Here is a 56,872-nt window from a genome sequence, read left to right on the forward strand (position 1 = left end):
CGTCCTCTGCATAGCGGACCAGATCGCGCATGACATCCCATTGATGCTCGGGTGCGATGCCTACCAGGTCCAAGCGCCAGCCTTGCGGGATGAAAGCTCCGAACTGCAGTGTCTCGGCCACCTGGGCCACACTACGCCCGGACGCCCGGCCCCAACCATCGAGTCAGCGCCTCGGCGAGACCCGTATCGGAACCGTCGCCCACCCAAGCGACGTACCCGTCGGGCCGCACCAGCACGGCGTCCGGTGCCGCAACCTCGCCCAGTACCGGAAGTTCCCATATACCGGTGTATTTGGCGTCGATCAGCTGAACTCGGTCCGCCCACCCGTCGATGCTCAGCTGCCCCGGCGCCCCGAAGTTGAGCAGCACCGGGCGGGCGGTGTGCAGAAAGGGGTACACCCTGGTCAGCCCGTCCGCAGTCGCCACATCGAGATCCGGCATGCGGCGGCCAAGCAGCGGGTGCCCCTCGCCCAGCCCGTAATGAATGTCCAGGCCGCTCATCATTCCGGCAATCCGCTTACGCGGCTCGTCCATGGCAAGCAGTTCGGCGACGATATCGCGCAGCGCGTCCATGCGGGGGCCCGCATCGGATAACGGCGTCTGCGCCATGGTGTTATGCAGTACCCGTTCTGCCACCGGGTGGCGCTCGGAGTGATAGGTGTCCAGCAGCGAGTCCGGCGCTTCTCCCTTGATCACCGCGGCAAGCTTCCAGCCGAGATTCACCGCGTCCTGGACTCCGGTGTTGAGTCCCTGCCCACCGAACGGGAAATGGATGTGCGCGGAATCTCCGGCCAGGAACAGGCGTCGGTCGCGGTATCGGTCGGCTTGTCGGGTCATATCGGAGAACCGGGACATCCAGCGCGGGCTGTGAATGCCGAAATCAGTTCCTGCAATGGCGATAAGCGCTTCCTTGGCTTCCGCCAAGGTCGGTTCGATGCCTAGCCGGGAGAGGTCCGTGCTGAAGACCAGACGGCACCACCCCTCCTCGAACGGCAAGATGCCGAGGAAGGATTGACCCGGCTTGCGTAGCAGTCCGAATTCGAGCGGTTGCTCGGTGATCTCGGCATCGACCAACATCGCCGAGCAGGACGGGTCATGGCCGGGAAATCCGATCCCCGAGGCCTTACGGATGGTGCTGCGCCCGCCATCGCATCCGATCAGGTAATGCCCGCGCATCGCGCGACCATCGGCAAGTTCTACGTTCACACCGGCGTCGTCCTGGTTGAATCCGATGACCTCCACGTCGTAATAGATCGGCACCCCGAGTTCGGCGATCCAGGCCGCGAGCGTTTTCTCGGTGTAGTGCTGAAGCAGACCCAACGCGTACGGGTGCCTGGTGGGGAAATCCTCGATGCTCATGAAGATGCCCGAAAAATGGGTCACCTGACCGGTCATCCCCTGGGAGAGAAACCTGTCTGCGATACCGCGCTGATCGAACACCTCGATGGTGCGCGAATGCACCCCCGCTGCACGAGAGCCCGCCTCCTCGTGACTGCCTCGACGTTCCAAGACAGCGACATCGATACCGGCGAGGGCCAGTTCACCGGCCAGCATCAGTCCGGTCGGCCCGCCACCTGCGATGACTACGGCATGCTCGGTCATGACACTCCTTAACGTCGTTATAGGTATTACAACCATATTTACTTTAACGTTGTTAAGGTGTCAATGTGTCCCTCGATCGTGAAACCATCGCTCGCGCCGGCCTCGTCCTGCTGGACCGGCACGGCGCCGAGAACCTGACCATGCGGTCCGTCGCGGCGGCCTTGGGCGTCCAGGCACCCGCGCTCTACTGGCATGTGAAGAACCGCCGCGACCTCGTCGATGCGATGGCCGACGCGATGTTCGGCGACGCCGTAAACAAATTCGATCTCTCGACGCCGCGGTGGGATCAATTCCTCACCGAGGGCGCCCGCGCGCTACGCCGCGAAATGCTGCGCTATCACCAAGGGGCACGGATTCTCGCCGGTACCGCCACCGCAAAGGCCGCCGACATGACCGAACCCATGCTCAACGTGATGACGAAGGCCGGGTTCACCCTGCGCGATGCCGCGCGACTGACGCCAACGATCTTTCACTACACCATCGGATTCACCATCGAACAGCAGACTCGCGACGGTTTCGAGTATCCGGAATCGAATCCCTACAGCGAGGAGAACATGCGGGCGCATGTGGATATGACCACGTATCCCACTGTGGCACAGGCTTTTTCCGAGCTCTACGAACCCGACTTCGATGCAGACTTTGAGGACGGGCTAGCCGTCATCATCGACGGCCTACGAGCTCGACTTCGCGGGAAACGGAAGTCTGCGGCTCCTCGGGTGGCAACTCGGCGCTGATCGGTTCGGACTCCGCGTCGGGTTCTTGTTCCTCGGCAGCATCCGGCTTCGCCTTCGACCGCGAGAATCGTTGACGGAACCAGGGTTCCACGATCGCCGAGGGCCACCAGTTCCCCTGTCCACACAGCACCACCAGGGCGGGAATGGTGATGGTGCGTACCAGGAAGGTATCCAGGAGCAGACCCATGCCGATGATGAAGCCCGCTTCGACCATCGACTGCAGATTGCCGATCAGCAGACCGAACATCGATGCGGCGAAAATCACTCCGGCAGAGGTGATCACGCCACCGGTCGATTTGACCGTCTTGATGACACCAGAGCGGATGCCGTCGGGCGACTCGTCGCGAATACGCGAGATGAAGAGGAGGTTGTAGTCGGCGCCCACGGCGACCAGCACAATGAACGCCATCCCGGGCACACTCCAACTCAACGGTTGCCCACCGATGAACTGGAAGGTGATCACCCCGATGCCCACCGCCGAGGCATACGAAATGATCACCGAGCCAATGAGATACAGCGGCGCGACGATGGCCCGCAGCAGCGCGACGAGGATCAGCAACACCACGATCACCGTCAGCACGATGATGAATCGCAGATCGTGGTTGTAGTAATTGCGGATATCGTTGTACATCGCCGACAACCCCGCCATCGAGATGGATGCATCGGACAACGTGGTGTTGGGCTGCGCGCTATGTGCGGCATCCTGGATGGCGCGGACCTGATCCATCGCCTCGGGACTAAACGGGTTCAGGTTGCTCTGCACCAGGTAGCGCACCGCATGCCCGTCCGCGGAAACAAACGCCGCCGCAGCAGTTTTGAAAGATTCCTGGGTAAGCACCTGCTGCGGGATATAGAACCCGGACATCGATCCGGGTGCGGCATCACGCTTGGCGGCAACCAGAACCGTGGACGCGTCGCCCAGCTGGCCGCCCATCTGCTTGGTCTGGTCCACCAGCATCTGCACACCCTCGGCAAGCTGCCCGCTGCCGTCGGCGAGCGAGTTGACCCCGGTGAGGACCTCCGAGAACTTCTGCTGGATGCCGTAGGTGTCGGCCAGACCGAGCCTGCGCAGGTTCGTGTCGATGGAGTTCAACGCCGTGCGCAGCTTGGCGATGGTCGAGGTGATCTGCTTATCGTTGTCGACCGCCTTCAGCTCACGCCCCAGTTCGACGATCCTGTCCCTGGTCCCATCCTGTTTCGTCTCCAGGAACCGGTTCATCTCCTCCCTCGAGGACCGGCACGCGGCGTCCATCTCGCAGGCCGGATTGCCGACCAGAGCACGTGCGACGGGTTCGATCCAGCCATACACCTCGCTGGAGCTCTGAGCATTCGACTCGATGGCGTCGCCCAACGAATGCATGCTGATCACCAGCTTGTCCACGGAATCGAGATCAGCCAGCGTGCCGGTCTTTCCACTACCCCGCAGCTGAGCGAGCACGTCGACCAGTGCGCGCGCCGTGCCCAGATTGTTCTTCACCGAGTCGCGTACCTGACCAAGCTTGTCGGCCAACGTATGTCCGCCCGCCGCGAGCTTGTCCAGGTCCGTCGTCCGGGCGTCGATCAGGTTCGAGGCATCGCCCAGCTTCCCGCCGACCTCACCGGCCTGGAAGGACAGCTTGGCCTCCTCAAGCGGTTCACCGGTCGGACGGGTGATTCCACGAACCTTGTCGACACCGGGAACCTGGCTCACCCGCGCGGCCATCTGCTCCAGGTCTGCCAGCCCGCGCGGGGTGCGTAGATCATGGGGCGACTTGATGTAGAGGTACTGCGGCAGCGTCGAATTCACCGGAAAGTGCTTCTCGATCGCGGCATAACCCTGGTTGCTGTCGGCCCAGGCCGGCAGGTTCTTGCGGTCGTCGTAGCCGAACTTCACCATCGCACCGCAGGTGGCGAGAATGATCAGAATGACCAGGCTCACCGCCAGGTGCGTACCCGGCCGTTTGACGATGTTGATGCCCGAACGGTGCCAAATCTTGTTGGCATAGGCCTTTCTCGGCTTCACCCAGCCCCGACGCCCCACCAGGACAAGCACCGCGGGGAGGAAGGTCACCGAGGCCACGAATGCGATGAGGATGGACACGCTCAGCGCGGGACCGATGGTGGACAGGATGCCCAGCTTGGTGAAGCCCATCCCCAGGAAGGTCACCGCCACCGTCGCTGCCGACGCCGCGACCACCTTGCCGATCGACTCCAACGCGGCGGCCACCGCGCCATCGGAATCCATGCCCTGTTTCACGTACTCGTGATATCGGCTGATGAGGAAGACCGCGTAGTCGACGCCCGCGCCCATCATCATCGCGGTCATAAACGTCAGCGTCTGATTCGAGATGCTCAGACCCATCTGCGCCAGTCCCCCGACGGCCGCCTGGGCGATACCCAGCGAAACACCCACCACGACGAGCGGCAGCATCATCGTCACCGGATTGCGGTAGACGATCAGCAAGATGAGAAGAACCAAAGCAGCCGTGGTGATTTCGACCTTATGCAGGTCACGCTCTCCCACCACCGTCAGATCCCCGACGGTGGCGGTCGGCCCCGTCGTAAAGGCCTTCAGGGTGGTGCCCTCGGTGGCGTCCTTGATGATCTTTAAGGCCCCAACATAGGCCTTACCGGATTCGGGCGTGGCGAGCTCACCCTGCAATCCCACCGGCAAATACCACGCCTTGCCGTCGGTACTCGACATCATCTCGCGCAGCATCGGTTTGGTGATGAAGTCCTGCACCATGCTCACATCACGGGTGTCCTCGCGCATTCGGGCCGCGAGAATCCGGTAGGTCTGTTCGTCCGCTGGGGTCAGCCCATTCTCGTTGGTGAGGACGATCAGCAGGATGTTCTGTGCACCCGACTCCTGGAACGATTCGACCATCTGCCGGGTGGTCTCCATGACGGGAGCATCCTTGGGCAGCAGATCGACGGGATGATCCTCGATGGCCTTCTGCAGCGACGGCGCAGTCAGAGCCAAGACCGCCGCCAGCCCGATCCAAAACCCGATGACGACGACAGGAGCCTTCCGGACGATCCGAGCGATCAGTCCGTAGATACCACCTGTGTTGTCCGCCACGGCTACTCGATCACACCGCGCAGGCCGAAGTCGTCAAGCGTCTCGGAGAGGTACGCGGTCAATTCTGCCCGTGATTCGACGATTCCGGGCTGGTAGGCGACGACCGCCACGAAGACCTGACCGTTGACCCGGCCCGAGGCGAGGAACAACTGCCCGTAAGTGCTCAACACCTCATCGGGGCGCACCCGCTGCTCGGCGAGCTTGCAGAAGACGTAGTCGGCGTGAGTGCCGTCGGGCCGGTTCACATCGGAATGCAGCGGCCCCACGTTGGAGCAGCCCACCGGGAAATCGTTGTACTCCAACGCCACATTGGCCAGCCGCCGTGCGGCCGCGCGCGGGATGAATGGAGTGAGCGGCAGCAGCGCCCATTTCTCGTCGGGCTCATCACGCAGACCGGAAAGCACCTGCTTGGTGGCATTGCGGATACCGCGCAGATCGATCGACACATCTGCGGGGTCGATCGTGAACATCACCGAGGTCATCGCGTTGGCGCGGACATCGCCCTCGATGCGCTCGTTCACCGGCATGGACAGCGTCACCTTGCCGTCTTCCCCGGTCCGGCCAAGCTTCGTGGCGAGCTGCGCCGCGAAAGCGCCCACAAGCGAGTTGCTGGTGCCTCCGCGGCCCCGCGCATGTGTGTCCCAATGGGTTTCGTCCAGGTAGACGGTGGCTGCCGGCACTTGGTCGACACGGGAAGACTGTGGGGGCAGCGCGGCATGCCGGATGTCTTGGCGCCGCGCAGACATCATCTTGGTGGCCTTACGAAAGGCCCGGCCGGCCTCCGGCAAATCCCGCCACGTACGCCGCAAGTCTTCGCTCACACCGCGGAACCGCTTGCGCGACCGCGGTATCGAGTACCCCAGGGGCAGATCCGCATCGTTGGCAGCATCGGCGATGGCCTGGCACATGCCCACCCCGTCGGCGATGGTGTGCGAGACCACCAGGCTCACCGCGGTGGCGCCGTCGGCGAATCGAGCCACGCCCAACCGCCAGGCCGGGCCGTACTCGGGGTCGATCGGCAACTGCGCATGCCGGTGCACCCAATCCTGCAGTTCGGCCCGTGGCAGCGGTGCCAGCTCGACGTCGATCGGGTGACAGAACGGATCGAGCACCCAGCGATGGCGCCCGAACGGCAAGCGAGACCGTTCGATTCGCCGCCCGAAGAGTCCCCGTCCCAGATTGGCGTGGAATACGCGCAGTCGGTCGGTGTCGATATCACGTTCGTAGATCCAGACCATCTGTCCCAGTGTGGACATCTCGGTGGCCCGCACGCCCAGGAAAGATGCCTGGTCGACGAAATCCAGATGGGCACTGGCCCTGGCAGTCCCGAAGACGGAACCGGTGACTGGGATTGTCGCCGTCATAGCGACTCTCCCGCCGGCGCCACCCCCAACGTGGTGTAGAGCTCGTTGATAAGCCGCACACTGCGAGGATCGGCATCTGCCTTGGTCACGTCGAACTGGTTCATCACATACGAGTACCCGATACGGTGCTCCAGGTCGACGAATGCGTAGGAACCGCCAGATCCGCCGTGTCCGAAGATCTTCTGATTTGGCCCGGCATAGCAGCGCTGGTTGAGCATGTAGCCCAGGCCCCATCCATGGTTGGCCACCCGCGGTCCCAGCACGACGTCGGGATCGAACCCGCCCTGCGACACCCGCACCAGATTCATGTGCTCACGGCTGAGTAGCTTCTCGCGCGCCATGGCGTTGTAGAAGGTGGCCAGGCCGAGCGCCGACACATGCGCATTGGTGCCCGGGAACTCCAGTGCCCGCCACAACCCGATATCCCGCCGGGCGATCTCGTCGTCGGGGATGAAGTCGCCGGAGATCAGCGGGCCGGACAGCGGATGATCGCTCATGGCATCGAATTCCGAAGGCGCTCCGCGGAAGACATCGCGTAGGAAGGGCTTGTTGACCATCTCGGCGCAGCGGTGGTGCTCGCCATGGGGTAATCCCACATGTACGTCAAGCCCGAACGGCTCGGCGATCTCGGTGCGCAGGAACTCGCCAAGCGTCTGCCCCGTGGTGCGACGGACGACCTCGCCGAGGATGAACCCGAATGTCGCCATGTGGTAGCCCTGCGCGGTCCCGGGTTCCCACCAAGGTGCCGCCCTGGCGAGGTGCTCGCACACCTCGTCCCAGTTGGCGGCCTGCTCGGGCGTCAACCGGGTGCGCGGTCCGATCACACCCGAGCGGTGCCCGAGCACCATGGCCACCGTGATGGATTCCTTACCGGCCTGGCCGAATTCGGGCCAGTACCGGGCAATCGGCGCATGCAGGTCGAGCACACCGCGCTCGATGAGCATGTGAACGCAGGTGCTCATCAACCCCTTGGTGCCGGAATACACCGGCGCCAAGGTGTCTTCCGTCCACGGACGGGTGCGGGCCTCATCAGCCCAGCCGCCCCAGAGGTTGACGACGAGCTCCCCGTCGACCCAGATCGCGACGGCCGCGCCCAGCTCGTCGTTCTCCAGGAAGTTCAACGCGAACGCATGCCGGACGTTGTCGAAATCCGGTGAGCTGGTTCCATTCACCGCAATATCGAGGCTTGTGCTCATGCCAATGCCCACCTTTCACTGCTGTTCAATGCTGCATAGTGCGGCCGCAACGCCGCGGTTTCAGGAAACGAACTGTGACTGCGCGACACGCTGATAAACCAGGCGTGCTACTTCGAGATAGCGCGACACAGATTCACGGGCGACGGCGTTGTCGGGGAATGAGATAGTCAGGTTTGTTTCGTTCTCAAACCTGTTGACCCACATACAGACCTGGTCAGAAGATCGGCTGTCCCCGAAGATTCCACCATTGATGCGATCCCATTCGGCACTGACTGGGATCTTGCGCGCGTCCAGAAAGGACACCATCGGCACTACGTACTCAGGAGCGGTCAGCCCGGATTCCGGGCCGGCTAGTTCCAGCACCCGCTCGAACGGCACCTTGGCCAGGGGTTGACATTCGTCGAACGACTTCTGTGCGGATCTCGCGACGCTGGCGAAGGATCCGTCCGACATGTCGACGACGAAGGGGATGAAACTCGCGTACCAGCCCGCGGACAGCTGCTCCTCCGCGGTGCTGCGAGTGTCATAGGGGGTAATGCCGTAAAAGGTATCGGCGCCGGTGATCTCGCCGTCGATCAAGGCCGCGCACGCGAACACGCCACCGCTGAAGCGCACGCCCGCTTGTTCACATGCCTTCTCGAATGCCACCGTTTCCTCGGCGTCCATCAACTGGGCCGCCACCATCCCGCCGACGTTCGGCACCGACCGGTCCCCGAGCGGCAGCGCGAAGTCGGGCAGGGTGCCGCCGTTGTCCTGCGCGTACTGGATCCAGGCCCGCACCTCGTAGGAGGAGAGGTTCATGGCCTGGTTGTGCGCATGCTCGCGAGCGGAGAATTCCAGGTAGCCCGCCGGAGGCGGGAGCTGCATGGCCGACCCGTACAGGAGGCTGGCATACATCAGCTGGATCTCGACGTACAAGATTCCGGTAGACATCCCGTCGGTGTGCAGATGGTCCACGCTCAGGTACACGGTGAAGTGGTCCGCACGCTGAATCACGCCGAACGTGAAGCAGTCCCACGTGAGCGGCGTCCCCGAGGTGCGCAGCAGGTGCGCACGGATCTCATCGGGTCCCTGCAGTCCATGGTCCTGGGGCACGAAGTCGATCGACTCCGGGTCCTCGATCGCGTGCCGGACGATTCGGTCCTCAGGATCGAACTCGAACCACGAGTGGTAGGTGTCATGTCGCCGCAGGTGTGCGTTGATGGCCGCGGTCATGGCGTCGATATCGCACGTACCCGGGATGTCCCAGGCACCGATCCCGAGCCGGCCCATCTCGCGGTCCTGGCGGGCAAGCTCCCGGTACGAGCGCAGGTGCTGCGCCTGCTGGTAACTGGGCGGAACGGCACTGGCGGGCGCTTGTACCGCGACCTCGCGGGCATGGGGCGAAGCGCTCCAAGAGATGACGGTCCCGGGCTTGGGGCGCCAATCGTGGATCGTTCCGAGTGCAACCATCGTCCCTATCCCCGTCCAGCGATCTTGGATACGAGCCGAACCAAATTCGATTTACCTGCCGCATTGCGAGTGGCAAAGATATTACTCATCGCGCGCAGCGTAGCGAATAAATATCTCGCAAAGGTACGTTACGTGAAAGAAATAGCTAGTGAACTGTGGGTAACGTCCCGCTACATCAAGTTACAGCAACTTACTGAAAGTCTTACGGTAACCCAGTCCCAGCAAATATAACTTGCGTCTAGAAATACCCTATGACCTGCTAATTCATCTCTGGGTACGCGAATAACCAATAACTATGTTTGTAGTGTCATCAGAGAACCTACGGGATCACCGGATAAATTTGTGTGCCACCCCCTCGGCGATCGATACTGTGGCGCACGCCACGTCCGCGGGGCAACTATTTCTGGCGGCCGCCTCTAAATCTGCAGAATCCACAAGGCATTTCGGCCCCGATACCGACGCCTACTGGGAATCTCACGACGATTCTGGATCCACGATCACTCGTCAGCGCCCCCTGAAACGACCTCAGCCGCCCACCCCGAAGGGTGAGCGGCTGAGGGGTTCGTTCTAGCCCTGTCTACGCGTCCAAGAGCGATGCGGGCGGGTTGAAGCGATCGCCGTACTTGGCGGCCAATTCCTTTGCACGAGCAACGAACCCAGCCTTGCCGCCGGGGTAACCCACGATGTACTGGTGCACGCCACCGGTCCAGGGCGGGAACCCAATACCGAAGATGGAACCGATGTTGGCATCCGCGGTCGAGGTCAGCACGCCCTCGTCGAAGCACTTCTGCGTTTCGAGGGCCTCGGCGAACAGCATGCGCTCGATGAGGTCCTGCAGCGGTGGGTTGGCGGGATCGGCGCCATTGCGGGTCTTGAAGGTCTCCCGCAGTCCCTGCCACAGCTCGGTGCGCTTGCCATCCACGTAGTCGTAGAAGCCGGCACCGCCCAGACGGCCCGGACGGCCCGCCTCCACCAGGGTGTCGATGACCCGGCCCGCCGGATCCTCCGGCACATCCTGGCCGGCGGCCTTGGCGGCCTCGACGGTCTCCTTGCGGATCTTCTGCATCAGCGTCAAGTTCAGCTCATCCGAAAGCTGCAGCGGCGGAGCCGGATACCCGGCCTGGCTGCCAGCCTGCTCGATGGTCGCGGGCTCGATGCCCTCGGCCAGCATGGCGACGGCCTCGTTGACGAAGGTGCCGATGACACGCGAGGTGAAGAAGCCGCGGCTGTCGTTGACGACAATCGGGGTCTTCTTGATGGCCAGCACGTAGTCGAACACGCGGGCCAGCGCCTCATCGGAGGTCTTCTCGCCCCGGATGATCTCCACCAGCGGCATCTTGTCGACCGGTGAGAAGAAGTGGATACCGATGAAGTCCTCTTGGCGCTTCACACCCGCAGCCAACCCGGTGATGGGCAGCGTGGAGGTGTTCGAGCCCAACAGTGCGTTGGGCTCCACGACATCCTCGATCTCCTGGAAGACCTTGTGCTTGAGCTCGGTGTTCTCGAAGACCGCCTCGATCACGAAGTCGACACCGGCCAGATCGGCGGGATCGGCGGCAGGAGTGATCTTGGCCAGCAGTGCCGCGGACTTTTCGGCGGTGGTCTTGCCGCGCGAAAGAGCCTTCTCTTCAATCTTTTCCGAGTAGGCCTTGCCCTTCTGGGCGGCCTCCAGCGTGACATCCTTGAGCACCACGTCGTAACCGGCCTTGGCCGAGACATAGGCGATACCGGCGCCCATCATGCCCGCGCCCAGCACACCGATCTTCTTGATCGGCGTCGCAGCGATGCCCTCCGGGCGCGATCCGCCGCCGTTGATGGTCTGCAGGTCGAAGAAGAACGCCTGCGTCATGTTCTTGGCGACCTGGCCGGTGGTCAGGCTGGTGAAGTAGCGGCTCTCGATGCGGCTGGCCGTATCGAAGTCCACCTGAGCACCCTCGACCGCAGCGGCCAGGATGGCCCGCGGGGCCGGCATCGGCGCACCCTTGAGCTGCTTCTTCAGGTTCGACGGGAATGACGGCAGGATGGCCGCCAACGCCGGGGTGGCCGGGGTGCCGCCAGGGATCTTGTAGCCCTTGACATCCCAGCGCTGCACGGCTTCGGGGTTGGCCTTGACCCACGCCTTGGCGGCAGGGATCAGCTCGTCGACGGAGCCGACCAATTCGTCAACCAGGCCGACTTCCTTGGCCTTGGTCGGGTTGAACCGGGTGCCCTGCGCCAGCACGGTGACAAAGCCGTTCTGGATGCCGAGCATGCGGGTCACGCGGGTGACGCCACCGCCACCGGGCAGCAGACCCAGCGATACCTCGGGCAGACCGATCTGAGATCCCTTGACATCGGCCGCAATCCGGTAATGCGTGGCCAGCGCGATCTCCAGGCCACCACCGAGGGCGGCGCCGTTGATGGCGGCGACGACTGGACGACCGAAGGTCTCCAGCGTGCGCAGATCCTTCTTGATCTCCTCGACCTCGTTGAAGGCCTCCTGGGCGTGCTCGGGCTGGATCTGGATGATCTTGGTGAGGTCACCACCGGCGAAGAATGTCTTCTTGGCGCTGGTGATAACCACGCCGGTGATCGAATCCTTCTCTTCCACAAGGCGCTTGACGGCCGCGGCCATCGACTGCTTGTAGTCGTCGTTCATCACGTTGGCCGAGCCGTTGGGGTCGTCCAGGGTGAGGGTGACGATGCCGTCGGCATCCTTATCCCACTGAATTGTGTTTGCACTCATTGGTTCTGGCTCCTCTTGTCTTATCCGGCTCAGACTCGCTCGATGATGGTGGCTACGCCCATGCCGCCGCCGACGCACAGCGTGATCAGCGCGCGACGCAGGCCACGGCGCTCCAGCTCGTCGACCATGGTTCCGGTGATCATGGCGCCGGTGGCACCCAGGGGGTGGCCCATGGCGATGGCACCGCCGTTGACGTTGAGCTTCTCGTCCGGGATGTTCAGATCCTTCTGGAACTTCAGCACCACGGAGGCGAAGGCCTCGTTGAGCTCGAACAGATCGATATCGTCCACAGTCAGTCCGGCGCGGTCGAGCGCCTTCTTGGTGGCCGGGGTGGGGCCGGTCAGCATGATGAGCGGCTCTGCACCGGTGGTGGCGGTGGCCACGACCCGGGCACGCGGGGTGAGGCCCTGTGACTTACCCGCCTCCTCGGAACCGACCAGCACCAGGGCGGCGCCGTCGACGATGCCGGAGCTGTTGCCGCCGGTGTGCACGTGGTTGATCTTCTCGACGTAGGTGTACTTGATGCGTGCCACATCGTCGAACCCACCCAGAGCAGCGAGGCCCTCGAAGGCCGGCTTCAGCTTGCCCAGGTCCGCGGCGGTGGTGCCGGGGCGCATGTGCTCGTCGTGATCCAGGATGAGCAGACCGTTCTGGTCCTTCACCGGCACAACGGACTTGGCGAAGTAACCGCCCGACCATGCGGCCGCGGCGCGATCCTGCGAGCGGGCGGCGTAGGCGTCGACATCGTCACGGGTGAAGCCCTCGATGGTGGCGATCAGGTCGGCACCGATGCCCTGCGGCACGAAGGACACGTCGTAGTTGGTGGCCGGGTCCGAGGCCCAGGCGCCGCCGTCGCTGCCCATCGGCACGCGCGACATGGATTCCACACCACCGGCGAGCACCAGGTCGTCCCAACCGGAACGGACCTTCTGGGCCGCGATATTGACGGCTTCCAGGCCGGAGGCGCAGAAGCGGTTGAGCTGCACGCCACCGACGGTGTCGGGCAGGCCGGCGGCCAGCACCGCGGTGCGAGCGATATCGCCACCCTGGTCGCCGACGGGGGCCACGACGCCGAGCACGACATCGCTGATCAGGTTCTCGTCCAGATCGGGGAAGCGGCGACGGATCTCTTCGATCAGGCCGACCACAAGGTTCAGCGGCTTGACCTCGTTGAGGGCGCCGCCCCTCTGCTTACCGCGCGGTGTGCGGATGGCCTCGTAGATGAATGCTTCAGTCATGGGTATACGTCCTTATAGGGAGGTGCGTATGGGGCATGTGGTGCAAGCGCCGCGGCGTTTGCACCCGGATTGACTCCGGGTCAGTTTCACCGAGACAGCCCTACGTTAGACCAGGACACCGCACCGGCGGTACGCAGCCCTCCCAACCCGTTGGTTGGGAGGGCTGCGCGGCGTACTTCACCTGGGGGTGGCGCCCCAGCCGAGTGTGCGGTTTCCGGTGCTCTCTGACGAGATTCCACCAAAATCCGCACGCTCGGGACCGGAGCCAACCAGTCTGGGGCCATGCCTACATGGCCCTTCGTGGTGCTCGCGACCCTGGCGATCGGTGCGGCCGGACTTGCGCCGCCGGCGCAGGCCGAGCCCGAGCAGACCAGCCCAGACGCCGCCTTCGAACAACGCGCGCCACTGCACTATTGCGGGCGATTGCGCATGCTGCCGCCGGCGCATGAGATCCCGCCCAACTATCTGAACTGCATGCGCCAGGCCCGCGCCGCGGGTACCGGGGCCGAGTTGGTGACCATCGTCGCGAATTTCTTCCTCGAGGACACCACCACCTATTACCGGGTATACAGCGCCGACCGGGATGTGGAGGTTTTCGTGGACAACCGCGACCGAGACAACCCCGGCTTGACGCACTACTTCTGCCCGATACCTGATACCGACCTGTCCTTCGAACCGCCCAGCTGCTAGAACCGGCGGTAGGCTGCGACCGTGGAGCCGAGGACCGTCAGGCGGCTGCGGCCATACGCCACCACGATTTTCGCCGAGATGTCGGCGCTGGCCGTCCAACATGACGCGATCAATCTGGGACAGGGCTTTCCCGATGAGGACGGCCCGCCCGCCATGCTGGAGGCCGCACGCGAAGCCATCGCAAGCGGAATGAACCAATACCCGCCCGGCCCGGGCATTCCCGAGCTGCGCCGGGCCATCGCCGCCGACCGGCTGGCCCGGTACGGGGAGGATCTGGACCCGGACACTCAGGTCCTGGTCACCGTCGGCGCCACCGAAGCAATCGCCGGGGCGCTACTCGGGCTCGTCGAGCCCGACTCGGAGGTCATCCTCATCGAGCCCTACTACGACTCCTACGCGGCGGTGGTGGCGATGGCCGGTGCCACGCTGGTGCCGGTATCCCTGGTGCCCGACGCGGACGGCTTCGCGCTGGACCTCGATGCGCTGGCCGCCGCGATCACTCCCCGGACGGCGGCGCTGGTGATCAACTCACCGCATAACCCGACCGGCGCCGTCTTCACCGACGAGGAGCTGGCACGGGTCGCCGCACTCGCCGTCGAACACGACCTGATCGTCATTTCCGACGAGGTCTATGAACGGCTGTTGTTCGACGGGCGCACCCACACGCCGATGGCCAGCCTGCCGGGGATGGCCGATCGCACCGTGACGATCTCCAGTGCCGCCAAGACATTCAACTGCACCGGCTGGAAGATTGGCTGGGCTTGTGGCGCACCAGAGTTGATCTCAGGAGTGCGGGCCGCCAAACAATACCTGTCCTACGTCGGCGGTGGACCCTTTCAGCCCGCCATTGCGGTAGCACTCGACACCGAACAAGCGTGGGTGAAGAACTTGCGGGGGTCGCTGCAGCGCAGGCGCGATCGCCTGTCCGATGCTCTCGCCGGGCTGGGTTTCGAGGTGCACCGCAGCGAGGGTGGGTACTTCGTATGCGTCGACCCGCGGCCTCTCGGGTTCAGCGACAGCGCAGAGCTCTGCCAGCGCCTCCCGGAAGCCGTTGGGGTGGCGGCAGTTCCGGTAAGCGCCTTCTGCGACGCCTACGCGGGCCAATGGAATCACCTGGTGCGGTTCACCTTCGCCAAACGCGACGCAGTAATCGACGAGGCAATAGCCCGACTGGCGAGGCTAGGAGCCTAGTCCCACCGCAGCCGTGTCCGGACGCTGCCGCGCCTTGGCCAGTCCCGGGAGGATCTTGATGAAATCGGTGATCTCGGCGACGGCACGCCGCGCATCGGGGTTGGACAGCGCGAACACCTGGAATACGTGAATGGCGCGATCGAAGATCTGCAGCCGCACCGGAACACCGGCGGCGACAAGGCGTTCCGCGAGCAACTCCGAGTCCGACCGCAATGCCTCTTGCGAGCCCACCTGCAACAGGAACGGCCCCAGACCCGTCAGGTCCGCGTCGGCCGGGCAAGGCCCCGGCTGACGCGCACCGTTGCGCAGCAGGAACACGTCGTTGATCATCTTCAAGAAGTTCACCGGGAACATGGCATCGCCAACACGTTTGCCTGCAGCGTATTTCGGCTCCATATCATTACTGGTAGCCGCCGATATCAACACGCAGCCCGCGGGCGGAGTCAGCCCCTGGTCCCGTACCGCGATCGCGGTCATCGCCGCCAGGAAGCCACCGGCCGAATCGCCCGCCAGCACGATGTTGTCCGGATCCACACCCTGATCCAGGACATACCGGTACGCATCGACACCGTCGGCGACGGCATCCTCGACCAGATTGCGGGGGCACAGCCGGTACCCCACGCTTAGCGCCCGCGCACCGGAGTCACGCGCGATATGGCTGACCAGCGGGCGGTGGCTGTTGATGCCCAGTGCGATGAATGCCGACCCGTGGAAGTAGATGACCACCGGCGCATCACTTGATGAGCTGTGCCCCGGTACGTTCTTGGTGTTCCACGTCCACTCGGCAGGGCAGTTCGGCAGCTGCACGCGCTCGGTGCGGGTCCCGCGCACGCCGGGCACCCAGCCCATGAGCCGCTCCGTCCCGTCGTATCGCCGGTTCAGCAGAAACTGCGGGAACCGGCGATTGACGGCCAACATCGCCTGCGTCATCGCGAAGAGACCGGGCTTGCCCAATGCCTTGAACAGGTAGGTCTCGGCGACCGAATGCCAATTGGCCTTACCCATCCACTCCGGCCCGGTGTACACGGGAGCAGTCACCTCGGGCCCAGAAAGTTCGGGCATAGCATTCTTTTGGGCACGGGACATCGGTTCGGGTCTCCTCGTAGCGTCGTTGCTTTGCGTGAGACTATCAGTACCCAGTACTAATAGTCCTGCCTAGATCACCAGCCGATATCGGCGATTTCAGTGGTGTCCTTCGGCGACGCCTCGATAGGACCGCTCGGAGTCCGCGAGAACCGGGGAGCGGGCGCCGCCTGGGTCACACCATCGACATCGACCACGGTGTCGCGCCCCCTCAGGTGTGCGTCCTGCTTGGCCTCGCCCCAGGTGAGCACCGGTGACACACAGGCGTCCGTACCGATGAAGATCTCGGTCCACTCGTCGCGTGTCTTGGCCTTGAAGGCATCGTCGAACATCTTGCGCATCTCTGGGTACCGCGCCTTGTCGAGCTGGAACGGCACACTGTCGGGGTCCAGCCCCAGACCCTGCACCAAGATCGCGAAGAACTGCGGCTCGATAGAACCCACCGCCATGTACTTGCCATCCGAGGTCTCGTAGGTGCCGTAGAACGGCGCGCCACCGTCGAGCAGCCCAGATTCCCGTTCGTCGAACAGCAGGCCGTTGTTGTACATCGTCCACTGCATCTGGGCGAGCTGGCTGACACCGTCGACCATCGCGGCGTCGATAACCTGCCCCTTGCCGGACTTCTCCCGCTCGTACAGCGCCGCCAGGATCCCCTGCACCAAAAGCATTGAGCCACCGCCGAAGTCGGCGACCAAGTTCATCGGCGGCATCGGCGGGCGGTCCCGGTAACCCATGGACCCCAGGGCTCCGGTCAGCGACAGGTAGTTGATGTCATGTCCGGCACGCTCCGCCATCGGCCCGTTCTGGCCCCAACCGGTCATGCGGGCGAAGATGATGCGCGGGTTGCGCTTGGCGCACTCCTGCGGCCCGATCCCAATGCGCTCGCACACACCGGGCCGGAACGGGTCCAGCAGCACATCGGCCTTGTCGACGAGCGCCAGCAGCGCCTCGGTGTCCTTCTTGACGTCCAGGTTGACCAGGCGCTTGCCGCGGTGGAACAGATCCTTCTCCTCGGCAGGGATGGCAAGCCCGCCGGGGCGACGCACCCGGATGACATCTGCACCCAAGTCGGACAACATCATTGCCGCGTGTGGCCCGGGACCGATGCCGCCGAGCTCGATCACCTTTACGCCCGCGAGAGGGCCAGTCTTGACGCCTGTGTCAGTCATGGGGCCACCCTAGCGTGCCCAGTCAACCCGTTGGTTGGGAAACCCTCCCGCACTCCGACCCAAAGGCGCGTACTACAGCGACGACGAGATCGCCGGAGCCGATACCGGTGCGGGTGTCGGAGTTGGGGTCGGGAAGTTGGGGATCGGCGACCGCGACGTGGTCGGCGCGGCCGGGGCATCCGATGCCGGTGGCGGCTCCGGCGGCGGCGTGTACTCGTAGACGGGCAACGGCGCGGGTGGTGGATCGTCGTCGCCCTCACGGAAGTGCGTCGAGCGGAACAGATCGATCACCTTGCCGAGGTCGTGCAGGCGCAGCGCCGGTGGCCGTCCCCCACGCGCATCGCGGATGCGCTGGGCCTCCCATGCGACAAGGCATTGCGCCGACGGGGTGTTGTACAGACTCTCCAAGAAGGGAGTCAACGCTTTCGCGAGGTCACCCTCGGCCTTGAGGACGTCGCCGCGGTAGGGGCCGTAGTAGGGGAGGATCGCTTCGAGGATCCGCACCATGACGGTCTGGAATCGGGTGACGAACTGGTCGATCCCCCACGGATGCCGGGACAGCAACGGGGAGATCCGGGCCAGAACCGGACCCATCATCTTCAGAATCGGTTCATAGGCCGTGGCCGGGGCGAACGCCTCCGATGAGAACACGCCAGCCGCCGGTGCCACGTCGATCAGCGACGCCAACCCGCCCTGCTCATCCGGCCCCGGCGCGGGCCAGCCGAAAGGGCAAGGGGCAGCAACAGATATCGGAAGGCCGCGGTCGGTCACCGAAGGCAGTAAACCGAACGGTCCAGCGGCCTGCCCCGGTGGATGCGAGGGTGTCTGAGGGCGAGGCAGGGGAGCCACCAATTGCGGCCCCGGCGGTGGCACCGGGATGGGGATAGCCCCTTCGGGAATCGAGCCGTCGCGGTTCACGATCTGATACCCGACGATGGGTGCTCGCGGAGGTGAGTACGACAACTGGGTGATGGCGGCCACGCTGCCAATCACGGTAATAGCAGCGAATGTCCTTACCGCGACCACGAATACGCGTTCCTTGGCGGGCGTCCGACCAGTGGAGGCGATCGCAGCCGTCTCTGCTGCCGGCATCGGGGTCAACGCCGCCGTCTCATCTTCGTCCAATCGACTCATCGGTCCTTCACCACACCTTCGAGGTGCCAGACCCCGGTGAAACTGTTGAACGGGCCGCCCACGATCAGACTTGTCCAATCGAGAGTGAACTTCTTGGTGTTCTTGTCGTATGTCCCCGTGGCCCTGGGACTCTCGCCGTCTACGGAATCGCGACCGACCCAACGCCCCGCGACGAACTCCCATACCTGCTTGGCACGCGCCTCGCCGGGAATCTGAGCCTGCTCCTTGGGTTTCGGCTTGGGCGCGCCCTGGTTGAACTCCTGACGGTTCCACGAGGCGGCCCAGGCGGAAAGGTCCGCCGTAATCTTGTCGCCCGCCACCGTGGCCGAGGGCGCCAGAAGCTCGCGCCGTGTCTGCGGGTCGATCTTGTTGGTGGAGATGCCGAATTCGATGTTGAAGAACTTCGTCGGCTGGGTCACGCGAGTGGCCAGCGAGTATCCGGTGGCCTCGTCGAATGCAGGATCCGGTTCACCCTGGTAGCCGCCCAGGACTAGCCCGCCATCCGTGCCCGGTGCGAGCAGCGTCGCCGCCCCCTGCGGCACAGGAGAATTCGCATTCGGCATGAAAGGCCCCTCTTGGGGGTTGCCGCCCGGTTGCACCATCTTGAACCAAGTTCCGCTGAGCTTGTTCCCGTCGATCGTGCCGGGCTCCAATGCCAGGAGCCCGGTGAGTGCGGACTCGGCCGGCTTCTCCGACCCACAGGCCGGAGCCGTCACCAGCACCGTCGCCGCCAGCGCCGCGCCAAGCGCGCTGCGCATCATCGTCTTTTTGGCCACCGTGCGGCTCCTTTCACGTCAATAGCGGCCACGGCCGCCAGTACACCGGGCACCAGGAAGAACCACCCGAAATAGTCGAATGACCGGAAACCCAGCGGCACGGTGATCCGATCGAGCGCTACCACCCTGCCGAAGTTGTCCACGTTGTCGGCCATCACTCCGATAAGCGAAGCGAAATCCGCTGTCATGGGCTGCCATTGGGCAACAAAGGCGTCGATACCCGGAACCGCGCGGGCCGGATCATGATGCCGTAGATCACCGAGGAACTGGGTGTCCAGCTCCCCTTCCGCTGCGACCAGCACCACGAAATGCCGCTGAACCGCCGCCACTCGTTCATGCGTCATGATCGGGGTGAAGGCATCGATGAGCTGGGTACCCGCCGGAGCACGGGAGAAGAGCCCGTCAGCGAACGGTACGGCGATCAGCACCACTGCCGCCAGGACCGCGAGAACCCGCGCACCAAGCGCCTTTTCGCCGTTTCGTGTCCGTCGAAGACCCCAGACCCCGGCGCCGACCAGGACTAGTCCCGGCACCGCCAGCAGGAACGGAAACACGTCGAACGGGCCGACGGCGCGCAGCTTCCCGTAGTTGCCCACCTGACCGTCTACCGCGTCCAGCAGACCGTTCATATCCTGTCGGATCGACGGATATTGCGCGACAAAGGAATCCAGACGCTCATAGTGCCCGCCCGCGATAGCCTGGGTCGCCTGCACATCGGCGCGGGCGGCATCCACGGTGTCGAGGTAACCGCGGAATTTGGTGAGCACCTCCGACGACACGAAGGGGTGAAACTCGGTGAGCAGCTGTTGACCACCCGCGGCGCGCGTGAACATCCCGGTGACCACCGGGACCACGAACAGCAGCACACCGAGCGCGATGAGTGCGACAAACGGCCACCGGGGTTTTGGAGCCGGTCCGGCCTCGGCAACCACCGCCTGCTCGCCGACGATATCCGCGTACGAGGGCAGGGCCGCTTTGGACGTCTCGGCCAACCGCTCAGCGGCCACGGCTGAAGATCCGCTCCCCCACCACAAACAGGATTCCGCCACCGATGGCCACGAATACCAGCAGCGCAATGACCCACGGTGGGGTCACGGTGCGGGGGTTGTCGTCAACGGGCAACGCGATGAGCTGCTGGCCGGCCGATAGCGGTGGCGGCGCCACCACCTGTTGCCCTGCCTGAACAACGACCTGCCCGGGGGCAGCCGGCGCGGCCACGGCGGCGGGCGGTGCATCCGCCGCCGGCGGGGCACCCGGCGGCGGAGGGGGTGATGGTTCGGCGACCGCGCCACCGGCGCCACCCCCGACCTTGCCCACCAAATGCCACAGCCCGGTGAAGTCGTTGAACGGACCGCCCACGATCTGGCTGGTCCACTCGACGATGAAGGCGCCGGTGTTGCGGTCGTAGGTGCCGGTCACCGGCGTGGTCTTACCGGGAAAGGCGCCACCGGGTTTCGGCGATCCCTGGTTGAACAACTGGTTGTTCCACGTCACCCCGAAGGCACTGAGATCGCCTCCGAGCTTGTTGCCGCTCACCGTGATCTGGGGCGTGGCGGTGCCCTGACCGGTCTGCGGATCGGTCTGGTTGGATGCGGTGGCAAAGCCCACGCCATAGAACTTGACCGGCTGAGTAATGCTGCCGGACACCGCGTTTCCGTTTCCATCGAAGGCGCTGGCGGGCTGCGGCTGATATTCACCCGACTTCAAGCCACCGTCGCTTCCCGGTGCCAGCAGGGTGACCGTGTTATCCGAGCAGGTCGAATCGCCATTGGCCAGGTAGGGGCCGGATGCGTCACCGGCGGGCAGAATCATGCGGAAGTAGGAGCCGGTGGCCCGACCCTCCGCGCAGCTGCCGGGGCTCAACGCGAACAGTCCGTTGAGCGGCGTGGCCGTATCCGCCAGCGCCGGATAGGCGGCGGGCGAGATGGCCGCGGCTGCCACGACAAGGACGACTGTCGCGCGGCGGGTGAGATGCTTGATCATCGGCGCTTCCTGTTGCACTTACCCGAGCACGAGCTGGGAACGCCGCAAACCTATGAACGCCACGAACATGCGTCAATGGCAACGTCTGGTCAGCGATATTCCTCCTGGTGACGTTCCCGCAGGTGGTGGGCGTGCAACCCTATGGGCAGCCGTTCGATTCACCCCGAGCCGATTTGGGTCACTTTGGCTTATCGCCGCTGGCCGGTGGTATTTTGCTCGGCATGGCAACAGCCGGATGGCGCGTGATTGCCGCGCTCCTGACGCTGCTGGCGCTCGCCGGTTGTTCCTCCGACCACAGTGCGGTACCTGCGCCCACGCCGCCCCAGACTGCCGACGGTTTCCCCCTGAGCATTCCGCACAGGTATGGCAATACGGTCGTGCCGTGGCGGCCCGACCGCGTCGTCACCCTGGGCTGGAACGACCAGGACATCGCTCAGGCATTGGGCACCAGGCCTGTCGGCATCCGGTCCACACTGCCGGAATATCCCACCTATCCCTGGGTCCGACCCGAGGTCGCGAACCCTCCCATCGTCTCGGGCACCGACCTGGATTTCGATGCCATCGCCGCTGCAAAACCCCATCTCATCCTGGCCACCGGTGCCGATATCGACAGACCCACCTACGACAGACTCGCCAAGATCGCACCGACCGTCGTTTCGGAGAATCGCCTCGACCGATCCGAAACACCTTGGTATACCCAGCTCTTTACCATCGGGCGAGCTCTGGGTAAGTCCGATCAGGCACGCGAGCGATCCGAAGAGGTCGGGACCCGTTACAACCAGATACGCAGGGGACACCAGCACTGGGTCAACCGCACGGCCGTGGTCGATTGGATGGCCGACGGGCAAGGCACCTTCCTGGTGGGCTTCCGAGATCCACGCCGGGCGGTATTCGACGGTCTGGGGTTCCTGAGCCAGAAGTACTCCGGCCCCGTGCCCGACGACGAGCTGAAAACCAAGGCGGACGAGGACCTCTTGGTGGTGGTGGGGGCTACCGAAGAGCAGGCCAAGTCCCTGGGTGCGCTTGCCAACCTGCGTAACGTCATCGAGGGGCGCGCCGTCTACATCCCGGCGAACAGCCCGGTGGTGAGTGCAATGCGGCTCGGCGGGCCATTCGCCCGGATCTATGCCCTCGAACAACTGACACCCCAGCTCGAAGCGGCGTTGAAACCAACTCCCCCGCGATAACCGGCTATTGGGTTCAGATCTCACCAGTCGCGCTGACGTAAACCTGTGGCCCCCGTCACGCCCGTGTTACGGTCCTATCTCTCGATTCAATCAACTGATGGAACCCGCTCGGGGAGGCCCGTGATCGACCAAACCGCCGAATCCCTCCGCGCTCCGTACACCATCGAGTTCGGATTCGAACGCACCGTCGGTCCCAAAATCGGCGTCTTCCTCGGCGGCCTTCGTGACGCCCGACTGTTCGGAGTGCGCACCGCCGCTGGCCAGGTACTGTGCCCGGTACTCGAATTCGACCCAGCGGACGCCAGCGCCACCGGCGAACTGGTGGAGCTTGAACCGAAGGGCGTTGTCCTGCAATGGACCTGGGTAGCACGACGGCCGGTCGACGAACTCGACACGGATTTCGCGTGGGCACTCATCCGCATCGACGGAACCGCCAACGCGATGTTCCACGCCGTCGATGTCGCGGGGTTACCCGAGACGATGAGGAACGGGCTGACGGTTACTCCACGCTGGCGCCCCGACCGCGTCGGCGCCATCACCGATATCGTCTGCTTCGAGCCGGTGGGTGAGCGATGACCGCGTTACCCGAACCGGTCACCTCGATCGCCAGTCCATTTCATATGGACTACACGTACGTTGCGGGAACCGGCCGTTCGGTGTTCCTGCGCGGATTAGCACAGCGGCAGCTGCTGGCACGCACATGCCCCGGCTGTGAACGCGCGTATTGTCCTGCACCCCAATTCTGTTCGCGATGCCTGACCGAGCTGGGCGAACCGTACCCGCTCGTGGGAACGGGCACGGTAGAAACCTTCTGCATCGTCAGCTTCCCCTTCCCGGGCCAGGTGTTCACCCCGCCCTACGCGGTGGCACATATCCAGTTGCACGGCTCCGACACCAGGCTCATGCACATGATCGGCGACACCGAACCCGACCAGGTTCACATCGGGATGACGGTCGAGCCGGCCTGGGTGGCCGACGAGGATCTCGGTGCCACCATGCAAAGCATCCGCTACTTTCGCCCGGTATCCAACGAGGCCACCCGTGCGTGACGTAGCCGTGGTTTCATTTGCTCAATCACCTTGTACCGCAGCAAATCTGCGCGACGATATGGCCGAGATCCTGCTCCCGGTTGTCCGCGAGGCCCTGGAGCAGGTCGAGCTGCGCCGCGCGGATATCGACTTCTATACATCAGGCAGCCACGACTTCTTCGAGGGGCGCACCTTCGCGTACATCGAGTCTCTCGACGCCGTCGGCGCCTGGCCGCCGATATCAGAATCTCATGTCGAAATGGACGCCGCCTGGGCATGTTACGAGGCGTGGGCGTGGCTCCAACTAGGCCATGGCGATATCGCGCTCGTGTACGGCATCGGCCGTGGGGCCCTGCCCACAGACCTCGACCAAGTGGCTCCCTCCGCACTGGACCCCTACTACCTAACTCCCCTGCATCCGCACCGGCATGCGATGGCCGGGCTACAGGCGGCGGCGGCCATCGAGGCCGGTATCACCACGGAGTACGAGATGGCCGATGTGGTGAACCAATCGTTGACCGACGCGCTGTCAAATCCCTTTGCTCTCAAGGCGGGCGCTCCGGGAATCGAGACACTGCTGGAGGCGCCGTACATCGCTTCACCACTGCGCGCACACGATGCCGCACCGATCGGTGATGGCGCAGCGGTGCTGATCCTGGCCGCCGGTGACGTGGCGCGTCGCCTAACCCGGCGGCCGGCGTGGATCCGGGCGATCGATCACCGGATGGACACGCACTACCCGGGTTCGCGAGACCTCGCGGTGCTCGATTCGGCACGCATAGCCGGCGAAAAGGCGGCCGCCATGGCCGGTTTCGGAGCCTCAAGTGTGGAAGTGGTTGAACTACACACCGAATACAGCTACGCGGAACCGTTACTCACCAAAACCTTTGGCATCGACAACGCACTCGTCAACCCATCGGGAGGGCCACTGGCCGGCGCTCCCGCCACCGCGACCGGTTTGATCCGCATCGGCGAATCGGCCCGCGCCATTCATCAGGGGCGCGCCACCCGCGCGCTTGCTCACGCCACCAACGGGCCTGCGCTACAGCAGAATTTGGTCTGCCTGATGGATGCAAGCGCATGAGCTCCGGTGTCGCCGTGGTCGGGGTTGGACAGAGCAAGCAAGCCAAGAAGCGCGAGGTGACCATCGCGGCACTGGTCCGCGAGGCGGTGGACGGTGCGCTGGCCGACGCCGAACTGACGTTCGCGGATATCGACGCGATCGTGCTCGCCAAGACCCCCGACCTCTTTGACGGGGTGATGAATCCCGAGCTGTACCTCGCCGATGCGATGGGCGCGCGCGGCCTCCCGGTCACGCGGGTCTTCACCGGCGGCAGCGTGGGAGGCCACGCAGCCATCTATGCCGCCCATCTGGTGCAGGCGGGGCTCGCCGAGCGGGTGCTGGTAGTCGCGTATTCCAAAGAGTCCGAGGGCAATTTCACTTGGGCACTGTCGCGGCCGCTACCGTTCAGCGCCCAGTTGGGCGCCGGTGCGGGTGCGCATTTCGCACCGGTCATCCGCGAGTACATCCGCCGCTCGGGCGCACCGGAGCACATCGGCTGGCAGGTGGCCGTGAACCACCGCCTCAACGCCACTCGAAACCCTTACGCGCATATCCATAAACCCGATATCACCGTCGAGGAGGTACGCAACTCCCCGATGCTCTGGGACCCCATCCGATTTCTGGAATCCTGTCCGTCATCCGATGGCTCGTGTGCCGTCGTAGTGTCCTCCGAGCTGTACGCGACACACGCCGCCAGTCCACCCGCCTGGATTCATGGAACCGGATGGCGTACCGAAACCGGACATTTCGCGGGACGCGATGAAGTGAATCCACGCGCCGGACAGGAGTGCGCCGCCGATGCGTATCGCGAGGCCGGGATCACCGACCCCACCACCGAGGTCGACGTCTCCGAGCTCTACATTCCGTACAGCTGGTATGAGCCCATGTGGATGGAGAACATCGGGCTGGCACCGGAGAAATCTGGTTGGCGCGCAGTCGACGAGGGCCACACCGCATTCGGGGGCAGGCATCCGATCAACCCGTCCGGTGGTGTGCTCTCCGGTAACCCCACCGGCGCGACGGGGTTGCTCCGGTTCGCCGAGGCGGCGTTGCAGGTACGTGGGTTGGCCGGGGAACATCAGGTGGACGGCGCCAGACGCGCGATCGGCCACGCCATGGGTGGCGCATCGCAGTTTCACGCCCTGTGGGTGGTGGGAAGCGAGAAGCCATGACGGAAGTGCGAGAACTTCTCGTCGAGCGTGACGGTCCGATCGTCACCTTGACCATGAACCGTCCGCATCGGCGAAATGCACTGTCCACCAGCATGGTCGGGCAGTTCGCCGATGCCTGGGACGAGATCGACGGCGATGACGCCATTCGGGTCGCTATCCTCACGGGCGCCGGTGCCGCCTATTGCGTGGGTGGCGATCTGAGTGATGGCTGGATGGTCCGCGACGACTCGGCGCCGCTCGATCCCGTCGCCATCGGCAAGGGCCTGCTGCTCACCCATAGCCTGACCAAACCGCTCATCGCGGCGGTCAACGGCGCGTGCCTCGGAGGCGGCTGTGAGATGTTGCAGCAGACCGATATTCGAGTTGCCGACGAGAACGCAACATTTGGCCTTCCGGAGGTACAGCGCGGACTGGTACCCGGCGCCGGGTCCATGGTCCGACTCAAGCGGCAGATTCCCTACACCAAGGCCGTCGAGATGATTCTCACCGGAGAGCCGCTGACCGCCCAGGAGGCCTACCATTTCGGTCTCGTGGGACACGTGGTGCCGGCAGGCACCGCGTTGGACAAGGCCCGCAGCATCGCCGAACGCGTGGTCCGCAACGGTCCGCTAGCCGTACGCAACGCCAAGGAGGCGATCGTGCGCAGCGGTTGGATCGCCGAGGACGACGCCCGCGCCATCGAGGCACGGCTTACCCGACAGGTAATCACCTCGGTGGATGCCCGCGAGGGGTTGACCGCTTTCCGCGAGAAACGAGAGGCACGGTTCACCGGGCAATAATGACCAACACATCGATCGAGCCATCCAGGGCCACACACGATTCCACCGACCAGAGGTTGCTCAGCGCCGCCGAGCAGCTCTTCGCCGAACGCGGCGTGGACGCGGTATCGCTACGCGCCATCATGGGGGCAGCCGGCACCAATGTGGCGTCCGTGCACTATCACTTCGGATCCAAGGAGCGTCTCATCGAGGCGCTCCTGGACAAGTACCTACACCAGATCGAGACGCGCCGGTTCGCGTTACTCGATACCGCGGAGGACGCCGGGACCCTGCGCTCCATAGCTGAGGCAATCGTCATGCCGCTCGCCGAGATCGGCGAAGATGGCGGCACCGCATGGCTTTCCACACTCGGGAAGCTCCTCATCAGTGGACATCCCGCGCTCATCGCAATGGGAGCGAGTTTCCAGCCACAGGCCGCGCGGCTACAGGAGCTCATCTTGCGGCTGCGCCCGCAGGCACAGCTGCCTGCGATCCGGTTCGGGGTCACCCACGCGGTCACGCTGACCTGTGTGGTGCTCGGAGATACCGCACATACGAATCGTCTGATGTCTTTGAGTGGAACCTATCTGGACGAGGGGCAGATGCGCGCACAGCTCATCGACATGGTGACGGCGATCCTGGCCGGACCGCCCAATGCGGGCTAACTGCACCCGCCTACTTGGTCCCCTCCCGGAACGCGTCAAAGGACCGGCGTAGTTCCCCGGTGGCGGTGCACATCACCTGGGTTCTGTTCTCCAGGTCGAGTGCGTGACGCAGGCTCGGCGCGTCGACCGTCTGCCACATAGTCTCCTTGGTCATCCATACCGCCAAGGGGGAATGCGCGGCGATCTCTCCCGCCTTCGCCAGTGCCGCATCGAGTAGGTCATCGGCAGGGACCACATCGAAGACCAAGCCGATTCGTTGGGCCTCTTGCGCGTCGAACACCCGGCCTGTCAACATCAGCTCGGCAGCGCGGGCCGCACCCACCAGACGCGGCAGATGATAGCTGGTGCCCATATCGCAGTTGGACACCCCATGGCGAATGAACACGGCGCCGAAAGATGCTTCCGGACAAGCGAACCGGATGTCGCAAGCGAGCGTCAACGCGAAACCGCCACCGACCGCGTGCCCGTTTACGGCAGCGATCACCGGCTGACGCATCCGGTGAATCCGTTCGAACAGTGAGGCCATCAGCTCCTGGGCAGCGAGCGTGCGCACCACCTCAGAATCAGCGGCGCCGAGCAACGCGGCAGTTGAAGTGACATCGGTATTGGTGAAATCGCTCGGCAGCGACTTCAGATCGGCACCAGCACAAAAGGATGCGCCGACCGCGGTGAGGACGACCACGCGGACCGCGGGGTCGCCATCGGCCTTCTGGACCACGGAGTGTAGCTCGGCCACCGTCTGCGGATCGAGCGCATTGCGACGCTCTGGACGATCAATGGTGACGACCAGGATTCCGTTGTCTCGATGCTCGGTACGGATCATCGGGCCACCAACCCACCGTCGGCGATGATGGTCTGGCCGGTGATGTAACTACCCGCTTCGGATGTCAAAAGCAGTGCGGTGCCCACCATTTCGTCTGGGAGTCCGAGCCGTTTGAGGTGATTGGCGTTGGCCATTCGTTCCACTTCGGCGGGCGCGGTCTTGCGCACCATGTCGGTATCGATGGCGCCGGGGGCGAGAGCGTTCACACGCACACCCCGCGGGGCGAGCTCGGCCGCCGCCGACCGGGTATACGAGACGAGGGCAGCCTTGGCGGCCGAGTACATGGAGACACCCTGCCCAAACATGAAGGCGCCCACCGACACCACGTTGAGCACCGCTGCATGCCTGCTGGCCACCAGATGCGGGAGTGCGGCCTGCACGAGGAACACCGGTCCACGCAGATTCACGCCGAACGACTTATCCCACCCGTCGACCGTGAAGGCACCGACCGGCTCGGTGAGGGCATTGGCGGCGTTGTTCACCACGATGTCGATACCGCCGAACTCCGCGACGGTGGCCTGTACCAAGTGCTCCAGGGACTCGATATCGCCGGTGTGTGTGGGGACACCCAGCGCCCGTCCACCCAGCGCGCGCAGATGCGCGACCGTCTCGTCGCATGCTTCCGATTTACGGCTTGCCACAACGACATTAGCGCCCGCGCAGATGTATCCCTCGGCAATCGAGCGTCCGATCCCGCGGGTTCCTCCAGTCACGATGGCGGTGCGCCCGGTGAGGTTGAACAGGGTTGCGAATGTTTCTCGGTTCATGCTTCTCCTAACAACGGATGGCGGCGTGGATCACGCCAAGAATCTGTTCGACGAGCGCATCGTCGGCCGTACCACGAAGGACGCCGTGGTAAACCGCCATGCCCACGATGGCGTCGAAAAGTGCGTCGGGCCCAGGCTGGGCGGCGCACCGCCCGGCGGTGACGGCCTCGGCGTGTGCCTCCCGGAATTCCTCACGCAGCGGTGTTTCGCTGCGCTCCACAAGGCCCGTGTACTGACCTGGTTCTCGGTAGTACTCGACCAAGAGTCCCGGCATCGCCGCACGGGTGGCCGGATCTGCGAAGTACTCGACCACGGCGCGCACCAAAATGGGTAGATATTCATGGAATTCGGCGCGATCGGCCAAGGCCGCAGGCCAGGGACGGTCGGCGATCGCACTCTCCACCATGTCGGCCTGGGTGGGCCAGCGCCGATAGATTGTGGGTGCACCAATTCCGGCGGCCCGCGCCACCGCAGGGATGGTTGTGCCTTGATAGCCCTCGGCGGCGAGCATCTGGCGCACCGTCTCGCGCACCGCGTCGTCCTTATCGGGATCGCGGGGGCGTCCGCCCTGGCGTTTATCCACTATCCGACCGTCCCACTAGTTTCGATATTTGAAATAACGATACTAGGGTGACGCACCGGAAAGAAAGGCCCTACCGATAGGTGGCGAGAACCTGCTTGCGGAGCCCATCGGTCGCGGTTTCCATAGCGCCCTTGATGGCCCGCTTCAGCAGGAAGCCGGGAAGCGGGATCAGCGGGTCGACACTCAGCTCGAACGTCACGTGCGTCTTGTCACCCTTGGGTGTGAACGTGTACTTGCCGTCCTGCCGGCGCTGCTGACTGGCCTTCACCAGCGTCCAGCTGACGGTATGGGGTCCCCACGTATAGGCGACGGTTTGTTCGTCGGTGATACCCGCCGTCTTCACCTTCATCTTCACCTCGTGGGGACGGCCATCCGCCCCGGTCGAGAGAACTTCCGAACTCTGGTGTGCCGAGGACCATTTCGGCAGCACCTCGAAATCGGCGATGACATCCATGATCTGCTCGGGCGTCGCTTCGATGACGATTTCCCGGGTATCGCTAGTGGCCATGGATCCGACCCTAGCGACCGAACACCTACTAGACGGTGAAGCCCCCGTCGATGTTGATCGCGGCGCCGGTGATGTACCACGCTTCGTCGGAGGCCAGGTAGCTCACCAGACTCGCGATATCGCGCGGCTGGCCGTAGCGTCCGACAGCGATGTCGGGGCGCAGTACCTCGGCCAGCGCACCGTCCTCGGGGTTCATATCGGTGGCCACCGGACCGGGCTGAACTGTGTTGATGGTGATCCCGCGAGGCCCGAGCTCGCGCGCCAACCCACGGGTGAGACCGGCGACGGCGGCCTTCGACATCGCATACAGCGACATATCCGGCGTAGGTGAACGGTCACCGCCGATACTTCCGATGCTGATGATCCTGCCGCCCTCGTGCAGGTGCGGGGAAGCGGCCTTGATGGCGGCAAATACGGCGCGCACGTTGACCGCGACAATGCCGTCGAAATCTTCGAGGGTGGCGGTCTCGAGATCACCAAATGTGGCAATCCCGGCATTGTTGACCAGGATATCTAGTCCCCCAAGGTATTCGACCGCCTCGTCGATGGCTCCAGCCACTTGGCCCGGCTCGGACACGTCGACCTGGATGGCTTTTGCGCGACGGCCCACCTCCTCGACGTCGGCGACCACATCAGCCGCCTGCTGAGACGAGCTGGAAAAGGTGAGGACCACATCGGCGCCGTCGGTAGCGAGCCTGCGCACTATGCCCGCGCCGATTCCGCGCGCTCCACCGGTGACGAATGCGCGGCACCCCTTGAGTGGTTGAGTCATGTCGATCCTTCCGTCGGTACGCAGGAATCAAGCGGGCGAGGGGTCTTAAACATTCCCAACTCCGGAATCGCCCACGGCGCGCCGCTGGTCCCGGCATACTCGCTATGTGTCGTCCCCTGACATTCATCCGGATCTCCGCCTGGCCGCCAAGGTATTTCCGCAACAGGTCGGCCTTCCTAGAAACCTCTCCAGGCTGCGTGCCCTTATCCGCGTCTCCGGCCTCCTCCCCGTGCCGGGGGTGCGGACCATGGCGGTGAACGACGATGTGAACGTTCGCGTGCACGTGCCCAAAAATCTCATCGAGCCGTCCCCGGCCCTGTTGTGGATTCACGGCGGCGGCTATGTGATGGGCGCAGCGCGGCAGGACGACTCCTTCTGCCGCAAGGTGATGCGAGAGACCGGATTCCCGGTCGTGTCCGTCGACTACCGGCTGGCGCCCGAATATCCCTACCCCGCACCCCTCGAAGACTGCTATGCGGCGCTGCGCTGGTTGTCCGTGCAGGGGTGGATCGATCCGACGCGAATCGCCATCGGCGGTGCCAGTGCGGGCGGTGGACTGACGGCGTCGCTCGCCTTCCTGGCACGTGACCGCGGTGAGGTGGCTCCGGCGTCGCAGCTGTTGGTCTATCCGATGATCGATGACCGCACGACGGCTCGCACCGACATCGATCAGACCAATCTTCGGTTGTGGAGCACCGAGAGCAACCGATTCGGCTGGGATTCCTATCTCGACGGCGCGGACCGCGATATCGCCGTGCCAGGTCGTCGGACGGATCTGGCGGGACTGGCACCGGCATGGTTGGGCATCGGGACGGCGGATCTGTTCCACGACGAGGACCTCGCGTATGCCTGCCGCCTGCAGGCGGCAGGCGTGCCATGCGAGCTGGAGGTGGTACCGGGCGCCTTCCACGGTTTCGACAGGCTCGTGCCGTGGGCAGGAGTGTCGAAGGACTTTGTGGCCAAGGCCTGCCGGAACCTGCAGGACGCGCTGGTCTGATCGCGTCCCGGGCAGTCCCCGCAGAAAGCAGGTTTAGTTCATGGCATGCCGCATCAGCGAGCTCGTGCTTGAGTGTCGTGCGCCTGAGATGTTGGCCCGACGTCAACGCCACCGCCCGCGATCAGGACGCCGAGCTCGAACGGCTTCTGAAGCTCGGCGCGCGCACGGCAGACGTCGGCCAGACGGGGCACGAGCAGTGGCACGTCCTGGCCGACCCCGAAGGCAATGAGTTCTGCCTGCTCAAGGCCCGCCTGAACCCACTCTGAGATTCGAATGGCGGCGCCTGTTCGGAGTCGGTGAATCTCAACCTCCCCTACGACCTCGTCCCGGGCGCCGATCCTGTGTGCGAGGTACTGAAAACCTGTGAGATCCCTGCCGCTAATGTAAATGAAGATCGTTTTCATTATCATTAACGGAGGGTGCAGCGTGGCAATTCCGGTGTGGATGGCGTCGCCGCCAGAGGTGCATTCAGCGTTACTCAGCGGCGGCCCGGGCCCAGGGCCTCTACTTGCGGCCGCCGCTGAATGGTCGTCGTTGGGCGCAAACTACACCGCGGCCGCCGATGAGCTCCGCGCGATCTTGGCTGCGACACATGCGGGAGCATGGCAGGGCCCCAGCGCGGAAACATATGTGGCCGCACACGTCCCATACCTGGCATGGCTGACTCGGGTTGGCATCGAAAGCAATGCCAGGGCGGTTCAACACGAGATTTCGGCCAGCGCCTATGGCGCTGCATTGGCGATGATGCCCACTCTCGCTGAATTGGCCGCCAACCACGCCACCCACGCGGCACTGGTGGCCACAAACTTCTTCGGGATCAATACCATTCCCATCGTCGCCATCGAGGCCGATTACATCCGCATGTGGGTGCAAGCGGCCACCACGATGGCGAGCTACCAAGGCGCCTCCGAGGTGGCGATGTCGTCCACACCACACTCGACACCGGCACCGTCGATCTTGAACGGTCATGACGACGATCACGACCATGAACACGGTCACGACGACGGCCACGGTCACGGTGACCTAGACCCCACCGACCCGGAGTGGTGGCTGGATGTCGCCGGTGAGATGGGTGAGCATTTCAAGCTGCTGCTGAACAACCTGCTGACGGATCCGGCCGCGCTGTTGACCAATCTGCCGATGGTGCTGGCCGATGTGACCTTTCATGCCGCCCAGTTGGCTTCGACAATCGGCCAGTTCGCCCCGGCGCTGATCCAGCCCGCCTTGGCGCTGGCGGTCGCCAACCTGGGATGGGCGGCCGGATTCGCAGGGCTGGCCGGTGTCCAGCCTTCCCCCGAAGCTCTTGCCGCGGAACCAAGTCCCGCCGAGCAGGCCCCCACGGTGGCGCCCCCCGGGACGGCCCCGACTACCAGCCCATCCTCAGCACCGGCTCCCGCGCCGGCTTCGGGTAACGCCCCTGCGCCCACTGCCCCCAGTCCTGCGCCATCACCCTCCCCTCCACCACCCGTCGGCGACCCGGGCTTCTCATTCCCCTATGCCGTCGGTGGCGGGCCACGTATCGGTGCGGGATCGGTGATCGGAAGCCATGCGCGCACACGGGCGAGTTCAGCCGCGCGGACGTCGGCATCAGAGCAGGCCGCTACGGCCGCGACGGCTGCGGCACGGCAGACACGCCGCCGTCGCGATCGCGCCAAGCAGAAGGATCACGCCTTCGAATACATGGACTTGGATGCCACCCCTGCGTCGGATTCTGGCGCAGGTTCCGACTCCACCTCGGCATCACACCGGGGTGCCGGACCCATGGGTCTCACCGGAACATCGTCCAGAACGGCCACGACGGCAACAGGATTGACGACGCTGGGCCGCGACGAGTTCAGCAATGGAGCTCGGGCGCCGATGATTCCGAATACCTGGAATCCCGATCGCGCCGACGATTAGGTCGGGCAAGGCGACGTAGATGTGGGCCAGGCTCCGTGCCCTATCCCTCGCTTGTTCGTCGAGATCACGCTCAGCCCTGTTCCGGTGTAAATCGCCGAATTCGACTTCGCCGCCGAGACAAGACCATCCGAACTATTCCAGAGTGGAATCAGCTTCGACGCGGGATGCTATGGAGGTGCCCCAGCCGTCGTAATTGATTCTCTGCTGCTGTGCTAGTTCTCGATGTAGCCGAGTTTCGTCGTACAGCTCATCAAGCGTCATGTGCTTATGCGCTTCAAGGCACATTCTGCCCGGTTCTCTATCATCCGTACTCATGTCGTCGGCGCTGTATTGACGTTGACGAAGCACTTGCACGGTCTCGGTGAGCTGGTCCAGCGTTCCGTAGAAAAAGAAGTCGATGACTCGGCTTTCCGAAGGGTTGACGCCACTCTTAACTATGTGGTCGACGGTCTGACGATCCTCCAGGTACTCCAGTGTCTCTGTCGTCGGCCTAACGTACTCGTCATAAAAACTCCAGTCGGGCAATTCAAAAACGTCAATAACATAGGTGTCATGCTCGGATAACCATTGACCTACAGGTGGACCAAATTCTTCCCAGGTAGCGACGCCAAAGATAAGTTCGCGGACCCCAGAGTGCGTGACGCGCGCAACGAGGCGACACACCGCGCCATCCTGTGCTAAACGACTGACCAGGGCGTCCTGCATGTCGTACAGCACTTCAGCCTCAGGCTCAACCGGCTCCCCGCTCGGGCCCAGGTTCTTGATATCTATTTTAATCAAAGCGCAATATGGTAAATCATCTGAAAGATCGTATTTGGCAGCCTCGAAATCGAAGGCAATCACCTCACATGAATTCTCATCGCTCCGCGTATAGATATCCCACGATCCGTACAGAATTTGACTCATCGTTTATCAAACACTTTCAGGTGGCATCCTTCGCGGCCGAGGATGAAAGTTACTTGGCTGCCGCCAGTGTGCGAATGTACTCGGTTTGAGCTTCCTCGACTCCGGGTTTGCGGTTAGTGATGCGGGCGGTTTCCTCGTCTAATTTTTTGTTTCTCCCGAAGGCGTGCAGGTATTCCAGTGCGGGGTGATTGTTGAGGATGGCGTAATCGTCGGGTTTCAGATCGGGATGAAGGTCGCCCACGATGAGATAGGTGAGTTCCGGGGCGGTGAGCAGCGGCGAAATACAGCGCAGATTCTTCAAGCTAGACAGGGTCATGCTACGCAGATTGTGTGCGGTGGATAGATCCGGCAGTTCAGTGATGGTTGACGTGGATTCAATGTCAAGATGCCTGAGTTGCGCGCAGTGTGCTATCGGGGTTATGTCCTGGACTTTGGTCTGATAGATCGATAGGGAACGCAACTCTGGCAGGGTGGTGATGGAGGACAGGTCGCTACAGCGACCCATATTGACCCCCAAGTGATGCAATTTGGGCAGCCCGCGCAGAAAATCCAGATTTTCGAATTTATCGGATATCAAGCTCAGGGTGCGTAACTGCATGCAGGCTGCCACGACGTCAAGATCTGGGCTTTTGGTGTCAAGGCGTTCTAGCACTAGTCGGGTGAGATTTGGGAAGTTTTCGAGGATTTTTAGGGAGAATCGTTTTTTGGTGGGCGGGAATTCGAGTGTTTCCAGCTGGGTGAGGTGTCGCATTCCATCGATGGATTCCAGGGTGTGAGATGAGCCCGCTGCATCCAAGGTTTTGAGCCACGGAAAATTCTTCAGGAAATCGAGATCTATCAAATCGAAACATAAAATACTTAGCCCTATGTCGGGGTGGGGCCGCATTATCTGTACGACGCGCTGCATCTGTTGGTCGTCGAGTTTGGTCCAGAGCAGGACCTTTTTCTCGTGCGGTTGTAGCGGCGCGAACATATCCTCGGTCAGCGGTTCCCGGATGGGCCGGGTAGGTATCTGGCCTGTCACATCAATTGCACCCTCTCTCGGGCATTAGTGGCCGTGTGTGCGTGAGCGTTTGGCGCGGTTGCCCTTGCCCTTGCCGTTGCCCTTGTTGTTCTTACTGCCGCTGGACTTGGAGGGCGAACCGCCGCCACTGCCGTCATGGTGGGTGGTGCTCCCGGTGCTGCTGCTGGGCTTGTTCCCGGCAGCACTGTTCCCGTTCTGGTGAGCCCCGTCAACAGCCCTGGAGCGCTGGCCATTGGTGACGGACTGGGCATGGGTAGCCTGGGTGCCGCGCTGCTGCGCCGGGGAAGCCACCCGAGGCTGTCCGTTATCCTGACGCCACTTATCGGCGGCGGCTTGCGTCTTCTTGTCCCTCGCACTGCCGGGCGCGACCCCATTGATCCTGTTGCGCCCCGGATGATCCGGGTTTGCCTTGGGGTCGCGGTTGAGGGAGCCACCGTCCCTGATTGTTTGTTGTTCCAGGCCACTTCGGACGTCAGGGTCATTACTGCGATAGCGCACCTCCACCGTGTCACCAGGCTTGATCTTCTGCTTGTCAGGTCTAGTTTCCCGTAGATGCTGATTGATACGGACCTCGGCGTCCTTTCCCTTGCCCGAGTAAACCTGCTGGCCCTTTGGGTTCGTGACAACGTAGACGCCGCCCTTGGGTTCACCGGGTGCGGGTTTAGGCGCCTTAGGCAGCTCCAGGGCAGTCGGGGGTGCGTTGGGGGCCTTGGGCGTTTCGACCGGGTTGACAGTGGGCGTTTTACCCGTCGCGGCGACCTCGTCGGCGAGTTGAGGTTTGGGGGTGGGCACGACAGCCTTGGCGGCGTCGTCAGCCTTGGCGGTCAGTTTCGGGGCGAGTTTTTCCACGCCCTCTTTGGCGAGGGAAGCGGCTTCCTTCAAGCCTCTACCGGTGATACCGCCGGGGCCGATGTAGGTGGCGGCCTCGGTCACCATGCCTGCGGCCTGGAGCCATTTGTTGTCGGGATTGGCTTCGGCGGCTTTGTTGACCAACCCGGAGACGCCGCTGGTGATCAGCCCGGCGCCGAAACCAGTACCGACTCCGGTGGCCACCAGCGCTGTGCCGCCGACGATTTGGGCGAATTCCAGTGGGTTCTCTTTGACATAGTTGGCGCCGGTCTTGATTCCCGACCAGGCTTGGGAGGCCAGCTGCGCGTTGGCGGCTGCGAAGGTTTTGACGGCGGGGGCGGCGACCTCGACGGCCTTGTTCACCAACTGCTCGCCCGCATTGGCCACCGCTGAGACCGCGTTTTTGGCGGCGGTGATCGGGTTGGGGATGTCGATACCGAACGGGTCGGCATACACCGGCCAGGCCGTCGTCTCGTCCGGGGAGATCACCTGTGAGAGCAGGTACAGGTTGGGTTGTAGCTGTTGGGTGATGTACGCCGAAGCGACCAGCGCGCCCCGGCTGTCGCGGACCTCCGAGGGCGCGAACAACAACAGCGTCTCCGCCTGAGGGCTGGCGTTGTTGACCGAAAGAAAACCATTGGTGTGCGCGAGCATCACCGTGTCGGCGGGGGTGCGCACGAACATCGTGACGGTGCGCGTCTTCTCAGGCCCAGAGATGCGGGTGACCATGCGTGAGCCGATTGCGGTGTTCTCGGCCAGCACGTCGTACCCGGCACCAGCATCGGGGTACACCACCTGCCCGGCAGCGGTGACTTGACCCGAAGCAAGACCACCTGGTGGCACCAGCTGAACAGTGCGTCCATCGGCGGTCGGCAGATCCCAGCCTGCCGCCGTATCCATCGGGATGCCCGCGGCGCGCTGCGCCGAAGGCAACACCGCACCCCCAGCCAACTCCGGGCCGAGCTCCGAGGCTCCGAACGCCTTCGCTGCCCCTAGCCCGAACTGCTCAGCCGCCGACACCACCGGAAGCGCCGCCGAAGGCTGCACCATCGACAACGGCACTGCCACCGCCGCCAGCACCGCCAGCGCCTTCACGACCGATGGCAACCTTTTGGAGCGGGCCACCGGCCCCGTCAGAGAACTACCTTTCGGATGACCCTGGGTCCGCGAACGGCGGCACGACCACACACCTATCAGCTTGCCAGCATCACTGGCAGAAGCGCGATTATCGGGACCAATTTCGGACATAGCAAGCAAGGTACACCCAGTAGCCGACAAGTAAAAGACGAGGAAATAGCCAATATTTGATCTTGCGCCTCAGCCGTCCAGGGAATACCAATCCGTTGAAGTAGCGAGTCTCGTAAACTTCGCCCAATAGACGCAGCTCAGAGGAGAGCGACCTCTCCTGCGGCCACCACAGGGAAACCTTCACGTAACCCACAAGCAAACAAATCCAGATGAATAAACTGTCGGCGCGGGTCTGGATCAGACCGCGCTCATCGCCAGTTGGATCCAGCGCTGACCGTCACAGCTCAGCTCAGGTACCGAAGACCGCCGCACATTCGCGCGATCGGTGAGTCCGGACGAACGAAATGAGCCGTCCCCGTATCACTGAAGACTTCGAGGGCCCCGGTCAGTCAGTCGATTGGAACAACTGAGGGGAGATCTGTGACGTCCCCGGCCGTTTGGTCGGCACTGAACGTCTCGCACGCCTCGTATTCGGCCATGCCGAAGGTCTTCTCCACCACAGGCCAAAGGCCGTGGATCGCGATCACCAACGCGCCGTCCTGATTCAGGTATGCCGCGCCGTACCAGCGACTCCCACCGTCGCCGGCGCGGTCCTCGAATACATGCCGCCCGGGCATCGGCTCCCCCTTCTCGCCAGGTGACGAAAGGCGCGCGAAGTAGGGGTAGTCGAAGCGAACCGGAACATGACATGGCCGGTGCCCCCTTCAAGAAGCACCGGAAGAGTCGGGAATCTGACGTGTCATATCTGGCCCATCGGGACCTGTCCCGAGAAAGCAGAAAAGCCCGCTGTCACCAGCGGGCTCTCAATGGTGGCCAGGGCCGGGATCGAACCGGCGACCTTCCGCTTTTCAGGCGGACGCTCGTACCAACTGAGCTACCTGGCCGGACGGCACGTCCACGGGTAAAACCCGCAATACTGCCTCGCCGTACTGGCGACCCTGACGGGACTCGAACCCGCGACCTCCGCCGTGACAGGGCGGCGCGCTAACCAACTGCGCCACAGGGCCTTACTCTGCTCCCAGTATGACTGGTTGCGTACCCCCAACGGGATTCGAACCCGTGCTACCGCCGTGAAAGGGCGGCGTCCTAGGCCACTAGACGATGGGGGCCCAATCCGAATCTCTCCGGGGTACCCACAACGCTGTCGCGTTGGGAGCTCGCCCAGCTTAGGGCACAACCTCCCCAGATCCCAAACCGGATTACCTCGGTGCTTGCCCACCAGCGCAACCAGTATTCTGTCTCGGCACGCCCCTATAGCTCAGTTGGTAGAGCTACGGACTTTTAATCCGCAGGTCCCAGGTTCGAGCCCTGGTGGGGGCACCAGCGTCGCCCGATTGCGATCAGAGGGAGCAGGAGCCTTATCAGGCCCTCGCCCGCCTCATACCGTTCCGAAAATGACGTCGACGGCCGAGGACACCACCCAGACACCAGCGCCCCAATCCCGCCCCGTGACGTTCAGGCAGGCGTTCTTCGTCGCCGTAACGGCGGGACTGGGCTACGGCTTCGACTCGTATGCGGTGAACATCTACGGCCTGGTGCTGCCCGAGATCAAGAAGACCCTGCACATCACCGAGGCCCAAGCCGGATACATCGGATCGATTTTCCTGTTCGGATACACCATCGGCACCATCGGATTCGGCCTCGCCGCCGATCGGTGGGGGCGCAAGACGACACTCGGGGCCTCAATCCTGTTGTACGGCATCACGACTGCACTCGCCGGTCTCACCACGAATATCGCGGCCTTCACGGGGTTGCGATTCCTGACGGGCATCGGCGGCGCCGGCGAACTCGCGGTCGGTGCGCCCTATACGGCCGAGGTGTGGCCTGCCAAGACCCGCGCCATAGGCGTTGGGGGCGTGATCTTCTCGCTCTTCTCGCTGGGCTACGTCCTGGCCGCCGGAGTTGCCCTGGTATTGGTTCCGCGTTTCGGTTGGCAGGCGGCATTTGTCGTCGCGATCATCCCCGCGGTCGTGCTTTTCCTTGTCCGGCAAGGCATCAAAGAATCGCACCGCTACGTAAACACACAGGCCAAAGTCGAACGCGGTGCCGCCAAGCCCAAGCTGTGGCATCTTCCCGGCGTGCGGCGGCGCCTCATCGTCGGCTGGCTCGTCTACACCGCCAACGCGGTCGGCTACTGGGGCATGACGCTCTTCCTGACCACCTACATCGTCAAGAAGTTCCACGCCACCTCGATCGACGCGATCCGCTATGCCCTGGTCTTCTTCCTGCTGCAAGCCGTGTTCGTGTTCATCGGCACCGCGCTGGCTGACTGGATCGGGCGGCGCCCCTCGGCCATTCTCGCCGCCGTCATCGAAATTGCCTCTACCGCACTAGGAGCCACCGCGGACTCTCTTCCGGAGTATCTGGTGTTCGGCGCCATCTCGATCGCAACGCTCGGCTGGCTCTGGGGTGTCGGCGATACGTATGTCGCCGAGCTGTTCCCTACCGTGTTGCGCGGGACCGGCTTCGGTATCGCGGTCGGCGGCGGGCGCGTTGTCTCGATCGCTGCGCCAGCGGTAGTGGGCTGGGCCATAACGCATTACGGAGTTCAGACTCCCTATCTGGCGCTCAGCGGGCTCTGGATCTTGACGATAATCGGGTATCTCCTCGGCCCCGAAACCAAGGGCAAGGAGCTCGAAGATCTTGCCGATGATGCCGTTACCGGAGACTCGGCCACCTAGCCCGCGACGGCCTCGCAAGTGGGGCACCAGCAGCAGCTGCCGATGCCCCACCCGCCTAATGGCTACTAGCCGGCGACTTCCTCAGCCGCCTCGGAAATGAGATCGGCGATGGCAACGGGTTGGGACGCCAGAGAAGCGTGGCTGGCATCCAGCTCGATGATCTTGCGGGGGTTTATCCGCTGCGCCATCCGTCGTTCGTTCTCGGGGTTGATCATGTGGTCTTGTGTGGATACCTGATACCAGGACGGCTTGACCTTCCACGCGGGTGCGGTAATGGCATCACCGAAAGTCGATGCCAGCGGCGCCTTCTGAGTGACGGCCATGACGAGCGCCGCATCTTCGGGCAGATCCTGGGCGAAGCTCTCGCGGAACTTGTCCTGCTTGATCCACAGGTAGCCATCGCTGTCGGGGGCCAGATTGGCCGCCGCGGCCGGGGGCAGCTGCTCGGTCAGCTGACCGGGGCTCTCACCCGCATCGGGGGCGAATGCCGCTACATAGACCAGGCCTACCACGTTCGGGAGGTCGCCGGCCTCGGTGATCACCGCACCGCCGTACGAGTGCCCGACAAGGAGCACAGGCCCGTCGATCTGCTCCACCATCTGCCGCGTGCGGGCAGCGTCATCAGCCAGTGACGTCAACGGGTTCTCGACCGCATAAAGCTCCCCGTAGCCACGCTTATGCAGCTCGACGATCACGTTCCCCCAATGCGCGGCGCCACCCCAGAATCCGTGGACCAGGACGATGGCCGGTTTGCTGGACATATCTGCCTCTCATTCGATGTTGGCCTACCTCAACCCCGGCACGCCCGCCGTGGACGGCACTGTTGACTTACCGGGTCTCCACCAACATATTTGGACTATGGAGCAAGTGGTATGACCGATCATCCTGAATATTTTGCCGATCGGCCAGAATCGCACAGCTGGTTCTCAGACTCGCCAGATATCGACGCGTTCTCCGGCGTCCTATCCGCCATCGGGTTGAGAGGCGAAGCCGTGATGCGTTGCTCTTCCGAGCCGCCGTTCGATATCGCCCTCCCTTCAAGCGATCGCGTACTCCACATCGCAGAGACCCCCGGGCTCCGCGTATATATCGACGGAGATCTCGAGTACACCCTCGGAGCCGGAGACATGGTGCTCCTCGCGCGCGGTACCCCACACCGCCTTGCCAAGGGCGAGCCCAGCTGTGTACGAAGCCTGTCTGCGACGGACGGGCACGTCAGCGTGCGGGACACCCAGACCGCAACCCGTTGGGTCAGTGGGCGGTTCACCGCGGAAAAGACAGCCGCCGACCCGCTGCTGTCGGTCCTGCCGCCGGCCATCGTCGTTCGGACCGATCAGCCCGGCCATGAATGGCTATCGCTGTCTCTTCAGCTCGTACTGGCCGAGGTCGTCACACCCAGCCCTGGCTCATGGGTGATGCTGTCACGGATCCTGGACCTCCTGTTCATCCATGCGCTGCGGGAGTGGTCGACATCCGATCGCGCCGAACCCGGCTGGCTCACCGCGGCCATGGACCCGCGCTTGGCCCCCGTGCTCACCGCGATACACAAAAATCTCGAGCACCCCTGGTCCATCGCAGAGCTCGCCAAGCACGCGCAGCAGTCACGCTCGGCCTTCACACAGCGGTTCACTGCGCTGCTGGGACAGCCGCCCGCCAGTTACATCACCGAGCGACGGCTCGATCGGGCGGCGCATCTCCTGCGCTTCAACACCGAGGCGGTAAGCCAGGTCGGCAGAGCCGTCGGTTACACCTCCGACGCCGCCTTCAGCCGGGCGTTCCAGCGCCGATTCGGCGAGCCTCCATTGCGTTGGCGCATGCGACACCGCCCCAGATGACCTCGTGTCAGCGACTGCCCTTGCGGCTCAGCACAATTCCGGCGATCACAATCGCCCCGCCCAGTGGTTCGTGCCAGCCGATGCGCTCGCCCAACAGCAACGCGCCCAGCAGCACCCCGATTACCGGGGTCAGGTAGGTGACCGAGGACGCTGCGGTGGCGCCCCATCCATTGATGATGCGGGTATTCCAGACATAGGCCAATCCCGTCCCCAGCACCCCAAGTGCCAGCATGCTCAGCACCACCGCGGGAGTCGCGTCCATCCGGTGGTGGTCGGCGAGCGCTACCACGACGGTCATCAGCACCGCCCCCACACCCACCTGGATTCCGGCGACCATCAGCGCGGGTAGGCCCAGCGGCGTGACGTACTTGCGCATATAGACGAAACCGATTCCGTAGCTGAAAGTCGCCCCCAAACAAGCGAACTGAGCGAGCACCGGGCCCCCATGACCGATCAATTGCCAAGGAGCCAGCACCACGCACACACCCAGGAACCCGAGAGCCAATCCGAGCAGCTGCATCCTGCCGGGCCGCTCGGCGCGCAAGGCGGCCAGTGTCACCAGAGTGGTCATCAACGGGGTTGCCGCGTTATAGATACTCGCCAGCCCAGAGTCGATGGTCTGCTCGGCCCACGGATACAGCACGAACGGGATGACGCATAGCGTCAGCGAGACGACGGCGATATGTCCCCACACCTTGGCCTGGCGCGGGAGGGGAACTCGCAGCAGCAGAACCAGGGAAACGAGAGTGAGGGCACCGAAATCAAGGCGTGCGGCCGCTACCTGCAGCGCCGATAACCCTTGCAGACCGATCTTGATGAACAGGAAGCTCGCACCCCACACCAGAGCCAAGGCCGCGAACTGAAGCGGAAACCACCGGCTGCTGGTCGGGGCGATGGTCACGGTGTTCACCCAACGATTCCACAGGACCACCGGCCGTGGGCGCTAGCGGTTTTCCGCCGTCTAGGCTCCGGTGCTGGACCCCGGCCGCACAATCATCAGCACGGTGACGACGGCCCACAGCAAGTTGAAGATGCCCGTAAACATCGCCAGGCGCGAGAACACCCGGGTTTCGAGCGATTCCCCATCACCCAACTTGACCAATACCCGCTGCTGCCGCGGCAGCACCACGAACACCAACACGGCCGCTGCCAGACCCGTGAGCACCAGCGATGCGATCAGCCAGGGACTACCCAACACCCCCATGAGATCGGCGAGCGGTAGGCCGAACATCGGAATCGCGATGCCCACCACCGCGTACACCCGGCAGACCCGATGCAATGTGCGCAGGCTGCCCAACTCTCCACCAACCTCCGGCGCGGTGGCCGCCCGACGTGCAAACGCCGGAAACATACTGGCCGCCACGGCGATTGGACCTACCGCGAGAATCACGGCCAGCACGTGGATAGACAGCAATACCTTGGTCACGCGCAGACCGTATCGGTCCCAGCGCTACGCCGAAAGGCCGCTGCTGGCCATATTTCGACGACTTTTGGCCGTATCGGGCCCCGATCTTGGGAGTATGTGCCGATGGGCCGTCGATTGCTGATGTACTTCACCGTGTTCGGGATCGCGATGTGGTTCTTCGGAAACCTGTACGAGGCCATCGTGATCGGACCGAATATCGCCGGCGACACCAAGGAGCAGCTGAAGGCCTTTCAGCAGTTCACCGAGGTGACAAATCCGGTGTACTACTACATCCCGCTCACCCAGATCGCCGCCATTACCCTGATCGTGTGGTTCGTGCGCACCCCTCGCAGAGCCCCCGAGAAACTCTCACTGTTCCTGGCCTGCCTCGCCGAGATCGCGGCCGTGGTCCTGTCCGTCTACGTCATCGTCAAACTCAATACAACGCTCTTCTTCGGCGCTCTGGGCGAAACCCCCAGTGAGCTACATCAGCTCGCGCTGCAATGGAACATACTCAACCTCGTCCGCGTGGTCCTCACCGCCATCGCCCTACTGTTCGCAATGAGAGCCCTGCGGCTTATCTGGCAGACCTCCGGTCGACACCCGGCCACCACCGTGTGAGACTTCCCCCTGTTCCGGACGTCTCGACGAGGAGATCAGCATGCCCAAGACGATTGTCATCACCGGCGCGAACGCCGGAATCGGCCTGGCCACGGCGCAGCGGCTGGCCACCGATGGGCACACCATCGTCATGGCCTGCCGCAATCAGCAGAAGGCCGAGGCAGCGCGCGATCAAATCCTGGCCGCAACGCCCGGCGCCAAGGTCGACATCATGTCGCTGGATCTGTCCTCTTTCGAGCACATCCACCGTTTCTCCGGTGAGCTGGCCGCACAGCACCCCCAGGTCGACGTGTTGATCAACAATGCCGGCGCCTCACCGATGCGCCAGTCCAGAACCGAGGACGGATTCGAGCTGCAGTGGGGGGCCAACTATCTGGGCCCCTTCCTGCTGACGCACCTGCTGCTTCCGCAGCTGCAGGCCGCGCGAACCGGCGATGCCCGCGTCATACACCTGGCCTCCGTCGCTCACAGCGTAGGCAGGATCAACGAAAAAACCTGGCGCGGAAGGCGTTTCTACTTCACCTTCTCTGCCTATGCGCAGTCGAAGATGGGCAATCTCATGTTCAGCAATGCGCTTGCCCGCCGCCTCCCCGATGGGGTCACCTCGAACGCGCTACACCCCGGCAACGTCAGATCCGACATCTGGCGTGAGATACCGCAGCCCATCCGGCCGCTGGTGATGCTGGCGCTGATCACACCGGAGCGGCCCAGTCAGCTGATCACCGACATGGCGGTGGCCGAGGAGCACCGCGGGCGCAATGGGGACTACCTCTCCGCACAAAAGCCAAGCCCGGTACGGCGCTACACGAGAAACCAAGCGGCGCAAGATGACCTGTATGCCAAGAGCTGCGAGCTCGTCGGTATCGAGCCGCTGCCGGTGCGCGGCTAGCACACCTTCTCACTTCAAAGCGTGAATTCCGTTGTACAGCACCATCACACCGATCACGACCAGGATTGCCGCCATCAATGCCGCGTTGTTCTTCTCCATCCAGTCCTTGAGCCGGCCCATTGTGTCGTCGAGGCGGTGCCCCGCGGCCGCATAAGCCAGTATCGGGACGGCCACTGTCGATGCGGCGAGAGCGACGAAGAACGCCGCGGCCGTCCAGCGATCTGCGACACCAAGCCCGCTGGCGCCGATCGCCAATCCCGCAGGAACGCAAATGAACAGGACATCGGGACGTACCACCACCAAAGCCGTCCCCGTTATCGCCGCCCGCGCCGGGCCGATCGTGGAAAACGATCGCATCCAGCCGGGCGACTCGGTGTGACGATGCCGGGTCAGCCACCGGAAAACACCGAACAGGATAAGCGCCGATCCGAGGACCACGCGCACCCAAGAGGCCCAGTTCGGCACCGACCGGTGTAGCCCGCCTAGTAGGCCGGTGGCCGCCACACAAAGCGCCGTGAGTGCGGCCAGGCCCAACAGCCAGCCGGCGAGGAAGGCAAGACCGCTTGGCCGCGGCCGCGGCGCCTGCAAGACCAGCACCGCCGGGATGACCGTGATCGGTGAGAGCGCGATAACCAGCCCGAGCGGAACAAGCCCGGTTAGGACAGAGCCCCAACTTCCTGCCATGAGCAGCAATCTACGCACCTTGGACAGGTTGTCACCGGCGAAAAACAAACTGCGCGCATGGGCATCCGGCCCGGCATGAAAGCTAGGACACCTTCGGGCTGTAGTGATGGGGGCTGTCGCGCAGCGTCACCGGCGGTAGGTAGCGAGCCGAAGTCTGCGGCAATGGCGCGTCGGCAGGCATCCGCCCGGTCGCCCGGTCCCACCCCGCTCGCGCGCGTGGGTGCTTACGCCACCGAAAGGGCACGAGCCGGAAGACCGCGTGGTTTACCCGGCCCAGCCACTCAAGGCGCCGCTCGTCACGGTCGGTCCAGTTGTACCCCAAGCGTTTTCGCACCGGCTCATCGAACATACCCACCATCACCCACGTGGAGAACCGCGTGAAGACTGGAAGCGCTAACCCCCACATCCAGTTCGGAACCAACGGCAGGAACGGCGGTTTCGGCAACAGGGCGAAGTCCAGCAGATCACGCGTTGCCTTGTTGTCTTCTAAGACGTTGGTGCACATGTGGTCCCAGTACTCCTGAAATTCCTCCCAGGTCTTGGGCACCGGCCGCATACTCATGCCGTACATCTGATACCAGACGATGTGCTCGTCAAAGAGCTGGCGCTTCTCGGCCTCGGTGAGACCTCCGCCGAACCGCTCCACCGACAGCAACAACGCTTTGAAGAAGGTCACGTGCGCCCAATAGAAGACATCGGGGTCGAGTGCGCTGTAGCGGCGCCCTTGGCTATCAACACCTTTGATACCGATGTGATAGCCGCGCACCTCAGCGCCGGTCACCGGCGCGCGATGCCCGTCGAAGACCACGCCGGTGATCGGATACAGCGACCGCAGTAGCCGCTCCCACCGCTCACGCAGAAAGGTGGAGTGCTCCTCGACGGCGGCACCAAGTTTCGGGTGCATGTTCTGCATCGCGGTGGCGTACGAGCCCATCAACATCCCGGACCAGTCCGCGGTGAGTTTCCAGGTCAACGACTCCGGGCCGAGCGGCGTGACCACCGATCGGTCCGAACCGTGCGAGACAGGACACCCTGCCGTCAGAGAATCGACCTCGCCATCGGCCATTACCCACTCCGTCGTAGCCATTTTCAGAAACTGAATTGCGATTCAGTTATATGTCGACAGTAGGAGGCGCGATGTGGTGACGTCAAGCACCAAAAACGATCGGGTTCAGGACACCTTCGGGTTGTAGTGCATCGGGCTGCCCCAGGTATCCATCGGCGGCAGATTGCGGTCAGGAGTCTGCACCAGCGGGGCGTCGGCGGGAATCCTGCCAGTGGCACGGTCCCATCCGGCCCGGGCCCGCGGGTGGCGCCGCTTACGTTCGGGGACAAACTTGAACAGCAGATTGACAGCCTGACCGAACGCGCGGTGCAACCACTCATCACGCGCAGACCACGTGCACCCGAACCGTTCTCGCACCGCCGGGTGGTACAACCCAACGGTCAGCCACACGAATAGCGGTGCCACTAAACGCCTTTGGAACCGCCAAAGACCTTCAGGAATCCACTGCGCGAACGGCGGCACTGCCAGAGTGGAGAGGTCGAGCACGTCGCGTGTTGCCTTGTTGTCCTCTAACACGTTGGTGCACATGTGGTCCCAGTACTCCTGGAACTCCTCCCAGCTGCCCGGCACGGGCCGCATGCTCATGCCGTACATGCGATACCACTGCACATGCTCGTCGAACAGCTGACGCTTCTCGACCTCACCGATTCCACCGCTGAGCCAGTCCGCCACGACGATCGTGCCCATAAAGAAGGTGGCATGTGCCCAGTAAAAGACATCGGGATTGAGCGCACTGTACCGCCGCCCTTGGCTATCGACACCTTTGATACCGATGTGATAGTCACGCACCTCGGCACCCGTCCGGAGAGCCCTGTCCCCGTCGAATACCACGCCGCCAATCGGGTACAACGAGCGCAGAAGCCGCTGCCAGCGTTCCCGGAAGAACAAGGAATGCTCCTCCACCGCGGCACCCAACTGAGGATGCATGTTCTGCATGGACCCGGCATACGGGCCCTGCAGCACACCGCGCCAATCGCCGAAGTACTTCCATGTCAAAGACTCCGGCCCCAACGGCACAGGCATCGCCGGACCAGCTCCATGGCTCACCGGGCAACCCGTCGTGAAGGCGTCGGAATCCACGGTGGGTTCCGTCGCGGCGAGCTCGGACATATCGTTGACCATTCGGAACGCTCCGTTGCAGTTCGACGTATACTGACAATCAAGGTTGTCAGTTTCAACACCAGATTAGGAGGCCCGTGGCGAACGGTCAAGCGCAGCGACGCAGCTGGGCGGGTGTCTCACCGGCAGAGCGCGCCGATGAGCGGCGTCGCGAGCTCATGGCGGCCGGCGTGCGGCTCCTGGGGCTCAGCCCCCGACCAGCGGTCACCGTCCGTGCGGTGTGTCGATCCGCGGGCATGACCGAGCGGTACTTCTACGAGAATTTCTCCGACCGCGACACATTCGTCCGGGCCGTGTACGACCATGTGGGCTTTCGGGCGATCGAGGCCCTCAGCGGCGCGCGATCGGCATATGAAGGTGTCGACGCCTTCGTACGGCTCATGGTGGACGAACCCACCATGGGTCGAGTCCTGCTGATAGCGCCGACGTTTGAGCCGACTCTCTCCGAGTCCGGCTACGACTGGCTGCCGCGATTCGTTGCGCTGCTACAGGGAAAGCTCAGCACCAACCTCACCGACGAGGTGCAGCAACAGCTCGTCGCGACCAGCCTGGTGGGTGCGCTGACAAGCCTTTTCAGGGCATATCTGAACGAGGACCTGAGAGTGGAGCGGCAGCGGTTCGTGGACTACTGCGTTCAGATCATGCTGCAGGGCGCTACGTCAACGACACCGACAACGGTTACGTCGACGCGGACTTCGCCTTCTCCTCAGCAGCCTTCTTAGCGGCCGCGACCTCGGCCTTGTAGCAGCGCAGGGTCACATGGACCATCTTGCCGCGGTCGTCCTGCCCCTTTTTGACGGTAAACGCTTCCTGGTGGGAGACAAGACAATTGTCCAGACCTACCTGGTCACCGGAACGACCTGCCACGACAACCGAATAGCCTTCACCCTTGAGCGTCGACGACGCATCGGCATAGAACTGTCCGGTGGTGTCACTGGGGCCACCCGCGTGGGCCATTGCGGCTGCCGCCAATGAGAAACCTGCGCCCGCAACGGCGACCGCTGTCGCCTTGACTACCGACTTCACTGGTTACACCTCCACCTTGGGTTGTGAGCAAGCATACTGCCGGTGTAATGGCCTTGCAGGCCGAGCGAGAAATGTAACTATCCGCACGTCGGAACGCATGCGGAGGAGCGAACATAGGGCGCAATCCGTCCACTTGTGTGCAACCGCCGTTTACAGATATATTGACTGCAACCGTCGGATACAGATAAATCTGTCGAAAACTCAAGGAATGTGCATGCAGAAGCAATTCACCGACCTTGAGCTCATGCACGAGCTCGAGCCCGTGGTCGAGGAGAATGTCAACCGCCACCTCGGTGTCACCAAAGACTGGAACCCGCACGACTACATCCCGTGGTCCGATGGCAAGAACTACAGGACACTCGGCGGGCAGGACTGGGACCCGGAGCAGTCGAAGCTCTCTGAGGTGGCCCGGGTAGCGATGATCACCAATCTGCTCACCGAGGACAATCTGCCCTCGTACCACCGCGAGATCGCCATGAACTTCACCATGGACGGGCCGTGGGGTACCTGGGTCAACCGGTGGACCGCCGAGGAGAACCGCCACGGCATCGCCATCCGTGACTACCTGGTCGTGACCCGGTCAGTGGACCCCGTGGAGCTCGAGAAGCTCCGCGTCGAGCAGATGACCCGCGGGTTCTCCCCCGGCCAGAACCGGCAGGGCGGGGAGGAGATTTTCGCCCACAGCCTGCTCGATTCGGTCGTCTATGTGACTTTCCAGGAGCTGGCCACCCGCGTCTCGCACCGCAATACCGGCAAGGCCTGCAACGAGTCGATCGCCGACGAGCTGCTCAAGCGCATCTCCACCGATGAGAACCTGCACATGATCTTCTACCGGAACATGGTCGAGGCCGCCCTCGAAGTGTCGCCGAACCAGGCCGTGAAGGCCGTCCACCGGGTGCTCGATAACTTCAAGATGCCCGGCTACACCATTCCGGGATTCCGCCGGAGCGCCGTCACCATCGCCACCGGCGGCGTCTACGACCCGCAGTCGCACCTCGACGAGGTCGTACTGCCGGTGCTGCGCAAATGGCGCATCTTCGAACGCACCGACCTCAGCGGCGAGGGTGAAGTCCTGCGTGAGGACCTGGACCGCATCGTCAACGATCTCAGGAAGACCTCCTCCGACTTCGAGGAAGTAAAGGCCAAGTACCTCGAGCGCCAGGCCAAGCGCGCCGAGCGCAACGCCGCCAAGGCGGCCAAGGCCTCCCAGGAAGCGGTCAGCGTCTAACAGTGACCAGCACGCTTCAACCGAAGGCCCGATCCCGTGAGCTGCGGATCGGGTCTTTGGCATTGCCGAGCCCGGTGGTGCTGGCCCCGATGGCCGGTGTCACCAACGTGGCATTCCGGACACTGTGCCGGGAGCTGGAGCTGGCCACCACGGGCACCGTCAGCGGGCTGTACGTCTGCGAGATGGTCACCGCGCGGGCGCTCGCCGAACGGAACCCCGCCACGCTCCACATGACGAGCTTCTCCCCCGAAGAATCGCCGCGGTCGCTGCAGCTGTACTCGGTCGACCCGGAAACGACCTACCGTGCCGCCAAGATGATCGTCGACGAGAACCTTGCCGACCACATCGACATGAACTTCGGATGCCCGGTACCCAAGGTCACCCGAAACGGTGGAGGCGCCGCCCTTCCATATAAGAGGCGGCTGTTCGGGCAGATCGTCGCGGCCGCCGTGCGGGCCACCGAGGGCACCGACATACCGGTCACGGTTAAATTCCGCGTCGGCATCGACGACGAACACCACACCCATCTGGATGCGGGTGCCATCGCAGAGTCGGAGGGAGCTGCGGCCGTCGCGCTGCACGCCCGCACCGCCTCACAACGCTACTCGGGCACCGCGGACTGGCGTCAGATCACAGCGCTCAAGAACCACGTGACGACCATCCCCGTCCTCGGGAACGGCGATATCTTCGACGCCGCCGACGCGGTCGCGATGATGGAACAGACGGGATGCGACGGCGTAGTCATCGGCCGCGGATGCCTCGGGCGCCCGTGGCTTTTCACGGAACTGAGTGCCGTTTTCAACGGTCAGACGATTCCAGTGCCCCCAAATCTCGGGCAGGTAACAGACATCATGCGACGTCACGCTGTGTTGCTCGTCAATCATTTTGGCGAGGACAAGGCGTTGCGCGATATGCGCAAGCACATCGCCTGGTATCTGCACGGCTTCCCGGCCGGCGGAGATATCCGGCGGGCGCTCGCACTCGTCAGCACCCTCGCCGAGCTGGACACCCTGCTCAATCAGCTCGACCCCACGGCGCCCTTCCCAGACGGCGGAAACGCGCCGCGGGGGCGTCAGGGGTCACCGGGGAAGGTGTCGCTGCCGGAAGGCTGGCTCAATGACCCAGAAGATTGCACGGTTCCCTTGGCCGCCGATGTCATGCACTCTGGTGGGTGAGGTGGGGTCACATCTAGGTCACTGGGCATGGTGATCTGCGGCAATGCTCAGTAGCATGTGACGACGACCGTGCCGTCGGCACGGCGCTATGTGCTGCCGGTGTGCCGTGTACTTGCAACTGTCCAGACGTCTGAGCGAGGTTGAACATGGGTGATGGCCCCCACGCCACTCCTGCCCAACCACGCCCGTATGGCGCGGCCCCATGGGAACGCGCAATCGAGCCCGTTGGCAGTCATCCTGACATCGAGGTGTCATCGGCCGCATCCAACACACCGTGGACACCGCCACCGGCTCTGAACCATTCACTGCCCGATCCCACCGACGACGAGTGGAGCCGAAGGTTCGAGACCGAACAGGCGGCGCGCGAGACTCACCACGCGGCGCCCGAGGCCGCGGCACCGCGACCCACGCCGAGACCGGCCAGACCGGCGCCCACCAGGGCACCGGAACCACCGGTGTCATCGGCACACGAAACCGGCTCACACTCACTCTCGGTGGCCGATCTGCTGGCCCGCGAGGGTGCCGGCGGCGGCCGCCGGTCACGCCGGCACGCCCGCACTGAGGCCGAAGAGCCAGAGGAAGCCGTCCGGCCCGCGCCGCCGCACATTGCCGACGAAAGCCACACCGACGTCATCCCCCAGGTGCACCAGAACGCACCCGATCTCGATCACCATGCCGATGAGCGAGCCGACGAGTATGTCGACTACCCGGACGACGCCCCCCTCTACGACAAGGCCGCCGCGCGTCGCGTACGAGCATCGAATCTGGATGATGCAATCGACACCCGCGCCATCCCGATCCGGATAGGAAATCCGGAAGCTGTTGTCCAGGAACAGAAGCCCCAGCGTTCGCGACGGCCCATCTACGTCGGACGCTCGTTTGCCGCCCTCGTCGCGGTGTGCTCGCTCGCCCTGACCGGCGGAGCGTGGCAGTGGAGCAACGTCAAGAACAACGCGCTCAATCGCGTCGAGGCGCTGGACCCGAACTCCCGCGATATCCGGGATGCCAACGCCCAGTACGGCGACGAGAACTTCCTTATCATCGGCGTCGACACTCGCTCAGGGGCGAACAGCGCGATGGGCGCCGGCGACACCTCCGATGCCGAAGGCACACGCTCGGACACCATCATGCTGGTCAACATCCCGGCCAACCGTAAGCGCGTCGCGGTCGTGTCCTTCCCGCGCGACCTAGCGATCCAGCCGACGCTCTGTGAGGTCTGGAACGAGGACACCCGGTCCTACGGACCCGACAAGGCGTACACCGAAACCAAACTCAACTCGGCGTTCGCATTCGGCGGACCCAAGTGCCTGGTCAAGGTCATCCAGAAGATGTCGGGATTGAACATCAACCGCTTCCTCGGGGTGGACTTCGCCGGCTTCTCCAAGATGGTCGACGCGCTCGGCGGGGTCGAGGTGTGCACCCCCACGCCGATCGAGGACTACGAGCTGGGCACCGTACTGGAAAACGCTGGGCGCCAAACAATTGACGGGCACACGGCCCTGCAATACGTGCGCGCCAGGCAGGTCACCACCGAGTACAACGGCGACTACGGACGCATCAAGCGGCAGCAGCTGTTCCTGTCCTCCCTGCTGCGTTCAATGATCTCGCACAACACCTTCTTCTCGTTGAGCAAGCTCAACAACGTCGTGAACACCTTCATCGACGACTCGTACGTCGACAACATCAGGACGAAAGACCTTGTGGACCTTGGTCAGTCGCTCCAGGACGTGAAGGCCGGCCGGATCACTTTCCTTACAGTGCCGACCGACGGCACCGACTCCGAGGGTAATGAGACCCCGCGCACCACGGATATCCGAAAGATCTTCGACGCCATCATCAATGACGATCCGTTGCCCGGCGAGCTGCAGGCCGACGGCACCCGCGTCCCGATGCCCGGCACCACCACGCAAGACACCACGTTGGCGTCCGCCGAGCACGGAGCCGCGACCGGGCTCGGCGAAACATCCACGGCTGCACCGACTGCCGCTGCCACACCGACTGAGCCGGCAGACCTGGTGACCACCGAGCCCAGCGAGATCAACGTGCACGTGTCCAACAGCACGGGCCAGACCGGACTCGCGGCAGCAGCGGCCAGCCAGCTGACCCACTACGGATTCAGCATCACCACCACCGATGACTATCCCTCCGCCCTGCCCAACACCACGGTCTTCTTCTCGCCGGGGCACGAACAGCAGGCAGCGACCGTTGCCGCCGCATTCGGTGGCGCCAAGCTCCAGCGGATCACCGGCGCTCAATCCACCGTGCGCGTAGTACTCGGCAGCGACTACAACTCCACAGCGATTTTGCAGGCTCCGCCGACCGCCGGATCGACCGTGCAGTTACAGCTCTCCTCGGGCGCGATGGCTCCCGCCGAGCTTCCGATGGACCTGACGGTCGTCAACGCCGGCGACGCTACCTGCGAATAGTCAGTCAATTTGGACGTCGATTGCATTTTTGTCCACGGAATTCCTGGTGGCATTCATTCGCCGTTCACACCAGGGCCATGACTCGACGGCACCAGGTCCGTAGTCTTGATCCATGCGTACCGCGTTTCAAGAGCAGCTGTCATCGCTATCGGCACAGCTGGGTGAGATGTGCGGGCTGGCCGGTGCCGCGATGGAGCGAGCCACTCGCGCATTGCTGCAGGCCGACCTCGTCCTTGCCGAGCAGGTAATTTCCGACCACGAGCAGATCACGGCGATGAGCGCCGCCGCCGAGGAAAACGCCTTCGCCATCTTGGCCCTGCAGGCCCCGGTGGCAGGCGACCTACGCGGAGTGGTCAGCAGCATCCAGATCGTCGCAGACGTGGACCGCATGGGCGCGCTCGCCCTGCACGTCGCCAAGATCGCCCGTCGCCGCCATCCGCAACACGCCCTGCCGGAGGAGGTCAACGGATACTTCGCCGAGATGGGCCGTGTTGCAGTTGATTTGGGCAATAGCGCACAAGAAGTCCTGTTGACCCGCGACCCGGAGAAGGCCGCTCGCATCAACGAAGAAGACGATGCGATGGATGATTTGCACCGGCATCTGTTCACCGTGCTGATGGACCGGGAGTGGAAGCACGGGGTGGCTGCCGCCGTCGACGTGACACTGCTGGGCAGGTTCTACGAGCGGTTCGCCGATCATGCCGTCGAAGTCGCCCGCCGGGTCATCTTCCAGGTCACCGGAAGCCTGCCGTCAGAAGGCCACGGCCAAGACCACCTGACCGCCATCTGACGAGTAGTCAGGGCACCAGCACGATCTTCCCGCGGGTGTGCTGCAGTTCGAGCAACCCAAAGGCCTGGCGTACTTGGCTTAGCGGAAACACCTCCGCCACAGGCACTTCCAATTTTCCCTCGACGATAAGGGCAGCAAGTTCGGCGATGACGCTCGCCGTTGCCCCTTCCTCGTTGCCAATGCTCTGCACCCCGAACCGCTCAATTGCCGCGAAATCGATGATGGTGTCGATGCGTTCCAAGGCGATATCGAGTTCGGTGAGCGCGAATTCGACATAGCCTCCGCCGAAGAAGTCCAGGAAGGCGTCGAGCCGCCCGCCGGGGGCCGCCGCCCGCAACCGGTCAGCGAGCCCGTCACCGTAGTTCACCGGGATCACACCATGCCCGATGAGCCACTCATCGTTTCCTGCTCCAGCGATACCCAGGACCGTGGCACCGGCCAGCCGGGCAAGCTGAACCGCGATCGCGCCCACTCCCCCGGACGCACCGGCGACGACAACCACATCCCCGGGCTTCAGACCTACTGAACCGACGGCCGCATACGCAGTGCTACCGGCAACGAAGAGGCCACCCGCGACCTCCCATGACAGCCCGACCGGCTTGGCCACCAACTGTGTGACGGGTACCGCAACGAGCTCGGCATGACTGGCTCGGCTGTTGGTGAAGCCGAACACCTCGTCACCCACGGCGAACCCACCGGTTCCGGAGCCGGTCTCAACGACCACACCCGCCAGATCGCTGCCCTGCCCGGACGGGAAGGTCGCGGGGAACCTGTCGTGCAGCACGCCGGTGCGGATCTTCGCCTCACCCGGGTTGATCCCCGCAGCACGCACCTGCACGAGCACTTCACCCGACGCGGGTACTGGGCGCAGAACATCACGCACCTGCAGGACGTCGATTCCGCCGTACTGATCGAACCGCACTGCCTTGGTCATAGGCAGTAAGACAGCCGCGCGGCCCGAGCTATTCCTGGATCAGCCGAAGCGTCCGGAGATGTAGTCCTCGGTGGCCTTCTGGCTGGGGTTCGAGAAGATCTTCTCGGTGTCGTCGATCTCCACCAGCATTCCCGGCTTGCCTGCGGCCTCCAGATTGAAGAACGCGGTCTGATCGCTGACACGCGCGGCCTGTTGCATGTTGTGGGTGACGATGACGATGGTGAACTCCTGCTTGAGCTCGGAGATCAGATCCTCGATAGCCAGCGTGGAGATGGGGTCCAGGGCAGAGCACGGCTCGTCCATCAGCAGCACATCCGGCTGCACCGCAATGGCTCTGGCGATGCACAGACGCTGCTGCTGACCGCCGGAGAGTCCGCCACCCGGGCGGTCGAGACGGTCCTTGACCTCGTTCCACAGGTTGGCGCCCTGTAGCGAGCGCTCGGCGACCTCGTCGAGGGTCTTCTTGCTGCGCACGCCCTGCAGCCGCAGGCCCGCCACCACGTTGTCGCGAATCGACATGGTGGGGAACGGGTTTGGCCGCTGGAAAACCATCCCGATGGTCTTACGGACCGATACCGGGTCCACCCCGGCACCGTAGATGTCTGCACCGTCGAGCAGCACCGAACCCTCGACATGAGCACCCGGTGTCACCTCGTGCATCCGATTCAGGGTGCGCAACACGGTCGATTTGCCGCAACCTGACGGGCCGATGAAGGCCGTCACACTACGAGGCGGAACGGAAAGTGCCACCTCCTGGACGGCGTGAAACTTGCCGTAGAAGATGTTGACGTCCTTGAGATCGAGACGCTTGGCCATGAGTACCTTCCTAGACCTTTTTCGGCGCGAAGAAGCGCGAAATGAGTTTGGCGATCACGTTGAGAATGGCGACCACGAGAATGAGAGTGAGGGCGGCGCCCCACAAACGGGATTCAGCAAGCCCTACCACCGAGCCACTGCGCTGGTCGAGCATCATGCCCGGCAATGAGGCCATCTCCCCGCCGAACATGTCGTAGTTGATCAGCTTGCTGTAGCCGACGAGCACCAGCAGCGGCGCGGTTTCGCCCATGACACGAGCCAGCGCGAGCATCACACCGGTCACTACACCCGAGAGAGCAGTGGGCAGCACGATGCGCGCAATGGTTTTCCACTTCGGCACCCCCAGAGCAAGAGAGGCCTCGCGCAGATCGTTCGGGACAATCTTGAGCATCTCCTCCGAGGAGCGCACCACTACCGGAATCATCAACAGCACCAACGCCAAAGACACCGCCAGGCCCGACCGCGGCAGCCCGAGAGTGGCAACCCACAGGGCATAGACGAAGAGAGCGGCGACGATGGACGGCACACCGG

Annotated in this window: 53 protein-coding genes, 4 tRNA genes and 2 pseudogenes (2 of these 59 only partly in view); 23 read left to right on the forward strand and 36 right to left on the reverse strand. The window is 63.6% G+C overall.

The genetic code is table 11. From position 1 onward, the window contains the following. Both AB0H22_RS19390 and AB0H22_RS19395 read right to left on the reverse strand, forming a co-directional pair. Nucleotides 1–130 carry the start of an LLM class F420-dependent oxidoreductase gene (locus AB0H22_RS19390; RefSeq protein ID WP_180751063.1) on the reverse strand. Its footprint begins 872 nt before the window's first position, so only the first 130 of its 1,002 coding nucleotides appear in the window; its start codon is at nt 128–130; its stop codon lies off the left edge, out of view. 1 nt (nt 131) lies between these two features. Continuing rightward, nucleotides 132–1,601, reverse strand: coding sequence for an FAD-dependent monooxygenase (locus tag AB0H22_RS19395; RefSeq protein WP_358148239.1), 1,470 nt, complete (start codon nt 1,599–1,601; stop codon nt 132–134). 65 nt (nt 1,602–1,666) lie between these two features. On the opposite strand from AB0H22_RS19395, the gene AB0H22_RS19400 reads away from it, so the two are divergent. Further along, nucleotides 1,667–2,335 (forward strand): TetR/AcrR family transcriptional regulator C-terminal domain-containing protein, encoded by a 669-nt coding sequence (locus AB0H22_RS19400; RefSeq protein ID WP_358148241.1) that lies wholly within the window; start codon nt 1,667–1,669, stop codon nt 2,333–2,335. On the opposite strand, the gene AB0H22_RS19405 is transcribed toward AB0H22_RS19400, so the two are convergent. The 6 genes from AB0H22_RS19405 to AB0H22_RS19430 all read right to left on the reverse strand — a co-directional run bounded on the left by AB0H22_RS19405 (nt 2,262) and on the right by AB0H22_RS19430 (nt 13,371). Next, complete coding sequence (locus AB0H22_RS19405) at nt 2,262–5,396, reverse strand: MMPL family transporter (RefSeq protein WP_358148243.1); 3,135 nt, start codon at nt 5,394–5,396, stop codon at nt 2,262–2,264. The genes AB0H22_RS19400 and AB0H22_RS19405 overlap by 74 nt on opposite strands. Nucleotides 5,397–5,398: 2 nt before the next feature. Beyond that, nucleotides 5,399–6,760 (reverse strand): hypothetical protein, encoded by a 1,362-nt coding sequence (locus AB0H22_RS19410; protein WP_358148246.1) that lies wholly within the window; start codon nt 6,758–6,760, stop codon nt 5,399–5,401. After that, entirely contained in the window at nt 6,757–7,956 is a 1,200-nt protein-coding gene (locus AB0H22_RS19415; RefSeq protein ID WP_180751058.1) for a serine hydrolase domain-containing protein, read from the reverse strand. The genes AB0H22_RS19410 and AB0H22_RS19415 overlap by 4 nt, the downstream gene beginning before the upstream one ends. 60 nt (nt 7,957–8,016) lie before the next feature. Further along, a complete protein-coding gene (locus AB0H22_RS19420) occupies nt 8,017–9,408 on the reverse strand; it encodes a condensation domain-containing protein (protein WP_358148248.1) in 1,392 nt (463 codons plus the stop codon). A gap of 577 nt (nt 9,409–9,985) precedes the next feature. Beyond that, nucleotides 9,986–12,133, reverse strand: coding sequence for a 3-hydroxyacyl-CoA dehydrogenase NAD-binding domain-containing protein (locus AB0H22_RS19425; protein WP_180751056.1), 2,148 nt, complete (start codon nt 12,131–12,133; stop codon nt 9,986–9,988). 29 nt (nt 12,134–12,162) lie between these two features. Beyond that, entirely contained in the window at nt 12,163–13,371 is a 1,209-nt protein-coding gene (locus tag AB0H22_RS19430) for an acetyl-CoA C-acetyltransferase (RefSeq protein WP_180751055.1), read from the reverse strand. Between the two features lie 282 nt (nt 13,372–13,653). Here AB0H22_RS19430 and AB0H22_RS19435 point away from each other — a divergent pair, with 282 nt between their 5' ends. Together AB0H22_RS19435 and AB0H22_RS19440 are read left to right on the forward strand one after the other, a co-directional pair. Then, entirely contained in the window at nt 13,654–14,061 is a 408-nt protein-coding gene (locus AB0H22_RS19435) for a hypothetical protein (protein ID WP_180751054.1), read from the forward strand. Nucleotides 14,062–14,082: 21 nt separating this feature from the next. After that, nucleotides 14,083–15,252, forward strand: a complete 1,170-nt coding sequence (locus AB0H22_RS19440) for a pyridoxal phosphate-dependent aminotransferase (protein ID WP_358148252.1) — start codon at nt 14,083–14,085, stop codon at nt 15,250–15,252. Here AB0H22_RS19440 and AB0H22_RS19445 read toward each other — a convergent pair. The 6 genes from AB0H22_RS19445 to AB0H22_RS19470 all read right to left on the reverse strand — a co-directional run bounded on the left by AB0H22_RS19445 (nt 15,241) and on the right by AB0H22_RS19470 (nt 21,397). Beyond that, nucleotides 15,241–16,314 carry an alpha/beta hydrolase gene (locus AB0H22_RS19445; RefSeq protein ID WP_358148254.1) on the reverse strand — a complete coding sequence of 358 codons (1,074 nt, stop codon included), beginning with the start codon at nt 16,312–16,314 and terminating at the stop codon, nt 15,241–15,243. The two genes, AB0H22_RS19440 and AB0H22_RS19445, sit on opposite strands and share 12 nt — an antisense overlap. 98 nt (nt 16,315–16,412) lie before the next feature. Further along, a complete protein-coding gene (locus AB0H22_RS19450) occupies nt 16,413–17,504 on the reverse strand; it encodes a CaiB/BaiF CoA-transferase family protein (RefSeq protein WP_180751051.1) in 1,092 nt (363 codons plus the stop codon). A gap of 72 nt (nt 17,505–17,576) precedes the next feature. After that, complete coding sequence (locus AB0H22_RS19455) at nt 17,577–18,605, reverse strand: hypothetical protein (RefSeq protein ID WP_180751265.1); 1,029 nt, start codon at nt 18,603–18,605, stop codon at nt 17,577–17,579. Between the two features lie 29 nt (nt 18,606–18,634). After that, a complete protein-coding gene (locus AB0H22_RS19460; RefSeq protein ID WP_180751263.1) occupies nt 18,635–19,399 on the reverse strand; it encodes a hypothetical protein in 765 nt (254 codons plus the stop codon). Beyond that, nucleotides 19,396–20,346 (reverse strand): hypothetical protein, encoded by a 951-nt coding sequence (locus tag AB0H22_RS19465; protein WP_358148436.1) that lies wholly within the window; start codon nt 20,344–20,346, stop codon nt 19,396–19,398. The genes AB0H22_RS19460 and AB0H22_RS19465 overlap by 4 nt, the downstream gene beginning before the upstream one ends. A 64-nt stretch (nt 20,347–20,410) precedes the next feature. Further along, complete coding sequence (locus tag AB0H22_RS19470) at nt 20,411–21,397, reverse strand: hypothetical protein (protein ID WP_180751050.1); 987 nt, start codon at nt 21,395–21,397, stop codon at nt 20,411–20,413. Between the two features lie 221 nt (nt 21,398–21,618). Between AB0H22_RS19470 and AB0H22_RS19475 the strand changes: the two genes are divergently transcribed. The 7 genes from AB0H22_RS19475 (at nt 21,619) to AB0H22_RS19505 (ending at nt 27,270) form a co-directional block, all read left to right on the forward strand. Continuing rightward, complete coding sequence (locus AB0H22_RS19475; RefSeq protein ID WP_358148257.1) at nt 21,619–22,584, forward strand: ABC transporter substrate-binding protein; 966 nt, start codon at nt 21,619–21,621, stop codon at nt 22,582–22,584. A gap of 120 nt (nt 22,585–22,704) precedes the next feature. After that, a complete protein-coding gene (locus AB0H22_RS19480; RefSeq protein WP_358148260.1) occupies nt 22,705–23,160 on the forward strand; it encodes an OB-fold domain-containing protein in 456 nt (151 codons plus the stop codon). Beyond that, on the forward strand, nt 23,157–23,633 hold the full coding sequence (locus AB0H22_RS19485) for an OB-fold domain-containing protein (RefSeq protein ID WP_180751047.1): 477 nt from the start codon (nt 23,157–23,159) through the stop codon (nt 23,631–23,633). The genes AB0H22_RS19480 and AB0H22_RS19485 overlap by 4 nt, the downstream gene beginning before the upstream one ends. Then, nucleotides 23,626–24,696 carry a lipid-transfer protein gene (locus tag AB0H22_RS19490; RefSeq protein WP_180751046.1) on the forward strand — a complete coding sequence of 357 codons (1,071 nt, stop codon included), beginning with the start codon at nt 23,626–23,628 and terminating at the stop codon, nt 24,694–24,696. Before AB0H22_RS19485 ends, AB0H22_RS19490 begins: the two co-directional genes overlap by 8 nt. Then, entirely contained in the window at nt 24,693–25,847 is a 1,155-nt protein-coding gene (locus AB0H22_RS19495; RefSeq protein WP_180751045.1) for a thiolase domain-containing protein, read from the forward strand. Before AB0H22_RS19490 ends, AB0H22_RS19495 begins: the two co-directional genes overlap by 4 nt. Continuing rightward, nucleotides 25,844–26,626: an enoyl-CoA hydratase-related protein gene (locus AB0H22_RS19500; protein WP_358148264.1), complete on the forward strand. Its 783-nt coding sequence runs from the start codon at nt 25,844–25,846 to the stop codon at nt 26,624–26,626. The genes AB0H22_RS19495 and AB0H22_RS19500 overlap by 4 nt, the downstream gene beginning before the upstream one ends. Next, nucleotides 26,626–27,270 (forward strand): TetR family transcriptional regulator, encoded by a 645-nt coding sequence (locus tag AB0H22_RS19505; protein WP_358148266.1) that lies wholly within the window; start codon nt 26,626–26,628, stop codon nt 27,268–27,270. Before AB0H22_RS19500 ends, AB0H22_RS19505 begins: the two co-directional genes overlap by 1 nt. Nucleotides 27,271–27,280: 10 nt before the next feature. Here the strand turns inward: AB0H22_RS19505 and AB0H22_RS19510 are convergent, their stop codons facing one another. The 5 genes from AB0H22_RS19510 to AB0H22_RS19530 all read right to left on the reverse strand — a co-directional run bounded on the left by AB0H22_RS19510 (nt 27,281) and on the right by AB0H22_RS19530 (nt 30,723). After that, nucleotides 27,281–28,093 carry an enoyl-CoA hydratase/isomerase family protein gene (locus AB0H22_RS19510; protein WP_358148269.1) on the reverse strand — a complete coding sequence of 271 codons (813 nt, stop codon included), beginning with the start codon at nt 28,091–28,093 and terminating at the stop codon, nt 27,281–27,283. After that, a complete protein-coding gene (locus AB0H22_RS19515) occupies nt 28,090–28,860 on the reverse strand; it encodes an SDR family oxidoreductase (protein ID WP_358148271.1) in 771 nt (256 codons plus the stop codon). The genes AB0H22_RS19510 and AB0H22_RS19515 overlap by 4 nt, the downstream gene beginning before the upstream one ends. 7 nt (nt 28,861–28,867) lie before the next feature. Further along, the gene (locus AB0H22_RS19520; protein WP_358148273.1) at nt 28,868–29,443 is read right to left on the reverse strand and encodes a helix-turn-helix domain-containing protein; all 576 of its coding nucleotides are present in this window, start codon (nt 29,441–29,443) and stop codon (nt 28,868–28,870) included. Between the two features lie 70 nt (nt 29,444–29,513). Next, nucleotides 29,514–29,951: an SRPBCC family protein gene (locus AB0H22_RS19525; protein ID WP_180751039.1), complete on the reverse strand. Its 438-nt coding sequence runs from the start codon at nt 29,949–29,951 to the stop codon at nt 29,514–29,516. Nucleotides 29,952–29,979: 28 nt separating this feature from the next. Beyond that, nucleotides 29,980–30,723 (reverse strand): SDR family oxidoreductase, encoded by a 744-nt coding sequence (locus AB0H22_RS19530; RefSeq protein ID WP_180751038.1) that lies wholly within the window; start codon nt 30,721–30,723, stop codon nt 29,980–29,982. Nucleotides 30,724–30,829: 106 nt separating this feature from the next. Here AB0H22_RS19530 and AB0H22_RS19535 point away from each other — a divergent pair, with 106 nt between their 5' ends. The 3 genes and pseudogenes from AB0H22_RS19535 (at nt 30,830) to AB0H22_RS19545 (ending at nt 33,619) form a co-directional block, all read left to right on the forward strand. Further along, a complete protein-coding gene (locus tag AB0H22_RS19535; RefSeq protein ID WP_358148275.1) occupies nt 30,830–31,720 on the forward strand; it encodes an alpha/beta hydrolase in 891 nt (296 codons plus the stop codon). A gap of 40 nt (nt 31,721–31,760) precedes the next feature. Further along, nucleotides 31,761–31,986, forward strand: a pseudogene (locus AB0H22_RS19540) (VOC family protein). Between the two features lie 121 nt (nt 31,987–32,107). Then, the gene (locus AB0H22_RS19545; RefSeq protein ID WP_358148278.1) at nt 32,108–33,619 is read left to right on the forward strand and encodes a PPE domain-containing protein; all 1,512 of its coding nucleotides are present in this window, start codon (nt 32,108–32,110) and stop codon (nt 33,617–33,619) included. 132 nt (nt 33,620–33,751) lie between these two features. Here AB0H22_RS19545 and AB0H22_RS19550 read toward each other — a convergent pair whose 3' ends face one another. The 7 genes from AB0H22_RS19550 to AB0H22_RS19580 all read right to left on the reverse strand — a co-directional run bounded on the left by AB0H22_RS19550 (nt 33,752) and on the right by AB0H22_RS19580 (nt 38,755). After that, the gene (locus AB0H22_RS19550; RefSeq protein ID WP_358148281.1) at nt 33,752–34,525 is read right to left on the reverse strand and encodes a DUF695 domain-containing protein; all 774 of its coding nucleotides are present in this window, start codon (nt 34,523–34,525) and stop codon (nt 33,752–33,754) included. A gap of 49 nt (nt 34,526–34,574) precedes the next feature. Further along, nucleotides 34,575–35,549, reverse strand: coding sequence for a hypothetical protein (locus tag AB0H22_RS19555; protein ID WP_358148283.1), 975 nt, complete (start codon nt 35,547–35,549; stop codon nt 34,575–34,577). 24 nt (nt 35,550–35,573) lie between these two features. After that, nucleotides 35,574–37,493, reverse strand: coding sequence for a GIY-YIG nuclease family protein (locus AB0H22_RS19560; protein WP_358148286.1), 1,920 nt, complete (start codon nt 37,491–37,493; stop codon nt 35,574–35,576). 542 nt (nt 37,494–38,035) lie between these two features. Continuing rightward, nucleotides 38,036–38,263 (reverse strand): hypothetical protein, encoded by a 228-nt coding sequence (locus tag AB0H22_RS19565; protein WP_358148288.1) that lies wholly within the window; start codon nt 38,261–38,263, stop codon nt 38,036–38,038. Between the two features lie 190 nt (nt 38,264–38,453). Further along, nucleotides 38,454–38,530 (reverse strand) — tRNA-Phe (locus AB0H22_RS19570). 46 nt (nt 38,531–38,576) lie between these two features. Next, nucleotides 38,577–38,653, reverse strand: a tRNA-Asp gene (locus tag AB0H22_RS19575). Nucleotides 38,654–38,682: 29 nt separating this feature from the next. Then, nucleotides 38,683–38,755, reverse strand: a tRNA-Glu gene (locus AB0H22_RS19580). A gap of 138 nt (nt 38,756–38,893) precedes the next feature. On the opposite strand from AB0H22_RS19580, the gene AB0H22_RS19585 reads away from it, so the two are divergent. Together AB0H22_RS19585 and AB0H22_RS19590 are read left to right on the forward strand one after the other, a co-directional pair. Continuing rightward, nucleotides 38,894–38,969, forward strand: a tRNA-Lys gene (locus AB0H22_RS19585). A gap of 71 nt (nt 38,970–39,040) precedes the next feature. Next, nucleotides 39,041–40,327: an MFS transporter gene (locus tag AB0H22_RS19590; RefSeq protein WP_358148291.1), complete on the forward strand. Its 1,287-nt coding sequence runs from the start codon at nt 39,041–39,043 to the stop codon at nt 40,325–40,327. Between the two features lie 65 nt (nt 40,328–40,392). On the opposite strand, the gene AB0H22_RS19595 is transcribed toward AB0H22_RS19590, so the two are convergent. Further along, a complete protein-coding gene (locus tag AB0H22_RS19595) occupies nt 40,393–41,088 on the reverse strand; it encodes an alpha/beta hydrolase (RefSeq protein ID WP_180751029.1) in 696 nt (231 codons plus the stop codon). 111 nt (nt 41,089–41,199) lie between these two features. Here AB0H22_RS19595 and AB0H22_RS19600 point away from each other — a divergent pair, with 111 nt between their 5' ends. Then, nucleotides 41,200–42,162 carry an AraC family transcriptional regulator gene (locus AB0H22_RS19600; protein ID WP_358148293.1) on the forward strand — a complete coding sequence of 321 codons (963 nt, stop codon included), beginning with the start codon at nt 41,200–41,202 and terminating at the stop codon, nt 42,160–42,162. 7 nt (nt 42,163–42,169) lie between these two features. On the opposite strand, the gene AB0H22_RS19605 is transcribed toward AB0H22_RS19600, so the two are convergent. Together AB0H22_RS19605 and AB0H22_RS19610 are read right to left on the reverse strand one after the other, a co-directional pair. Then, nucleotides 42,170–43,072 (reverse strand): DMT family transporter, encoded by a 903-nt coding sequence (locus tag AB0H22_RS19605; RefSeq protein ID WP_358148296.1) that lies wholly within the window; start codon nt 43,070–43,072, stop codon nt 42,170–42,172. 51 nt (nt 43,073–43,123) lie between these two features. Next, on the reverse strand, nt 43,124–43,588 hold the full coding sequence (locus tag AB0H22_RS19610) for a DUF2269 family protein (protein ID WP_358148298.1): 465 nt from the start codon (nt 43,586–43,588) through the stop codon (nt 43,124–43,126). Between the two features lie 102 nt (nt 43,589–43,690). Here AB0H22_RS19610 and AB0H22_RS19615 point away from each other — a divergent pair, with 102 nt between their 5' ends. Together AB0H22_RS19615 and AB0H22_RS19620 are read left to right on the forward strand one after the other, a co-directional pair. Then, nucleotides 43,691–44,188, forward strand: a complete 498-nt coding sequence (locus tag AB0H22_RS19615; RefSeq protein ID WP_180751025.1) for a DUF1772 domain-containing protein — start codon at nt 43,691–43,693, stop codon at nt 44,186–44,188. Between the two features lie 40 nt (nt 44,189–44,228). Next, a complete protein-coding gene (locus AB0H22_RS19620) occupies nt 44,229–45,077 on the forward strand; it encodes an SDR family NAD(P)-dependent oxidoreductase (protein WP_358148300.1) in 849 nt (282 codons plus the stop codon). A 9-nt stretch (nt 45,078–45,086) separates the two neighbouring features. On the opposite strand, the gene AB0H22_RS19625 is transcribed toward AB0H22_RS19620, so the two are convergent. From AB0H22_RS19625 to AB0H22_RS19635, 3 genes and pseudogenes are all read right to left on the reverse strand, one after another. Beyond that, a complete protein-coding gene (locus AB0H22_RS19625) occupies nt 45,087–45,761 on the reverse strand; it encodes a GAP family protein (RefSeq protein WP_358148302.1) in 675 nt (224 codons plus the stop codon). 82 nt (nt 45,762–45,843) lie between these two features. Beyond that, entirely contained in the window at nt 45,844–46,848 is a 1,005-nt protein-coding gene (locus tag AB0H22_RS19630) for an oxygenase MpaB family protein (RefSeq protein WP_358148305.1), read from the reverse strand. Between the two features lie 84 nt (nt 46,849–46,932). Further along, nucleotides 46,933–47,841 (reverse strand): annotated as a pseudogene (locus AB0H22_RS19635) (oxygenase MpaB family protein); the annotation flags it as partial. Nucleotides 47,842–48,023: 182 nt separating this feature from the next. On the opposite strand from AB0H22_RS19635, the gene AB0H22_RS19640 reads away from it, so the two are divergent. Continuing rightward, on the forward strand, nt 48,024–48,668 hold the full coding sequence (locus AB0H22_RS19640) for a TetR/AcrR family transcriptional regulator (RefSeq protein ID WP_358148307.1): 645 nt from the start codon (nt 48,024–48,026) through the stop codon (nt 48,666–48,668). On the opposite strand, the gene AB0H22_RS19645 is transcribed toward AB0H22_RS19640, so the two are convergent. Continuing rightward, nucleotides 48,625–48,972, reverse strand: a complete 348-nt coding sequence (locus tag AB0H22_RS19645; protein WP_180751019.1) for a hypothetical protein — start codon at nt 48,970–48,972, stop codon at nt 48,625–48,627. The genes AB0H22_RS19640 and AB0H22_RS19645 overlap by 44 nt on opposite strands. A 214-nt stretch (nt 48,973–49,186) precedes the next feature. Here AB0H22_RS19645 and AB0H22_RS19650 point away from each other — a divergent pair, with 214 nt between their 5' ends. The 4 genes from AB0H22_RS19650 (at nt 49,187) to phoU (ending at nt 54,591) form a co-directional block, all read left to right on the forward strand. Then, nucleotides 49,187–50,200, forward strand: a complete 1,014-nt coding sequence (locus AB0H22_RS19650; protein ID WP_180751018.1) for an acyl-ACP desaturase — start codon at nt 49,187–49,189, stop codon at nt 50,198–50,200. Between the two features lie 2 nt (nt 50,201–50,202). Next, complete coding sequence (gene dusB / locus AB0H22_RS19655) at nt 50,203–51,375, forward strand: tRNA dihydrouridine synthase DusB (RefSeq protein WP_358148311.1); 1,173 nt, start codon at nt 50,203–50,205, stop codon at nt 51,373–51,375. Between the two features lie 146 nt (nt 51,376–51,521). Beyond that, entirely contained in the window at nt 51,522–53,801 is a 2,280-nt protein-coding gene (locus tag AB0H22_RS19660) for an LCP family protein (protein ID WP_180751016.1), read from the forward strand. Nucleotides 53,802–53,913: 112 nt separating this feature from the next. Beyond that, on the forward strand, nt 53,914–54,591 hold the full coding sequence (gene phoU, locus AB0H22_RS19665) for a phosphate signaling complex protein PhoU (protein WP_180751015.1): 678 nt from the start codon (nt 53,914–53,916) through the stop codon (nt 54,589–54,591). A 7-nt stretch (nt 54,592–54,598) separates the two neighbouring features. On the opposite strand, the gene AB0H22_RS19670 is transcribed toward phoU, so the two are convergent. The 3 genes in view from AB0H22_RS19670 to pstA are tightly spaced (at most 39 nt apart) and all read right to left on the reverse strand, a layout consistent with a single transcriptional unit that may run on beyond the window. Continuing rightward, nucleotides 54,599–55,525, reverse strand: coding sequence for an NADP-dependent oxidoreductase (locus tag AB0H22_RS19670; RefSeq protein WP_358148314.1), 927 nt, complete (start codon nt 55,523–55,525; stop codon nt 54,599–54,601). A 39-nt stretch (nt 55,526–55,564) separates the two neighbouring features. Continuing rightward, nucleotides 55,565–56,341 carry a phosphate ABC transporter ATP-binding protein PstB gene (gene pstB / locus AB0H22_RS19675; protein ID WP_180751014.1) on the reverse strand — a complete coding sequence of 259 codons (777 nt, stop codon included), beginning with the start codon at nt 56,339–56,341 and terminating at the stop codon, nt 55,565–55,567. Between the two features lie 10 nt (nt 56,342–56,351). Continuing rightward, on the reverse strand, nt 56,352–56,872 hold the 3' portion of the coding sequence (pstA, locus tag AB0H22_RS19680; RefSeq protein WP_358148317.1) for a phosphate ABC transporter permease PstA. It continues 388 nt past the right edge of the window; only the last 521 of its 909 coding nucleotides appear in the window; its start codon lies beyond the right edge, outside the window — the gene reads right to left on this strand; the stop codon is at nt 56,352–56,354.

It is taken from the genome of Mycobacterium sp. NPDC050853, assembly GCF_040653875.1.
Lineage (GTDB): Bacteria > Actinomycetota > Actinomycetes > Mycobacteriales > Mycobacteriaceae > Mycobacterium.

Excerpts from the sequence above, each read along its gene's own strand:
- AB0H22_RS19395 (WP_358148239.1), bottom strand. The coding sequence starts at position 1,601 with ATGACCGAGCATGCCGTAGTCATCGCAGGTGGCGGGCCGACCGGACTG.
- AB0H22_RS19410 (WP_358148246.1), bottom strand. The coding sequence starts at position 6,760 with ATGACGGCGACAATCCCAGTCACCGGTTCCGTCTTCGGGACTGCCAGG.
- AB0H22_RS19415 (WP_180751058.1), bottom strand. The coding sequence starts at position 7,956 with ATGAGCACAAGCCTCGATATTGCGGTGAATGGAACCAGCTCACCGGAT.
- AB0H22_RS19420 (WP_358148248.1), bottom strand. The coding sequence starts at position 9,408 with ATGGTTGCACTCGGAACGATCCACGATTGGCGCCCCAAGCCCGGGACC.
- AB0H22_RS19425 (WP_180751056.1), bottom strand. The coding sequence starts at position 12,133 with ATGAGTGCAAACACAATTCAGTGGGATAAGGATGCCGACGGCATCGTC.
- AB0H22_RS19430 (WP_180751055.1), bottom strand. The coding sequence starts at position 13,371 with ATGACTGAAGCATTCATCTACGAGGCCATCCGCACACCGCGCGGTAAG.
- AB0H22_RS19435 (WP_180751054.1), top strand. The coding sequence starts at position 13,654 with ATGCCTACATGGCCCTTCGTGGTGCTCGCGACCCTGGCGATCGGTGCG.
- AB0H22_RS19445 (WP_358148254.1), bottom strand. The coding sequence starts at position 16,314 with ATGCCCGAACTTTCTGGGCCCGAGGTGACTGCTCCCGTGTACACCGGG.
- AB0H22_RS19450 (WP_180751051.1), bottom strand. The coding sequence starts at position 17,504 with ATGACTGACACAGGCGTCAAGACTGGCCCTCTCGCGGGCGTAAAGGTG.
- AB0H22_RS19460 (WP_180751263.1), bottom strand. The coding sequence starts at position 19,399 with ATGATGCGCAGCGCGCTTGGCGCGGCGCTGGCGGCGACGGTGCTGGTG.
- AB0H22_RS19470 (WP_180751050.1), bottom strand. The coding sequence starts at position 21,397 with ATGATCAAGCATCTCACCCGCCGCGCGACAGTCGTCCTTGTCGTGGCA.
- AB0H22_RS19475 (WP_358148257.1), top strand. The coding sequence starts at position 21,619 with ATGGCAACAGCCGGATGGCGCGTGATTGCCGCGCTCCTGACGCTGCTG.
- AB0H22_RS19485 (WP_180751047.1), top strand. The coding sequence starts at position 23,157 with ATGACCGCGTTACCCGAACCGGTCACCTCGATCGCCAGTCCATTTCAT.
- AB0H22_RS19495 (WP_180751045.1), top strand. The coding sequence starts at position 24,693 with ATGAGCTCCGGTGTCGCCGTGGTCGGGGTTGGACAGAGCAAGCAAGCC.
- AB0H22_RS19500 (WP_358148264.1), top strand. The coding sequence starts at position 25,844 with ATGACGGAAGTGCGAGAACTTCTCGTCGAGCGTGACGGTCCGATCGTC.
- AB0H22_RS19505 (WP_358148266.1), top strand. The coding sequence starts at position 26,626 with ATGACCAACACATCGATCGAGCCATCCAGGGCCACACACGATTCCACC.
- AB0H22_RS19510 (WP_358148269.1), bottom strand. The coding sequence starts at position 28,093 with ATGATCCGTACCGAGCATCGAGACAACGGAATCCTGGTCGTCACCATT.
- AB0H22_RS19515 (WP_358148271.1), bottom strand. The coding sequence starts at position 28,860 with ATGAACCGAGAAACATTCGCAACCCTGTTCAACCTCACCGGGCGCACC.
- AB0H22_RS19525 (WP_180751039.1), bottom strand. The coding sequence starts at position 29,951 with ATGGCCACTAGCGATACCCGGGAAATCGTCATCGAAGCGACGCCCGAG.
- AB0H22_RS19530 (WP_180751038.1), bottom strand. The coding sequence starts at position 30,723 with ATGACTCAACCACTCAAGGGGTGCCGCGCATTCGTCACCGGTGGAGCG.
- AB0H22_RS19545 (WP_358148278.1), top strand. The coding sequence starts at position 32,108 with ATGAAGATCGTTTTCATTATCATTAACGGAGGGTGCAGCGTGGCAATT.
- AB0H22_RS19550 (WP_358148281.1), bottom strand. The coding sequence starts at position 34,525 with ATGAGTCAAATTCTGTACGGATCGTGGGATATCTATACGCGGAGCGAT.
- AB0H22_RS19565 (WP_358148288.1), bottom strand. The coding sequence starts at position 38,263 with ATGCCCGGGCGGCATGTATTCGAGGACCGCGCCGGCGACGGTGGGAGT.
- AB0H22_RS19590 (WP_358148291.1), top strand. The coding sequence starts at position 39,041 with ATGACGTCGACGGCCGAGGACACCACCCAGACACCAGCGCCCCAATCC.
- AB0H22_RS19595 (WP_180751029.1), bottom strand. The coding sequence starts at position 41,088 with ATGTCCAGCAAACCGGCCATCGTCCTGGTCCACGGATTCTGGGGTGGC.
- AB0H22_RS19600 (WP_358148293.1), top strand. The coding sequence starts at position 41,200 with ATGACCGATCATCCTGAATATTTTGCCGATCGGCCAGAATCGCACAGC.
- AB0H22_RS19615 (WP_180751025.1), top strand. The coding sequence starts at position 43,691 with ATGGGCCGTCGATTGCTGATGTACTTCACCGTGTTCGGGATCGCGATG.
- AB0H22_RS19620 (WP_358148300.1), top strand. The coding sequence starts at position 44,229 with ATGCCCAAGACGATTGTCATCACCGGCGCGAACGCCGGAATCGGCCTG.
- AB0H22_RS19625 (WP_358148302.1), bottom strand. The coding sequence starts at position 45,761 with ATGGCAGGAAGTTGGGGCTCTGTCCTAACCGGGCTTGTTCCGCTCGGG.
- AB0H22_RS19630 (WP_358148305.1), bottom strand. The coding sequence starts at position 46,848 with ATGGCTACGACGGAGTGGGTAATGGCCGATGGCGAGGTCGATTCTCTG.
- AB0H22_RS19650 (WP_180751018.1), top strand. The coding sequence starts at position 49,187 with ATGCAGAAGCAATTCACCGACCTTGAGCTCATGCACGAGCTCGAGCCC.
- AB0H22_RS19660 (WP_180751016.1), top strand. The coding sequence starts at position 51,522 with ATGGGTGATGGCCCCCACGCCACTCCTGCCCAACCACGCCCGTATGGC.
- phoU (WP_180751015.1), top strand. The coding sequence starts at position 53,914 with ATGCGTACCGCGTTTCAAGAGCAGCTGTCATCGCTATCGGCACAGCTG.
- AB0H22_RS19670 (WP_358148314.1), bottom strand. The coding sequence starts at position 55,525 with ATGACCAAGGCAGTGCGGTTCGATCAGTACGGCGGAATCGACGTCCTG.
- pstB (WP_180751014.1), bottom strand. The coding sequence starts at position 56,341 with ATGGCCAAGCGTCTCGATCTCAAGGACGTCAACATCTTCTACGGCAAG.